Source organism: Arthrobacter sp. TMT4-20 (assembly GCF_054510775.1).
On record NZ_JBTNDW010000014.1, the window covers coordinates 1 to 55,755 of the forward strand.

54 protein-coding genes (1 of these 54 only partly in view) are annotated in these 55,755 nt (G+C 62.7%); 25 read left to right on the forward strand and 29 right to left on the reverse strand.

The window, feature by feature from the left end:
- A partial coding sequence (locus tag ACX80Z_RS13205) for an IS3 family transposase (protein WP_459315153.1) occupies positions 1-72 on the forward strand: 72 nt, incomplete at its 5' end.
- A gap of 81 nt (positions 73-153) precedes the next feature.
- Here ACX80Z_RS13205 and pdxS read toward each other — a convergent pair.
- The 4 genes from pdxS to thrS form a co-directional block, all read right to left on the reverse strand.
- A complete protein-coding gene (pdxS, locus tag ACX80Z_RS13210) occupies positions 154-1,068 on the reverse strand; it encodes a pyridoxal 5'-phosphate synthase lyase subunit PdxS (protein WP_024477477.1) in 915 nt (304 codons plus the stop codon).
- Between the two features lie 67 nt (positions 1,069-1,135).
- Positions 1,136-1,756: a phosphatidylinositol phosphate synthase gene (gene pgsA / locus ACX80Z_RS13215; RefSeq protein ID WP_024477476.1), complete on the reverse strand. Its 621-nt coding sequence runs from the start codon at positions 1,754-1,756 to the stop codon at positions 1,136-1,138.
- Complete coding sequence (locus ACX80Z_RS13220) at positions 1,746-2,369, reverse strand: HIT family protein (protein WP_019482449.1); 624 nt, start codon at positions 2,367-2,369, stop codon at positions 1,746-1,748. Before ACX80Z_RS13220 ends, pgsA begins: the two co-directional genes overlap by 11 nt.
- A gap of 5 nt (positions 2,370-2,374) precedes the next feature.
- Positions 2,375-4,390 (reverse strand): threonine--tRNA ligase, encoded by a 2,016-nt coding sequence (gene thrS, locus ACX80Z_RS13225; protein WP_019482450.1) that lies wholly within the window; start codon positions 4,388-4,390, stop codon positions 2,375-2,377.
- Positions 4,391-4,517: 127 nt separating this feature from the next.
- On the opposite strand from thrS, the gene ACX80Z_RS13230 reads away from it, so the two are divergent.
- Positions 4,518-4,955: a VOC family protein gene (locus ACX80Z_RS13230; protein ID WP_459316180.1), complete on the forward strand. Its 438-nt coding sequence runs from the start codon at positions 4,518-4,520 to the stop codon at positions 4,953-4,955.
- Positions 4,956-5,113: 158 nt separating this feature from the next.
- Positions 5,114-5,371: a mycoredoxin gene (locus tag ACX80Z_RS13235; RefSeq protein ID WP_026041025.1), complete on the forward strand. Its 258-nt coding sequence runs from the start codon at positions 5,114-5,116 to the stop codon at positions 5,369-5,371.
- Between the two features lie 53 nt (positions 5,372-5,424).
- Here the strand turns inward: ACX80Z_RS13235 and ACX80Z_RS13240 are convergent, their stop codons facing one another.
- A complete protein-coding gene (locus ACX80Z_RS13240; RefSeq protein ID WP_459316181.1) occupies positions 5,425-7,107 on the reverse strand; it encodes an HNH endonuclease signature motif containing protein in 1,683 nt (560 codons plus the stop codon).
- A gap of 99 nt (positions 7,108-7,206) precedes the next feature.
- Entirely contained in the window at positions 7,207-7,464 is a 258-nt protein-coding gene (locus ACX80Z_RS13245; protein WP_459316182.1) for a hypothetical protein, read from the reverse strand.
- Between the two features lie 151 nt (positions 7,465-7,615).
- Here ACX80Z_RS13245 and ACX80Z_RS13250 point away from each other — a divergent pair, with 151 nt between their 5' ends.
- Together ACX80Z_RS13250 and ACX80Z_RS13255 are read left to right on the forward strand one after the other, a co-directional pair.
- A complete protein-coding gene (locus tag ACX80Z_RS13250) occupies positions 7,616-8,701 on the forward strand; it encodes an S-(hydroxymethyl)mycothiol dehydrogenase (RefSeq protein WP_459316183.1) in 1,086 nt (361 codons plus the stop codon).
- Complete coding sequence (locus ACX80Z_RS13255; RefSeq protein ID WP_019482455.1) at positions 8,701-9,330, forward strand: MBL fold metallo-hydrolase; 630 nt, start codon at positions 8,701-8,703, stop codon at positions 9,328-9,330. Before ACX80Z_RS13250 ends, ACX80Z_RS13255 begins: the two co-directional genes overlap by 1 nt.
- Positions 9,331-9,472: 142 nt before the next feature.
- On the opposite strand, the gene ACX80Z_RS13260 is transcribed toward ACX80Z_RS13255, so the two are convergent.
- Positions 9,473-10,237, reverse strand: a complete 765-nt coding sequence (locus ACX80Z_RS13260; RefSeq protein ID WP_459316184.1) for a lipoate--protein ligase family protein — start codon at positions 10,235-10,237, stop codon at positions 9,473-9,475.
- On the opposite strand from ACX80Z_RS13260, the gene ACX80Z_RS13265 reads away from it, so the two are divergent.
- From ACX80Z_RS13265 to ACX80Z_RS13275, 3 genes are all read left to right on the forward strand, one after another.
- Positions 10,236-10,619, forward strand: coding sequence for a DUF2177 family protein (locus tag ACX80Z_RS13265; RefSeq protein ID WP_019482457.1), 384 nt, complete (start codon positions 10,236-10,238; stop codon positions 10,617-10,619). The genes ACX80Z_RS13260 and ACX80Z_RS13265 overlap by 2 nt on opposite strands.
- Positions 10,620-10,686: 67 nt before the next feature.
- Positions 10,687-14,562: a Pls/PosA family non-ribosomal peptide synthetase gene (locus ACX80Z_RS13270; RefSeq protein ID WP_459316185.1), complete on the forward strand. Its 3,876-nt coding sequence runs from the start codon at positions 10,687-10,689 to the stop codon at positions 14,560-14,562.
- The gene (locus ACX80Z_RS13275) at positions 14,559-15,914 is read left to right on the forward strand and encodes a M1 family metallopeptidase (RefSeq protein WP_459316186.1); all 1,356 of its coding nucleotides are present in this window, start codon (positions 14,559-14,561) and stop codon (positions 15,912-15,914) included. The genes ACX80Z_RS13270 and ACX80Z_RS13275 overlap by 4 nt, the downstream gene beginning before the upstream one ends.
- 21 nt (positions 15,915-15,935) lie before the next feature.
- On the opposite strand, the gene ACX80Z_RS13280 is transcribed toward ACX80Z_RS13275, so the two are convergent.
- From ACX80Z_RS13280 to ACX80Z_RS13295, 4 genes are all read right to left on the reverse strand, one after another.
- Positions 15,936-16,220, reverse strand: a complete 285-nt coding sequence (locus ACX80Z_RS13280) for a DUF427 domain-containing protein (RefSeq protein ID WP_459316187.1) — start codon at positions 16,218-16,220, stop codon at positions 15,936-15,938.
- 99 nt (positions 16,221-16,319) lie between these two features.
- Positions 16,320-17,351, reverse strand: coding sequence for an aldo/keto reductase (locus tag ACX80Z_RS13285; RefSeq protein ID WP_459316188.1), 1,032 nt, complete (start codon positions 17,349-17,351; stop codon positions 16,320-16,322).
- Between the two features lie 74 nt (positions 17,352-17,425).
- Positions 17,426-18,202 (reverse strand): thioesterase family protein, encoded by a 777-nt coding sequence (locus ACX80Z_RS13290; RefSeq protein ID WP_459316189.1) that lies wholly within the window; start codon positions 18,200-18,202, stop codon positions 17,426-17,428.
- 101 nt (positions 18,203-18,303) lie between these two features.
- Positions 18,304-18,942 carry a DNA alkylation repair protein gene (locus tag ACX80Z_RS13295; protein WP_459316190.1) on the reverse strand — a complete coding sequence of 213 codons (639 nt, stop codon included), beginning with the start codon at positions 18,940-18,942 and terminating at the stop codon, positions 18,304-18,306.
- 246 nt (positions 18,943-19,188) lie between these two features.
- On the opposite strand from ACX80Z_RS13295, the gene ACX80Z_RS13300 reads away from it, so the two are divergent.
- On the forward strand, positions 19,189-20,616 hold the full coding sequence (locus tag ACX80Z_RS13300; protein ID WP_116778103.1) for a hemolysin family protein: 1,428 nt from the start codon (positions 19,189-19,191) through the stop codon (positions 20,614-20,616).
- A complete protein-coding gene (locus tag ACX80Z_RS13305; RefSeq protein WP_459316191.1) occupies positions 20,613-21,623 on the forward strand; it encodes a CNNM domain-containing protein in 1,011 nt (336 codons plus the stop codon). The genes ACX80Z_RS13300 and ACX80Z_RS13305 overlap by 4 nt, the downstream gene beginning before the upstream one ends.
- Before the next feature lie 28 nt (positions 21,624-21,651).
- On the opposite strand, the gene ACX80Z_RS13310 is transcribed toward ACX80Z_RS13305, so the two are convergent.
- The 6 genes from ACX80Z_RS13310 to ACX80Z_RS13335 form a co-directional block, all read right to left on the reverse strand.
- Positions 21,652-22,473 carry a GAF domain-containing protein gene (locus ACX80Z_RS13310; RefSeq protein WP_459316192.1) on the reverse strand — a complete coding sequence of 274 codons (822 nt, stop codon included), beginning with the start codon at positions 22,471-22,473 and terminating at the stop codon, positions 21,652-21,654.
- 20 nt (positions 22,474-22,493) lie between these two features.
- Entirely contained in the window at positions 22,494-23,129 is a 636-nt protein-coding gene (sigK, locus tag ACX80Z_RS13315) for an ECF RNA polymerase sigma factor SigK (protein ID WP_459316193.1), read from the reverse strand.
- 147 nt (positions 23,130-23,276) lie between these two features.
- A complete protein-coding gene (locus ACX80Z_RS13320) occupies positions 23,277-23,534 on the reverse strand; it encodes a metal-sensitive transcriptional regulator (RefSeq protein WP_019482467.1) in 258 nt (85 codons plus the stop codon).
- An 86-nt stretch (positions 23,535-23,620) separates the two neighbouring features.
- Positions 23,621-25,147 carry a carboxyl transferase domain-containing protein gene (locus ACX80Z_RS13325; protein ID WP_459316194.1) on the reverse strand — a complete coding sequence of 509 codons (1,527 nt, stop codon included), beginning with the start codon at positions 25,145-25,147 and terminating at the stop codon, positions 23,621-23,623.
- A 1-nt stretch (position 25,148) separates the two neighbouring features.
- Entirely contained in the window at positions 25,149-26,363 is a 1,215-nt protein-coding gene (locus ACX80Z_RS13330) for a CaiB/BaiF CoA transferase family protein (protein ID WP_019482469.1), read from the reverse strand.
- Positions 26,364-26,411: 48 nt separating this feature from the next.
- A complete protein-coding gene (locus tag ACX80Z_RS13335) occupies positions 26,412-27,788 on the reverse strand; it encodes an SLC13 family permease (RefSeq protein WP_459316195.1) in 1,377 nt (458 codons plus the stop codon).
- A gap of 147 nt (positions 27,789-27,935) precedes the next feature.
- Between ACX80Z_RS13335 and ACX80Z_RS13340 the strand changes: the two genes are divergently transcribed.
- From ACX80Z_RS13340 to ACX80Z_RS13350, 3 genes are all read left to right on the forward strand, one after another.
- Positions 27,936-28,637 carry a FadR/GntR family transcriptional regulator gene (locus ACX80Z_RS13340; protein ID WP_459316196.1) on the forward strand — a complete coding sequence of 234 codons (702 nt, stop codon included), beginning with the start codon at positions 27,936-27,938 and terminating at the stop codon, positions 28,635-28,637.
- 108 nt (positions 28,638-28,745) lie between these two features.
- Positions 28,746-29,609: a universal stress protein gene (locus tag ACX80Z_RS13345; RefSeq protein WP_459316197.1), complete on the forward strand. Its 864-nt coding sequence runs from the start codon at positions 28,746-28,748 to the stop codon at positions 29,607-29,609.
- An 81-nt stretch (positions 29,610-29,690) separates the two neighbouring features.
- Entirely contained in the window at positions 29,691-30,158 is a 468-nt protein-coding gene (locus tag ACX80Z_RS13350) for a pyridoxamine 5'-phosphate oxidase family protein (protein ID WP_019482473.1), read from the forward strand.
- Positions 30,159-30,179: 21 nt separating this feature from the next.
- Here ACX80Z_RS13350 and ppsA read toward each other — a convergent pair whose 3' ends face one another.
- The gene (gene ppsA, locus ACX80Z_RS13355) at positions 30,180-32,603 is read right to left on the reverse strand and encodes a phosphoenolpyruvate synthase (RefSeq protein ID WP_459316198.1); all 2,424 of its coding nucleotides are present in this window, start codon (positions 32,601-32,603) and stop codon (positions 30,180-30,182) included.
- 119 nt (positions 32,604-32,722) lie between these two features.
- On the opposite strand from ppsA, the gene ACX80Z_RS13360 reads away from it, so the two are divergent.
- The 4 genes from ACX80Z_RS13360 to ACX80Z_RS13375 all read left to right on the forward strand — a co-directional run bounded on the left by ACX80Z_RS13360 (position 32,723) and on the right by ACX80Z_RS13375 (position 36,630).
- Positions 32,723-33,193: a GyrI-like domain-containing protein gene (locus ACX80Z_RS13360; protein WP_459316199.1), complete on the forward strand. Its 471-nt coding sequence runs from the start codon at positions 32,723-32,725 to the stop codon at positions 33,191-33,193.
- A gap of 137 nt (positions 33,194-33,330) precedes the next feature.
- Positions 33,331-34,293, forward strand: coding sequence for an ABC transporter ATP-binding protein (locus tag ACX80Z_RS13365; RefSeq protein ID WP_459316200.1), 963 nt, complete (start codon positions 33,331-33,333; stop codon positions 34,291-34,293).
- A 19-nt stretch (positions 34,294-34,312) separates the two neighbouring features.
- Positions 34,313-35,467 (forward strand): ABC transporter permease, encoded by a 1,155-nt coding sequence (locus tag ACX80Z_RS13370; RefSeq protein WP_459316201.1) that lies wholly within the window; start codon positions 34,313-34,315, stop codon positions 35,465-35,467.
- An 8-nt stretch (positions 35,468-35,475) separates the two neighbouring features.
- Positions 35,476-36,630, forward strand: coding sequence for an ABC transporter permease (locus ACX80Z_RS13375; RefSeq protein ID WP_459316202.1), 1,155 nt, complete (start codon positions 35,476-35,478; stop codon positions 36,628-36,630).
- Here ACX80Z_RS13375 and ACX80Z_RS13380 read toward each other — a convergent pair.
- Entirely contained in the window at positions 36,627-36,980 is a 354-nt protein-coding gene (locus ACX80Z_RS13380) for a hypothetical protein (RefSeq protein ID WP_459316203.1), read from the reverse strand. The two genes, ACX80Z_RS13375 and ACX80Z_RS13380, sit on opposite strands and share 4 nt — an antisense overlap.
- Positions 36,981-37,080: 100 nt before the next feature.
- On the opposite strand from ACX80Z_RS13380, the gene ACX80Z_RS13385 reads away from it, so the two are divergent.
- On the forward strand, positions 37,081-37,434 hold the full coding sequence (locus ACX80Z_RS13385; RefSeq protein WP_024477452.1) for a hypothetical protein: 354 nt from the start codon (positions 37,081-37,083) through the stop codon (positions 37,432-37,434).
- Here the strand turns inward: ACX80Z_RS13385 and ACX80Z_RS13390 are convergent.
- Positions 37,431-38,375, reverse strand: a complete 945-nt coding sequence (locus ACX80Z_RS13390) for a 1-phosphofructokinase family hexose kinase (RefSeq protein WP_459316221.1) — start codon at positions 38,373-38,375, stop codon at positions 37,431-37,433. The two genes, ACX80Z_RS13385 and ACX80Z_RS13390, sit on opposite strands and share 4 nt — an antisense overlap.
- Before the next feature lie 249 nt (positions 38,376-38,624).
- Between ACX80Z_RS13390 and ACX80Z_RS13395 the strand changes: the two genes are divergently transcribed.
- The 4 genes from ACX80Z_RS13395 (at position 38,625) to ACX80Z_RS13410 (ending at position 42,923) form a co-directional block, all read left to right on the forward strand.
- Positions 38,625-40,031 (forward strand): HNH endonuclease, encoded by a 1,407-nt coding sequence (locus ACX80Z_RS13395; protein WP_459316204.1) that lies wholly within the window; start codon positions 38,625-38,627, stop codon positions 40,029-40,031.
- 76 nt (positions 40,032-40,107) lie between these two features.
- Positions 40,108-40,788, forward strand: a complete 681-nt coding sequence (locus ACX80Z_RS13400) for a DNA alkylation repair protein (RefSeq protein ID WP_459316205.1) — start codon at positions 40,108-40,110, stop codon at positions 40,786-40,788.
- 234 nt (positions 40,789-41,022) lie between these two features.
- The gene (locus ACX80Z_RS13405; RefSeq protein WP_459316206.1) at positions 41,023-41,529 is read left to right on the forward strand and encodes a flavodoxin family protein; all 507 of its coding nucleotides are present in this window, start codon (positions 41,023-41,025) and stop codon (positions 41,527-41,529) included.
- A gap of 149 nt (positions 41,530-41,678) precedes the next feature.
- The gene (locus ACX80Z_RS13410) at positions 41,679-42,923 is read left to right on the forward strand and encodes a glycosyltransferase (protein WP_459316207.1); all 1,245 of its coding nucleotides are present in this window, start codon (positions 41,679-41,681) and stop codon (positions 42,921-42,923) included.
- Between the two features lie 258 nt (positions 42,924-43,181).
- Here ACX80Z_RS13410 and ACX80Z_RS13415 read toward each other — a convergent pair whose 3' ends face one another.
- Positions 43,182-43,901: a TetR/AcrR family transcriptional regulator C-terminal domain-containing protein gene (locus tag ACX80Z_RS13415; protein ID WP_459316208.1), complete on the reverse strand. Its 720-nt coding sequence runs from the start codon at positions 43,899-43,901 to the stop codon at positions 43,182-43,184.
- 85 nt (positions 43,902-43,986) lie between these two features.
- Here ACX80Z_RS13415 and ACX80Z_RS13420 point away from each other — a divergent pair, with 85 nt between their 5' ends.
- Both ACX80Z_RS13420 and ACX80Z_RS13425 read left to right on the forward strand, forming a co-directional pair.
- Positions 43,987-44,688 carry a DUF4386 domain-containing protein gene (locus ACX80Z_RS13420; protein ID WP_459316209.1) on the forward strand — a complete coding sequence of 234 codons (702 nt, stop codon included), beginning with the start codon at positions 43,987-43,989 and terminating at the stop codon, positions 44,686-44,688.
- 88 nt (positions 44,689-44,776) lie between these two features.
- A complete protein-coding gene (locus ACX80Z_RS13425) occupies positions 44,777-45,763 on the forward strand; it encodes an NAD(P)-dependent alcohol dehydrogenase (RefSeq protein ID WP_459316210.1) in 987 nt (328 codons plus the stop codon).
- A 237-nt stretch (positions 45,764-46,000) separates the two neighbouring features.
- On the opposite strand, the gene nrdF is transcribed toward ACX80Z_RS13425, so the two are convergent.
- The 8 genes from nrdF to ACX80Z_RS13465 all read right to left on the reverse strand — a co-directional run bounded on the left by nrdF (position 46,001) and on the right by ACX80Z_RS13465 (position 55,222).
- Complete coding sequence (nrdF, locus tag ACX80Z_RS13430) at positions 46,001-46,975, reverse strand: class 1b ribonucleoside-diphosphate reductase subunit beta (protein ID WP_019482488.1); 975 nt, start codon at positions 46,973-46,975, stop codon at positions 46,001-46,003.
- 90 nt (positions 46,976-47,065) lie between these two features.
- Positions 47,066-49,165 (reverse strand): class 1b ribonucleoside-diphosphate reductase subunit alpha, encoded by a 2,100-nt coding sequence (gene nrdE, locus ACX80Z_RS13435; protein WP_459316222.1) that lies wholly within the window; start codon positions 49,163-49,165, stop codon positions 47,066-47,068.
- 68 nt (positions 49,166-49,233) lie between these two features.
- On the reverse strand, positions 49,234-49,692 hold the full coding sequence (nrdI, locus tag ACX80Z_RS13440; protein ID WP_026041031.1) for a class Ib ribonucleoside-diphosphate reductase assembly flavoprotein NrdI: 459 nt from the start codon (positions 49,690-49,692) through the stop codon (positions 49,234-49,236).
- 82 nt (positions 49,693-49,774) lie between these two features.
- A complete protein-coding gene (gene nrdH, locus ACX80Z_RS13445; protein ID WP_019482491.1) occupies positions 49,775-50,029 on the reverse strand; it encodes a glutaredoxin-like protein NrdH in 255 nt (84 codons plus the stop codon).
- Positions 50,030-50,524: 495 nt separating this feature from the next.
- Positions 50,525-51,799 (reverse strand): SAM-dependent methyltransferase, encoded by a 1,275-nt coding sequence (locus ACX80Z_RS13450; protein WP_243400500.1) that lies wholly within the window; start codon positions 51,797-51,799, stop codon positions 50,525-50,527.
- Between the two features lie 17 nt (positions 51,800-51,816).
- Positions 51,817-53,094, reverse strand: a complete 1,278-nt coding sequence (locus ACX80Z_RS13455; RefSeq protein WP_459316211.1) for a class I SAM-dependent methyltransferase — start codon at positions 53,092-53,094, stop codon at positions 51,817-51,819.
- Positions 53,091-53,816, reverse strand: a complete 726-nt coding sequence (locus tag ACX80Z_RS13460) for a DUF1365 domain-containing protein (RefSeq protein WP_459316212.1) — start codon at positions 53,814-53,816, stop codon at positions 53,091-53,093. The genes ACX80Z_RS13455 and ACX80Z_RS13460 overlap by 4 nt, the downstream gene beginning before the upstream one ends.
- Positions 53,813-55,222 (reverse strand): NAD(P)/FAD-dependent oxidoreductase, encoded by a 1,410-nt coding sequence (locus ACX80Z_RS13465; RefSeq protein WP_459316213.1) that lies wholly within the window; start codon positions 55,220-55,222, stop codon positions 53,813-53,815. Before ACX80Z_RS13465 ends, ACX80Z_RS13460 begins: the two co-directional genes overlap by 4 nt.
- A gap of 198 nt (positions 55,223-55,420) precedes the next feature.
- Between ACX80Z_RS13465 and ACX80Z_RS13470 the strand changes: the two genes are divergently transcribed.
- On the forward strand, positions 55,421-55,755 hold the 5' portion of the coding sequence (locus ACX80Z_RS13470) for a LysR family transcriptional regulator (protein WP_024477419.1). The gene runs 589 nt beyond the window's last position; the window shows 335 of its 924 coding nt (coding positions 1-335); the start codon lies at positions 55,421-55,423; its stop codon lies beyond the right edge, outside the window.

Genomic DNA, 55,755 nt, shown 5'->3' on the forward strand with positions numbered 1-55,755 from the left:
AACGAACGTATCTCGACAAAGCTCAAGGGCCTGAGCCCGGTGCAATACCGGACCCAGGCCCTCGCGGCTTAGGATCTTACTTGGCCAGTCCAACTATCGGGGACCAGTTCAGAATCTGGTGATCCGCTCTATTGTTCTCTGGAACCTGGGTGTTTACCAGCCGCGCTCAGCGAGGCGGTGAGGCTCAGGGATTTCGTCCACGTTGATGCCGACCATTGCTTCGCCGAGGCCACGGGAGACCTTGGCGATCATCTCGGGATCGTCGTGGAAGGTGGTGGCCTTCACGATGGCCGCGGCGCGTTCCGCCGGATTACCTGACTTGAAGATACCCGAGCCGACGAACACGCCGTCAGCGCCAAGCTGCATCATCATTGCTGCATCGGACGGTGTGGCGATGCCACCCGCGGTGAAGAGCACAACGGGGAGCTTACCGGTCCGGGCAACTTCCTTGACCAGATCAAACGGAGCCTGAAGTTCCTTGGCGGCGACATACAATTCGTCCTCGGCCATTGAGGACAGGCGGGAAATCTCCGACCGGATTTTCCGCATGTGCATCGTGGCGTTGGAGACGTCGCCGGTGCCGGCCTCGCCCTTGGACCTGATCATTGCGGCACCTTCATTGAGGCGGCGCAGCGCCTCGCCGAGGTTGGTGGCACCGCAGACGAAGGGCGCGGTGAACTTCCATTTGTCAATGTGGTTGGCGTAGTCAGCCGGGGTCAGGACCTCGGACTCGTCAATGTAATCGACGCCAAGGGACTGCAGCACCTGCGCCTCAACAAAGTGGCCGATTCTCGCCTTTGCCATCACCGGAATGGAGACAGCCGCAATGATGCTGTCGATCATGTCCGGATCGCTCATTCGGGACACGCCACCCTGCGCACGGATGTCGGCGGGTACCCGCTCGAGCGCCATGACGGCGACGGCGCCCGCATCTTCCGCGATGCGCGCCTGCTCTGCGGTGACCACGTCCATGATGACGCCGCCCTTGAGCATTTCTGCCATGCCGCGCTTGACCCGGCTACTGCCGGTCACGGGCGCGGTTGTCGAATTTTCTTCAACGGTGGACACAATTCGCCCCTAAGTTAGGTAAAAGATAACAATTAATAATACGCCCGCGGATGGGCCGGATCTGCCGTTAGCGGGTCTCGTTGGCTGCCATCGCCTGTTTGTGCACAGCCACCACGCGCTGGATCACCGTTGCAACGCTTGCGAGAGCCAGCAGGATCAGGACGGTGAGCAGGAAACCATGCGGCAGCCCGAGACCGGTCAGGCCGGTTACTACCAGGACCGACACCAGCCGTTCAGCTCGCTCCGCGATCCCCACATTGGCCGTGAAGCCCAGAGATTCGGCCTTCGCCCGGGCATAGGAGACCAGCATGCCGAGGACCAGACAGGCCAAGGCTGCAATGGCGATGGGGGTGTTGTTGCCGTCTCCAAAGAACCAGATGGCGACCCCGGCGAACAGGGCGCCGTCGGCAATCCGGTCAAGGGTTGAGTCGAGGAAGTTCCCCCAGGTCCCCCCGGTGCCTTTGATGCGGGCCATGATGCCATCGACCAGGTCCGAGAAGACGAAGAGAGTGATGAAGACGGTGCCCCAGAACAGTTCACCCATCGGGTAGAAGACGAGAGCGCCGATCACGACGCCGAGCGTGCCAACGATGGTTACCGTGTCGGGCGAGACTCCCCATTTGAGCAGGAGCCTGGCGAGTGGACTGAACAGGGTGGTGAAGAACCTGCGTGCATATTTATTCAGCACCGGTGCCACCAGCGTTCTCGGCCCGCGGCCAACCTGCGGCCATCTGCGTTCTGACTTCGTCCAGCGTCTGGGTGATGGCCTTGGTTTGCGCGATGATTGGCAGGAAGTTGCCGTCCCCACCCCACCGTGGGACCACGTGCTGGTGCAGGTGGGCTGCGATGCCTGCACCGCCGGTCACCCCCTGATTCATCCCGAGATTGAATCCGGTGGGTTTGGCTACGTCGCGCAGCACCCGCATGGCCGTCTGGGTAAGTTCGGCGATCTCGACGGTTTCGTTGCTGTCGACGTCGGTGTAGTCCGGGACATGGCGGTAGGGGCAGACCAGGAGGTGGCCCGGGTTGTAGGGGAACAGGTTCAGGATCACGTAGGCATAGGTGCCCCGGTGCACGATGAGTGACTCCTCGTCGGTGCGGGACGGAGCGACGCAGAACGGGCAGTCGTCCTTGTCTTTGAACTGTGACTGCCCGCCCTTGATGTAGGCCAACCGATGCGGAGTCCAGAGGCGCTGAAAAGCGTCAGGTACGCCACCAATCTCGAAATCGTCGGTCACACCGTCATCGCCGGGATAACGCCCGTCGGCGTTTTGCCCGTCAGCCCCCGTAGCACTCTCCATACGTTTTACTTGTCCCGATTCCGGACAGCTTCGACAATGCGTCGGACTGCCTCGTCGACCGGCACCTGGTTGTCCTGGCTGCCGTCCCGGAACCTGAAGGACACGGCCCCGGCGTCCTGGTCGTCACCGCCGGCGATCAGCACAAACGGAACCTTTTCCTTGCTCGCGGTGCGGATCTTCTTGGGGAACCGATCAGTGCCAATGTCCACTTGTGCGCGGATGCCTTCGGCTTTGAGCTTGTCAACGACGTCGAACAGGTACTCGTTGAAGGCTTCAGCGACCGGGATGGCGAGTACCTGGACCGGGGCAAGCCAGGCCGGGAACGCGCCGGCGTAGTGCTCGGTAAGGACACCCATGAACCGTTCGATGGAGCCGAACAGTGCACGGTGGATCATCACTGGTCGCTGGCGGGTGCCATCCGCGGCCTGGTATTCGAGCTCGAACCGCTCCGGCAGGTTGAAGTCCAGCTGGATGGTGGACATCTGCCAGGTGCGACCGATGGCGTCCCGCGCCTGGACAGAAATCTTGGGACCGTAGAACGCCGCTCCGCCGGGATCAGGCCGCAGTTCCAGACCCGAGGCTTCGCCCACCTCGGCGAGGGTCCGGGTAGCTTCCTCCCAGATATCGTCGGAGCCTACCGACTTTTCAGGGTTCTTGGTGGAGAGTTCCAGGTAAAAATCATCCAGCCCGTAGTCCTTGAGCAGTCCGAGAACAAAGTTGAGCGTCTCGGTGAGCTCGTCCTTCATCTGTTCGCGGGTGCAGTAGATGTGGGCGTCGTCCTGGGTCATGCCACGGACGCGGGTCAGGCCGTGCACCACACCCGATTTTTCATACCGGTAGACGGAGCCGAACTCGAACATCCGCAGCGGCAGTTCGCGGTAGGACCGACCGCGGGACTTGAAGATCAGGTTGTGCATGGGGCAGTTCATCGGCTTGAGGTAGTAGTCCTGGCCCGGCTTGCGCACCGTGCCGTCCTCATTGAGTTCCTCGTCGACGTGCATCGCCGGGAACATACCGTCGCGATACCAGTCCAGGTGGCCCGACACCTCGTAGAGGTGTCCCTTGGTGATATGCGGGGTGTAGACGAACTCGTAGCCGGCGTCGACGTGACGCTGACGCGAGTAGTCTTCCATCGCCTTACGGATGATTCCGCCCTTGGGGTGGAACACCGGCAAGCCGGAACCGAGCTCATCTGGGAACGAGAACAGGTCCAGCTCGGTGCCGAGTTTGCGGTGGTCGCGGCGCTCGGCTTCGGCGATACGTTCCTGGTAGGCCTTCAGCTCGTCTTTGGTGGGCCAGGCGGTCCCGTAGATGCGTTGCAGCTGCTGATTCTTTTCGCTTCCACGCCAGTAGGCTGCGGCGGACCGGGTCAGGGCGTACGCGTTCGAAATGAGTTTGGTGTTCGGCAGGTGCGGACCGCGGCAGAGGTCCTTCCAGACGACGTCGCCGCTTTTGCGATCGATGTTGTCGTAAATGGTCAGTTCGCCGGCACCGACCTCGACTGACGCGCCGTCGTCGTCGGTGATATCGCCCGAACCGCCCTTGAGGCCGATCAGTTCCAGCTTGTACGGCTCGTCGGCCATCGCTTCGCGGGCTTCAGCCTCGGTTGCGACCCTGCGAACAAACAGCTGGTTGCTGTTCACGATTTTCAGCATCATCTTCTCAAGCTGCTTCAGATCGTCGGGAGTAAAGGGAGCCTCAACGTCGAAGTCGAAATAGAACCCGTCGGTGATGTACGGGCCGATACCCAGTTTGGCGCCTGGGCGCAGCTGCTGAACAGCCTGTGCCATAACGTGTGCGGCCGAGTGGCGCAGCACTTCCAGACCCTCGGGCGAACCGATCGTGATGGGCTCCACCTGGGCGTCGGCGGGGATTGGCTGATCGAGATCCACCAGTTCCCCATTCACCCGGACGACGACGACGTCGCGGCGTTCGGCGAACAGGTCAACGCCGGAAGTGCCCGTGGTCACCTGGTGCTCTTCGCCGTCGACGATGAGGGTGATATGGGAGGGCGCTGACACAGTGGTCTCCTAGCAAAGGTGGGACGGCGGGTTAACTCTCTGATGGTATCCGCTGTGCTGGACGCGACCAACAACCTTGCTAGCGCGCGCCGGTGCTGAACCGCGAAAGTGTCAGTAGGATCAACTCATGAAACCTCAGGTCTCAGTCATCACGCTGGGCGTCCGCAACCTTGAAACGGCTTACAACTTCTACGCAAAGGCCCTGGGTTGGGACCCTCTGGTTTACGTTCCCGATGAGGTTGCGTTCTTCCAGGTGGGCAATGGTCTGGTGCTGTCCCTCTTCAGGGGTGACCATCTGGCCGCCGAAGCCGGAAATCTTGGGCACGGCCCAGTTTCGCCTCCGCTCACCCTGGGCCACAACGTGGATTCCCCCGAAGAGGTGGATACCGTCCTCAATGCCGCTGTTGCCGCAGGAGCAGAACTGATTGCCGAAGGAACCGCGATGAGCTGGGGCGGTTACTCAGGGTATTTCGCGGATCCTGATGGCTTCCACTGGGAGGTCTGCCACAATCCGGGGCTATCAATCGCCGACGACGGCACCGTGTCACTCCGCGAAATCGTCTGACCTGCAGCGACCTGAAATCAGTGTTCTGAGAACACTGTTTGTCCTGCGGAATCTAAATGATTCCGTGCGTGTTGCACACTGTGCAGGGCAAAATCGACCCTGCACCCAACAACTTCAGTTTTCCGTCTGAAGGTTTCGACAACTTACGAAGGAGCACCGTGGACTACACTCCCGATGCCGGCACGATCACCATGTTTTCAACCAGCTGGTGCGGCTACTGCCGTCGGCTCAAGAAGCAGCTCGATGCCAAGGGGATCGGCTACACCGAGATCAATATCGAAGAGGTAGAAGGCACCGCAGCACTGGTGGAATCCCTCAACGGCGGCAACCAGACGGTCCCAACGGTGTTGTTCCCTGACGGCACGGCGGCAACGAATCCTTCGGTGTCGGACGTAATGGCAAGGATCGCTAGCTAGCCCAGTCGGCTATTTCTCTCCCATTCCCTCTGATACCACTGTGATTCACAGCGCTAGAAGGGTGGTGGGTCGGGGGTGGTGGTGTAGGTTTTGCCGGTCAGTGAGGTGGCGGTGAGGGTGCCGGGTTCGGGTTGGTGGTAGTGCCAGTAGCCTTCTGTTTTGAGTTTGTGGTGTTTGCGGCAGAGGGCGGCGAGGTTGTCGTAGCTGGTGGTGCCGCCGTGGTGCCAGGGGATCGTGTGGTCGAGGTCGCAGGCCGGGGCTGGCCGGTTGCAGCCGGGGTGGCGGCACGTTTTATCCCTGACGAGTATGGTCCGTCGGAGACTTTCCGGGACCGTATACCGTTCCCGGCCGACGCTGAGGACAGCACCCGTCTCCGGGTGGGTGAGGATCCGGGTGAATCCCTTGGCGTGGGCGGCAAGTTTCCGGGCGGTGTCCGGGTCGATCGGCCCGTACCCGGCGAGGTCGGCTGGTGCGTCGCCGCCGAGCAGGGTCATCACGGGTACGGTCACGAACACCACCGGGTGCACCCCCAGAACCGCCGCCAAATCCACCCCACCCGCACCGCTGTCTCCCGCACCGCCATCTCCAGCTCCGCCGTTTCCCGCACTGCCGTCACCAGTACCGCAGTCTCCAGTACCGCCGTCTCCGGTGGTGCTGCCGTCGTGTTCCACGGGGTGGGCGAGGTTGGTTGGACTGGTTGCTGCCGCGCCGGGTTCGCAGTGGTGGGTGAGGAGGTCTCCGAGGAGGTCGGCTTTGAGTTGGGTGAGGGTGCGGTCTTCTTGCGGGTGTTGCAGGGCACGGGCCATGAAGGTGAGCCGGTGTTCGATGCCGCAGGCCTGTTCGGCGGGAAGATAGGCCGAGAACCAGGCCATGCCGTCGTGGGCGGGGGTGAGTTCCACGTGCCGGTCCTCAACGGCCGCGGCCTTGCGGGTGGTGATGGAATCGGGGTGGAGCTTTTCCCGGATCCGGTGGCAGAGGCTTTTCAACCGGGGTGGGGTCAGGTGCGCTCCGCGTTGGAGGACTTGATCCTCGAACCCGGCCAGCACCTCGGCCGGTAGGAACAGTGCTTCGTCGGCGATGATCTGGGCTTGCCGGATAGAGATCACACCCGCGCCCAGGGACTGGAGGGTTTTCGGGAGGTCCAGGGCCAGGGTCAGGCTGTGACCCAGTAACCGGTGCGCGGCCCGCCCGGAAATGTTCAGTAACGGCGCTAGTTCCTCGACGGTGAGGGTGAACCCAAGCCCTGTGCCGATGCCCTGCCGGGACGAGGCCCGGGACGCAGCGAGGCTTTGCACTTCGCGGTGCAGATCAGCGATCAGTTCGGCCTGCCGGGCAGCGGCCCACGACGCCAACCGATCCACCGCCTGCAACAAGTCCGAGATCCCCGCCACCGGATCCGACGCTTCGTCAGATGGTCCGTCAGCCGGTCCGTCAGCGGCTTTTCCGGCGGGTATCTTCGCGGGGACGCGGTTGGTTTCCCAGGGCAGCAACATGGAGACCAGCGATTCGGGGCCGGCCAGTTCCACCTTGGTGGCCGCCGTGTTGGCCGCATACCGGTGGGACCGGCTGGTCTTGCCGACCCTGCGCAACACACCGGCCACCTCGCCGGGGCTCCACGACGGATCCATCCCAGCCAACGAAACCGAGTCAACAGAACCCGGGCTAGCCGCACCCAGGCTGGCCGTAAAAACCTCAGCGATGCTGCGGTTTCCACCGGTATTCTCCTGCTGCTTCATACCTCCATCACATCATCTGCCACTGACATTCTTCGGCGTCAGGCAGGCTGGCAGGACCAACCCGGATTAAGCTCACAGCGAACAACGTGAACGGTCCCTTCAGAACCCGGCAGGCGAACGCCACGGGGTGCGTACGCCGTCGTTCTCGCAGAACGACGTGGTGGCAGCCTCCCCGGCCAGACAACCTCCATCGACCAATTTCCGAGCGCCAACCGGTTCTGCCAAATCAACGGTCAACGGGACCATGTCGTTGCTGGGACAGTCATATCCCGCCTCAGGCAATGCCTCAACATCGGTTCTGATCACTATCTGATCTTCTTCGTAGCTGATCTTTGGCTCCAGCACAGGTCCGGTCACTCCGCCCGAACAACCTATCCGGGTCACGTCCACCCTAAAACTCGCTGAACTTGCCCAAGGTGGGGGAAAGATCACCTGATTGAGCCACTGTCCGACTCCGTGCCTATGCTTGGGAGACCGCCCGGTACCCAACCGAAAGGACCGTGTTGAAATGGCTCATAGAGTCCAAGCCGTAATTGTCAGGGAAAAGAACGCACCAGCCAGCATCGAGACCATCCTCGTGCCAGATCCAGGACCTGGTGAAGCACTGGTCGATATCCTCACCTGCGGCGTTTGCCATACCGATCTGCACTACAAGCAGGGTGGGATCAGTGACGATTACCCCTTCCTCCTCGGCCACGAAGCCACCGGTGTGGTCAGCGCCGTCGGAGACAACGTCACCGAGGTAGCACCCGGCGACCGCGTCATCCTGAACTGGCGTGCGGTCTGCGGCGAATGTCGTGCCTGCCGTCGCGGTGAAGCGCAGTACTGCTTCAACACCCACAACGCCACCCAGAAAATGACGCTTGAAGACGGCACCGAGCTCTCCCCTGCCCTGGGTATTGGCGCTTTCGCCGAGAAGACTCTCGTCGCTGCCGGCCAGTGCACCAAGGTGGATCCCGAAGCGGATGCGGCCGCCGTCGGCCTCCTGGGCTGCGGCGTCATGGCAGGCATCGGCGCCGCCATCAACACCGGCAACGTGCGCCGGGGCGACTCGGTAGCCGTCATCGGTTGCGGCGGCGTGGGCAGTGCAGCCATCGCCGGCGCCAAGCTCGCGGGTGCGACGACGATTATCGCCGTAGACATCGATGACCGAAAGCTTGAAGCAACCAGGAAACTGGGAGCAACCCACACGGTCAACTCCAAGAACCAGGACGCTGTCGAGGCCATTCAGGCCCTCACCGACGGCAACGGCGCCAACGTGGTGATCGACGCCGTCGGCCGCCCCGAAACCTACAAGCAGGCGTTCTACGCACGCGATCTCGCCGGCACAGTGGTGCTGGTGGGCGTCCCCACCCCGGACATGATGCTGGAACTGCCGCTGCTCGATGTCTTCGGTCGCGGCGGTTCGCTCAAGTCGTCCTGGTACGGCGACTGCCTCCCCTCCAGGGACTTCCCAATGCTGGTCAGCCACTACCAGCAGGGCAACCTGGACCTCGATGCCTTCGTCACCGAACGGATCAAGCTCGACCAGGTTGAAGCCGCGTTCGACAAGATGCACGACGGCTCGGTGCTGCGCTCGGTGGTGGAACTCTGATGGCTGCACGCATTGAACACCTGCTGACCAGCGGAACCTTCTCCCTCGATGGCGGAACCTGGGACGTTGACAACAATGTCTGGATCATCGGCGATGACACCGAATGCATCGTCATCGACCCTGCGCACGACGCTGCAGCGGTGGTGGAACAGATCAATGGGCGACAGGTCCGAGCCATCCTGCTCACCCACGGCCATGATGATCACATCCGCGCCGTCGGCGACGTCTACGACGCTGTCCGGGCGCCCATCCACCTGCATCCGGCCGACCGGATGCTGTGGGACCAGGTCTATCCTGACCCGGCGCCGGACCAGGACATCAACGACGGCGACGAGTTCACGGTCGCTGGCGTCACCCTGAAGGCGCTGCACACCCCCGGGCATTCCCCCGGGTCCGTGAGCTTCTACCTCGAAGAGGCCGGCACCGTCTTTACCGGCGACACCCTGTTCCAGGGCGGTCCCGGCGCGACTGGCCGATCCTTCAGCGACTTCCCCACCATCATCGAATCCATCCGTGACCGCCTGCTCAGCCTCCCGGCTGACACGGTGGTTCGCCCCGGGCACGGCGATTCAACGACGGTGGGCGCCGAGGCGCCATCACTTGATGAATGGATTGCGCGCGGCCACTAGATCCTGCGTGCCGCCTAGAGCACAACCAGTACGACGACGACCGCCCCGTGGCCAGCTGGCCGCGGGGCGGTCGCTGGTTAAGACCCCCACCCTCGAGCCGGTGGAAACCGGTGCGATCAGCTCGCAACGGTCGTTCTGGCTGTCAGGATACGCTGGGCTGGACCGCTGTGGAAGTCTCCGACGGCTCAAACCCATATCCCGCGCGGTGATAGGCGGCGAGGACGGCGTCTTCGACGTCGCCGACGGTCAGACCACGCACCAGGTCATTCGCGGCGCCGGCCGTGGCCGGGTCCCAGTCCAGTCCCATCGCCGCGTACGACGAGGCCAACACTTCCCGGATTGGCGCCGAGTCTTCCACCACAATTACCGAGGAAAAAAGCCAGGCCCCGGCGACCACCCGCTGGGCTGTCCCCACCAGCTTCACGCGCCGACCGTCATCGCCAATGCCGTGCACGCTGTATTCGCCGGGACAGTACTCGCCGGGAATTTCCCCCACCGCCGCGGTCACTCCCACCGAGCGCAGCGCTGACGCGAGTAGTTCACCGAATCCGGAGAAGCGGTTCCGCGACCCGGCGACGGCGTCAGTCTGCGGCTCGACATGATCGATCACCAGGCAGCCACGATGATAGGCCGCGGCCCTGCCTCCCGCCCGGCGCACGAGCGGTTCAAACCCCAGTGCCCGTGCAGCCTCTTCGGCGGCAGGGAAACCCGGCAACCGGGTGTCTCGTTGCCCGAACGCCACTGTGGGCTCCGGCCGATAGAGTCGCAGCGTAGCGGGACGCTCCCCCGCCGCCACAGCGCGCAGCAAGGTGATGCCCTCCGCCAGGTCAGCGGCGGCGCCGGCCGAAGCGGTACGGCGCACCACGAACAGGTCGGCACCGGTCATCTGGGTTAGGCTCCTGTCCATGATCTTCCTGCAGTTTCTGGTTGCCGCAGCGACATTCCTGCTGCTGGACGCCGTGTGGCTCAAATCGATGAGCAAATTTTATCGTCGGCATCTCGGCGACCAGCTTGCCGACAAACCCAATTTTCTCTACGCGGCAGCGTTCTACCTAATCTATGTAGCGGGCATCGTGCTCTTCGCTGTTCAGCCCGCATTGGCCGCCGAGTCATGGTTGGCAGCGTTGGGCTACGGTGGGGCGCTGGGCTTTTTCGCCTATGCGACCTATGACCTCACCAATGCCTCGACACTGAAACGGTGGCCAGCGGTCCTGATCGCCGTGGACCTCGCCTGGGGTGCCGCACTGACCGGCCTGATCACCGTCGTGACGTACCTGGTTTTCGTGTGATTCGGTTTGTGACCGACGACGGCGTGTAGCCGCCACGAGTCCCGATTCCGGATGGGACACTTATCTGGTGACGCCGCATACCCCCCAACTTTCCCGCCGGTCAGCGGCCCCGCAGCCGCGCACCCTGATTGATATCCTCACCGCCACTGCTGACACGTTGCCCGACGCCTCAGCGCTCGACGACGGCACCACCAGCCTCAGTTACGCCGAGTTGCTCTCGAGTGTCAGGGCGATGGGGAAAAAGCTTCACCTGGCCGGGCTGGGTGCTGGCGACCGGATCGGCGTTCGTATTCCGTCCGGAACCGCCGAGCTTTACATCGCCATCCTCGCGATCCTCATGATCGGGGCAGCCTACGTCCCGGTGGACGCCGACGACCCCGACGAACGCGCCAAACTTGTGTTCTCCGAAGCGAAGGTCGCAGGCATCCTGCGCGCGGGGCGCAAACCGGTGGTTCAAAAGGGGCGGAAAGCTCCTTTCCCTGCACCGAGGATGCCGACCCCCGACGACGACGCCTGGATCATTTTCACCTCCGGGTCCACCGGAACACCCAAGGGTGTTGCAGTGTCGCACCGCTCGGCGGCGGCGTTTGTCGACGCCGAGGCCCGTTTGTTCCTGCAGGCCGAGCCGGCGGGCCCTACCGACCGGGTCCTCGCCGGACTTTCCGTCGCCTTCGACGCCTCCTGCGAGGAGATGTGGCTGGCCTGGCGCAACGGCGCCTGCCTGGTGCCGGCCCCGCGTGCCCTGGTGCGTTCGGGCATGGATCTCGGTCCGTGGCTGATCACCCACGGCATCACCATGGTTTCGACGGTTCCTACCCTTGCCGCCCTGTGGCCGGTCGAATCTCTCGAAGCCGTCAGACTGCTGATCTTCGGCGGAGAGGCCTGCCCACCCGAGCTCGCAGCGAGGCTGGCGACCGAGGACCGGGAGCTGTGGAACACCTACGGCCCCACGGAGGCGACAGTCGTCGCCTGTGCCGCTCTGCTCGGCGGTCCAGGACCGGTGCGCATTGGGCTTCCCCTGGACGGCTGGGATCTCGCCGTCGTCGACAGTTCAGGTATTCCGGTGGCCGCCGGCGAGGTCGGTGAGCTGATTATCGGCGGGGTTGGGCTGGCCCGCTACCTCGATCCGCAGAAGGACAAGGAAAAATACGCTCCGATGCCGTCGCTGGGTTGGGACCGCGCCTATCGCAGCGGGGACCTGGTCAGGTTTGACCCGGTGGGGCTCGAATTTATGGGACGCGCCGATGAACAGGTGAAGCTCGGCGGCCGACGGATCGAACTCGGCGAAGTCGACGCCGCCCTGCAGTCCTTGCCCGGCGTCGCAGGTGCCGCAGCCGCAGTGCAGACCACCGCCGCCGGCAACCAGATACTGGTGGGCTATCTCGTCGCCGCCGGAGCACCGCTCGACCTGCAGGAGCTGCGCTCCGAGCTTGCTGGTTCGCTGCCCGCGGCGCTGATTCCGATGCTCAGCGAAACCGATTCCCTGCCGACCAAAACCAGTGGAAAGGTGGACCGGTCGGCGCTCCCCTGGCCCCTCGCCCAGCACAACGACGACGACGCCCCGGCCCTCGACGACGAAGCCCAGTGGGTGGTGGACCAGTGGACGGCAGTACTCGGCGTCCCGGCGTCGGGATTGGATGCGGACTTCTTCGCCCACGGTGGCGGCAGCCTGTCTGCGGCGCAGCTGGTGTCCGCCCTGCGACAGCAGTATCCGACGGTCACGGTTGCCGACATTTACGCCCACCCGCGGGTGGGCGCGTTGATTGACATGGTTAAAGGATCGGAACCGGTCGGCGGCACGATCAGGATTGAGCGGAACGTCGCCCGCACCACCCGCAAAGCCCAGATCTTCCAGACGCTGATGGGCATTCCCCTCTTCATGCTGGTGGGGATGCGCTGGCTGACCTACCTGATGATCATCAATCAGGTTCTCGTGATCTCCGGGATCGCAGCGACGACCACGCTGTCCTGGGGGTGGATCCTTGCCAGCTGGATCGTGTTCGTCAGCCCGCTGGGGCGGATGGGGATTTCGGTTATCGCCGCGAGGATCCTGCTACGCGGGGTCCAGCCTGGAAGCTATCCCCGCAGCGGCAGGGTGCACCTGAAACTCTGGCTTGCCGAACAAATCGCGGACATGGCAGCCGCAGTCAGCCTTGCCAGCGCACCGTGGGTCACCTACTACGCCCGGGCGCTGGGGGCAAAGATTGGGCGCGACGTCGACCTCCACTCGGTCCCCCCGGTCACCGGAATGCTTCATCTGGGCAGCGGCAGCTCCGTCGAACCTGAGGTGGACCTTTCCGGCTGGTGGATTGATGGCGACCTGGTCCACATCGGCAGGATCAGCGTCGGGGAGCGAGCCCTCATCGGCACCAGGAGCACGCTGATGCCCGGCACCCGGGTGGGCGCCGACTCACAGGTTGCCCCGGGTTCGGCGGTCCTGGGCAAGGTACGTCCCGGCCAGCAGTACGCTGGGTCCCCTGCCACCCGGATCGGCAAAGCCAAGCCCATCTGGCCCGATGCTCCGGCGTCGTCGCCGTCGGTCACCCTCAGCTTCCCGGCATTCGCCGCCGCCTCGGGCATCCTCTCGGGCATCCCCTATCTGGCCGCCGCCATTGCTGCCCTGCCGATCCTCGCCGCCCTGCGCGGCACCGCAGGACTGTCCGACGCCCTGCCACAACTCGCCTGGTCGGTGCCCATCGCTGGCCTGCTCTGGTTTGTGGCGACGATGATCCTGATCCTGGCAGCCGTCAGGCTGCTCGGGATCGGGCTGCGGGAGGGGTATCACCGGGTCCGGAGCCGTGTGGGCTGGCAGGTCTGGGCCACCGAACGAGTCCTTGACCTGGCCCGCGATCTGCTCTTCCCCGTGTACGCGAGCCTGTTCACGCCGGTGTGGCTGCGACTTCTTGGCGCTACGGTCGGCAAGAACGTCGAGATTTCGACTGTGCTGTTGGTTCCGAAAATGACCACCATTGGCGACGGCGCTTTCCTCGCCGATGACACGATGGTCGCATCCTACGAACTCGGTGGGGGCTGGATGAAGGTGGCGCCGGCGAAAATCGGTAAGCGAGCGTTCCTCGGCAATTCGGGGATGACCGCCGCGGGCCGCCGGGTACCCAAAAATTCGCTGGTGGCGGTGCTGTCCGCCACCCCCGCCAAGGCCAAAGCCGGTACGTCCTGGTTGGGAAGCCCGCCGGTCCGGTTGCGCCGCACCCAGATGGACGCCGATCAGACCCGGACCTTCGACCCACCACGACGGTTGAAGGTGGCAAGGGGAGCATGGGAGGTGTGCCGGCTCGCCGCAACGCTGCTGACCGTGGTGATCGCCGTGCTGGTGCTCGTGGGGCTCGACGCCATTGCCGGGCAGTGGGGCTACCTGGTTGCTGCACTCCTCGGCGGGCTGGTCATGATGACGGCCGGGACGGTGGCGGCCGTCAGTGCGGTCGCCGTCAAATGGTTGCTGGTCGGCCGAATCAGTGCGGGTGAACACCCCCTCTGGAGTTCGTTCATCTGGCGGAACGAGGTTGTCGACGCCTTCATCGAAACGGTTACCGCCCCCTGGTTTGCCCGGGCGGCCAGCGGCACTCCCGCACTCGTCTGGTGGTTAAGGGCCCTGGGAGCCAGGATCGGCCACGGCGTGTGGTGCGAAAGCTATTGGCTGCCGGAAGCCGACCTGGTAACCCTTGGTGACAGCAGCACAGTCAATCGCGGGTGCGTCATCCAGACCCATCTCTTCCATGACCGGGTGATGTCCATGGACACCGTAACCTTGAAGGATGGCGCAACCATGGGACCCCACGGAGTGATACTTCCTGCCGCCTGCCTGGCTAGCGGATCGACGGTTGGACCGGCGTCGCTGGTAATGCGCGGCGAGACAGTGCCAGCGGGAAGCTACTGGATCGGCAACCCGGTCAGCCCGTGGAAAAGCCCGGCGGTTGCCCCATGAGGGAAGCCATCAGAAGCGTCGTCGCACGCATCGGTGACACGCTCGACCCCTATACCCCCGGGCACGGGTCCGCCGACTGGGCCGCCCTGCACTACGACCTTGACCTTGACTACCGGCTGGCGAGCAACCGACTGACCGCCCGCGCCGTCATCACCGGCCGCGCCGCCGGTCCCTCGTCCCAGTCATTGGAGCGGATTGAGCTGGACCTGGCGGGGTTGAAAGTCACCAAGGTGACCCTGAGCGGCGGCCAGGTCCAGCGCTTCAGCACGCGAGGATCCCGGCTGATCGTCACCCCGGGTGAACCCATCGGCGGGGGTCAGGAATTCACCCTCGACATCAAGTACGGCGGAAACCCCAAACCCACCAGAAGCACCTGGGGCGAGGTGGGCTGGGAGGAGCTCACTGACGGCGTCCTCGTTGCCGGGCAGCCCACCGGCAGCCCGTCCTGGTTCCCGTGCAATGACCATCCCAGCCACAAAGCCACCTACCGGATGGCTGTCACCACCGACGCGAACTACCGCGCCATCTGCAATGGCCAGCTGGTATCCCATACGCCAAAAGCGAGTCGCGGCACCTGGGTGTATGACCAGCCAGAGCCGATGGCCACGTATCTGGCCACAGTCCAGATTGGCCGCTACCAGTTGGAGCGGTCCAGCACCACCCCTGTGCCGCAGTTCACTGCCGCACCCGTGGGCCTGCGGGACGCGGCACGCCGCGCACTCTCGCGTCAGCACGAGATGATCAGCGCCTTCACCGAACTCTTCGGCCCTTATCCGTTTGATGCGTACACCGTGGTGGTAGCTGACGATGTATTGGAGATTCCGTTGGAAGCGCAGTCGTTGTCGATTCTGGGCAGCAACCATCTCACCACCGAGTGGGAATCTCAGCGGCTCATCGCCCACGAACTGTCCCACCAGTGGTTCGGTAACTCCCTGACGGTGAGTGCCTGGCAGGACATCTGGCTGCACGAGGGCTTCGCCTGCTACGCCGAATGGCTGTGGTCAGAAAGGTCGGGGTCCCTTTCCACTTCGGAACGGGCCACCGAGGCGTGGCGTGCGCTCGCCACAGAACCGGAGGATCTGATCATTGGTGATCCCGGCGGCTCGGACATGTTCGACGACCGGGTTTACAAACGCGGCGCCCTGGCGCTCCACGCCTTGAGGATCGCCGCCGGCGACGAGCTCTTTTTCGGAATGCTTCGCGACTGGACCGCCCGGTTCAGGCACCAGCACGTCAGTACTGCCGACCTGATCGAGCTGGCCGATGAGAGCTGCTCCACGGTCCCCGGCTTCGACGCGGCAGCCCTCCTCCAGCCGTGGCTGTACCAGCCGGAGCTGCCAAACCTGCTCTGACCAGCCGATGGCGGCAGGGAATTAGTCGGTGACAACGACCCCGCGCCAAAACGCCACATGGTCTCGGATGTTTTCAGCCTCGGCCTTCGGTTCCGGGTAAGTCCAGGCGGCGTCGTCATTCGTGGCACCGGCCACCGTCAAGGAGAAATACTTGGCGGTTCCTTTCCAGGGGCAGACGGTGGTCATGCTGCTGTCGGTGAGGTACTCGGTCCTGACCGAGTCCTTAGGGAAATAGTGGTTTCCCTCCACCATTACCGTCCGGTCTGACTCTGCGATGACGGTATTGTTCCATAGTGCCTTTGCCATGGTGCTGGCCTTTCGATCACAGTGCCCGGAGCGGGCACCTACCCTCCATCAACGAGTGTGCCCGCTCCGGAATTCCGCGACGGTCGAGCGGAACGTGCCCTAGCGCCCGCCGTCAATCTTGCGGCTGCGCTGCTCCTGGCCCGGCACACCGTAGGGGTAGTCGGAGACCTCCGGTGCGCTGACCGTTGAAAGCCTGTCGACCTCGGCGGCGCTCAGGGTCACCGAGTCGGCGCCCAGGTTGTCGGTGAGCTGATCGGTGTTCCGTGCCCCCAGGATGACCGAGGTGACAGCTGGCTGCTGGGCCACCCAGGCGAGGGCCACCTGCGATGCCGTGATCTCCCGCTCAGCTGCAATCTCTACGACGGTGTCAATAATGCGCCAGGTGCGCTCCTTGGCGTTGCGTTCCTTCCAGGCTTCCATACCGCGCTCGGGGTTCTCGCCCAGCCGCGTCTCGCCGGTGGGAGAGGTATCCCGCTGGTACTTTCCGGTGAGCCAGCCACCGCCCAGCGGCGACCAGGGCAGGAGGCCGATATCGGCGTCGAGCGCTGCCGGAACAATTTCCGACTCGATCTCGCGGACCAACAGACTGTACTGGGGTTGCAGGGTGACCGGCGCGTTCCAGCCGTGGGCCTTGGCCAGCCAGACGGCCTTGGTCATTTGCCAGCCGGAATAGTTGGAGAATCCGTAGTAGGCGATCTTGCCGTTGCGGATCGAATCCTCGAGGAAACCCAGGGTCTCCTCCAGCGGGGTGAGTGGATCCCACGAATGCACCTGGTACAGGTCAATGTGGTCGACGCCCAGCCGGGCCAGTGAGTCGTCCAGCGCCCGGCGCAGGTGACGGCGGGACAGGCCAATATCGTTGACGCCATCTCCCATCGGGAAACGTCCCTTTGACGCGAGGACCATCTGGTCGCGCTCTGTGGGGTTCTTGGCCAGCCATGAACCGATGATCCTCTCGGACGCGCCAGCTGTGTACACGTCGGCGGTGTCGATGAAGTTGCCGCCGGCCGCCGCGTAGGCGCTGAGGACCTGGTGGGAAGTCGCTTCGTCGGCCTCCGCGCCGAAGGTCATCGTGCCCAGGGCGTACGCCGACACTGCAGTGCCGCTGTTGCCAAGCTTGCGGTATTCCATCGTGCTGCTCCTTTGAATCGACAGGTATAACTCGTATCAACCCTAGTTGCAGTGCGGCCGTTGGCAGGGCGTCGTTACAGCTTCCGGATGGTGAGGATCTGCTCAGCCCGCCCGAAGGGACCCGTGGTGTCATGCAACACCGCGGAGGTCAGCCCAATCCCGTCAGCACCGAAACTGACGCTCGTCTCCAGGCCCAGCCACTCCCCCGCCGGTTCGCGGTACAGGTGGACCTGCAGGTCCAGGTTAGGGAACATCCAGCTGCCCGGTCCGGGAGGAACCCGTGCCGACACCCCGTTCGCTGTATCAATCAGGCCGATCAGCCGCACCAGATCAGCTGTCGGAGTGCCTTCAACCATCTGATGTGGGGTACGCAACCAGACCCGGCCCCGGCCCGGGCGATGACCCTCGACAACCCGAAACTCCAGGGACTCGATAAATCCCCCGGGCCAGGCGGTCATGTCCGCAAAGGGGCCCGCCTGGTCAGGGCCGGGCATAGGTGCGTCCTCGATTGCCGCAACCGCCGCACTGTCGGCCTTCGCCAGGCGCCAGGCTTTGGCACGGATCACCGTCCGTCCGCCGGAGACCATCTCCGCTTCCAGCAGTTCGATGGTCTTGCCCGGTCTGATGACCTTGGCCAGCACATCGAACGTGCCCCCGGGGATCATGCCAAGGATGTCGAAGCTGAGTCGCGCCATCCGCAGGTCAGGTCGAGGACTGCACTGCTCGAGGCAGTGAGCCAGCAACCCGGCCGCTGGCGCCATGTGTTGTTCTTCGGGGTTCCAGGCACCCTGCGCGTGGATGGTGGATTCGAAACTGCCTTCGCCCAGCGGGCGATAGTAGGAAGCTGGCATGAAGGAGCACCTTTGCTGGACTGCGGTGGGTGGCTGGCCCCAACCCGGGGCCGCCGCAGCACCAGTCTATGACGCGTTCCGCGGCTGTTGCGGTGGGCGCGCTACACCGGTGGCACGGCCAGTTCCGGGCGGGCTGTGGCCAGTTCCCTGGCGATCAGCTCGATTGCCTCGCCGACGACGTCGCGCCCGGCCCCCTCACGGTTTGCTGCTCTCGCGGCTTTGACCCGCCGCACCAGGCCGTCCCAGTCGCCACCGCCGGTACGCAAGGGGCGGAGCGACGAGAGGAGCGCCGCCCGGCCGAGCCAGGGGTCGACGTCGGTCGCCCACCGGTCCAGTATCACTGCTGCACAGTCCCCGTCCCGTTGGTTCAGCCGGTCGGTCAACGGACCCACCACGTCGATGGCCAGCGGATCGACCAACTCCGGCCTGCCCCCCTGCCGCAGAAATCCCTCCACCCGGGTCAGGTCTGTCACCTGAAGGAGTGCCAGTCTCGACTGCAGCACCACGATGGCCGCCAACCGGCGTTCAAACACCGCTACCGCCCACAGCTCCGAGCTGAGCGCCAGCACGGCGTCGTGCTCCATCCCGCGGTAGCGGCGGAAGGCATCACGGACGGCGCCCCGGACCGCGCCTACCGACGCCCCATAAATCCGCAGGCCCCCGCTAACCCGATCGTCGGCCCGCTCCCACGACGCCTCGCGCTGCAGCGCGGTGTCGATGAACTGCCCCGCCTCACTCACAGTCCTATTCTTCCCTGCTCCGGCGGAAGGCCGAACGCGGTCGCCGTGTGGCAGGCTACTGATCGTCGCAGGACTCTCGGTATAGTGGGTCATGTCAATATTTCCAAGACTGCTAAAGGTGCTGGTCTAACTGCGTACGCAACCGGGGTCCTCTGATGACCCCAGTCATTGTTGTTCTTTCAATCTGAATCCTGAATCAAGTCTCGGCCGTGGGTTCACGCCGGCCGACTGCGGGGGATCAACTAAATGACGATCACCCTGCTCACCCTCTTACTGGGCATCATCATCATCCTCGCCATCATTGCCGCCAACGGCTATTTCGTGGCCCAGGAATTTGCCTACATGTCGGTCGACCGGACCAAGCTTGCGGTCCTGGCCGAAGCCGGCGACGTCTCCGCCCAACGGGCCCTGAAGGTCACCAAGCGAACGTCCTTTATGCTGTCGGGCGCCCAACTGGGCATCACCGTCACCGGTCTGCTGATTGGTTACGTGGCAGAACCGCTGGTCGGTGAGTCACTGGGTGTCCTGCTCGGCGGGGCCGGAGTGCCGGCCGCCCTGGGTATCTCAATCGGCACGGTACTGGCCCTCGTTGTTGCGGCAGTTGTCCAGATGATCTTCGGTGAGCTGTATCCGAAAAACCTGGCCATCGCCAATGCTGAGCCGCTGGCCCGCGGACTGGCTCGCTCAACCACGATCTACCTTGCCGCGTTCGGCTGGCTGATCACGATCTTCGACCACTCGGCCAACGCCCTGCTGCGGCTCGTCCGGGTTGAACCAGTCCACGACGTCGATACCACCGCAACTGCGAAGGATCTGGACCGCATTGTGGCCGATTCCCGCCAGAGTGGTGACCTGCCCGAAGAACTGTCGATGCTGATCGACCGTATCCTCGACTTCCCCGACCGGGATATTGAGCACGCGATGATTCCGCGGTCACAGGTCGGCACCGTCGGGCCCGAGGCAACGGTGGGCTATGTGCGCACCCTGATGGCCGATGCCCACACCCGCTATCCCGTGGTGTCCGAAACCGAGGAACCCCTCGGCGTCGTCCAACTCGCGGATATTCTGCCGGCTAGCATCAGCGACGACACCCTGGTGACGGCGGTCATGCACCCGCCGCTGGTGCTGCCGACCCTGATGTCCCTGCCCAATGCGCTGGAGCAGCTGATGAACTCCCGCAACGAGCTTGCCTGCGTGATCGATGAGTATGGCGGCTTCACCGGCGTCATCACCGTCGAGGATCTCGCAGAGGAACTCGTCGGTGAACTCACCGACGAGCACGACGACGAAGCACCACCCACGATCGAGTCCGAAGAGGACTTCATCTGGCGGATGAGTGGTGACGTGCACGTCGATGAGGTGGAGCGCGCTATCGGGCACGAACTGCCCGAGGGCGACTACGAGACGATCTCGGGTGTGCTGATCGCCGTTCGCGGCGAACTGCCGGCCGTCGGCGAAACAGTCACTGTGGTTCTCCCCGACGATCCCCGCGACCTGGTCGAGGATGAGCCCGTCCGCCGTGTGCTCGACGTCGAAGTCCTCGAAGTAACCCGGCATGTACCGAGCGAGCTGCTGGTGCGGCTGATCGAGCTCACCCCAGAGAACGCCGACGCCGGTGAGCGCGCTGAGCGCCGCACCGACGCAGCTGATGAAACCAGTGAGGAAACCCGATGATCGTAACCCTGGTAACGGTGCTACTCATCGTCCTTAGTGCATTCTTCGTCGTGATCGAATTCGCCCTGTTGGGTGCACGCCGCTATCGGCTTGAGGCCGAGGCGGCCAACAACCGTTCAGCGCGTGCCGCGCTGCGGGGTATCAACGAACTCACCATCATGCTTGCGGGTGCCCAGCTGGGCATTACCGCCTGCACGTTTGCTCTCGGCGCGATCACCAAACCGGCTGTTGATGCCTGGCTGGGTCCGGTACTCGCATCCTGGGGCATCCCGGAGGCAATAGCCGGCGGTACAGCGTTTGGGCTGTCCCTCCTGTTTGTGACCTTCCTTCACCTCGTCGTAGGAGAAATGGCGCCCAAGTCGTGGGCCATTGCCCACCCCGAGCGGTCTGCCAAGCTCATCGGACTGCCGTCACGCGGCTTCATTTGGCTCGTCCGGCCTCTGCTGGTCTGGGTCAATGCCATCGCGAACCGCCTCGTCGCTGCCAGCGGTGTCACACCTGTGAACCGGGCTGCGGCCGGCGGGTTGGACGCCGGGTCGATTCGTCACCTGGTCGAGCATTCCGCTGCAACTGGGGCACTCGAGGCGTCCTACCAGACGCAACTGTCGGGTGCGCTGGAACTGGAAAGCCTCACGGTTCGCTCACTCATCGCTTCCGGCGGCGCACCCACGGTGGTGCCGGACACTGCCACGATGGCCGATGTCCAGGAAGCGGCGGCGCGGTCGAAGCACCTCCGCATCCTGGTGCAGGGCGACGCCGGTACTCCTCCCGGGGTGATCCACGTTCGGGACACGCTCCTCGAGCCAGCGGATCGCCAGGTCCGTGAGCTGGCCGGTGCAGCCTTCCTGCTGGAGGCCGATGTTCCGGTCTATGAGGCGTTGGCTCAGATCCGGAGCGCGAGTGTTCAGCTTGCCGCCGTGATGGACGATGGCAAGTTCATCGGCGTCATTACGCTGTCAGATGTCATGCGGCGGGTTCTGCCCATGTCGATGGCTCCCGCGAAGTAGCCCGGACAGGCTGTTGGCCGCTGGAGTCCTAGGACCGATTCATCTCCATCTGGTTCTGGGCTTCGGCGGCCAACTGCTTTAAGGCCAGCTCATCGGCCGCCGAGAAGTCACGCGGACGATCATCGATGATGCACAGCGTGCCGACCGGCCAACCACCGGGGCCACGCAGCGCATATCCTGCATAAAACCTGATGTGCGGTTTCAGTTGCACCAGTGGATTGTTCCGGAATTTGCTGTCCGCCAGCGCATCACGCACCACCATCACCCGTTCGCTGCGAATGGTCTGGTCACAGAAGGAAATCCGGCGCGGGACATTCTCACCGATGGGACCCGTCACCGATTTGATGAACTGGCGGTGCTGGCCGATCAGGGCAATCGAGGCAGAGCTGACACCAAACTGCTCTTGTGCCCGTCGGGTGATCCGGTCGAATCGCTCCTCGGGAGCCGACCCCATCAGCCCGGTCCGATGCAACGACTGTAGCCGCAGCGATTCGGCCTGGTTGACTGGGAACAGGGCAGCCGCCGTCGTCGTCAGGCGTCGCAGCGCTGGATCGGTCAGGCTTTCGAAGCTGCTTTCGGTGGGGACACCTGTGGCGAGGGAAACGTCGTCGGTTGTGTACGCCGCACGGCGCACTGGTGAATCCTTGTCATCGAGCATCTCGTTAATTGCGTGGGAGACCATGTCCCGCTGGAATTGCTCGAGCTGCATCAGGCCGTGAATGTACGCCTTGAACTCGACGATGTCGCAGGTGCCACCGATTTCTGTGTAGTTGTCCCAGACCGCGTTGAGGTCAAGCCCGGACGTCATGACGGCCAGGCGCGTGAACCACTGTTGAAGGTATGGGTCCATAAGGTTGTCTTTCTTCCTGCTCACCGGGAGAGGGCGTCGTAGCCGTCGGCTTCCATGGCGTCCCGCAGGCGGGTCAGCCCTGCCTGGATCCGCGATTTGGCGGTGGGAAGCTTGATCTGTAGCGTCTCAGCGACTTCGACATAGGTCATTCCGCCGTAGTAGGCCAGGCTGATGGCCTCTGCCTGCCGGTCGGTGAGGGATCCAAGACACTTTCTGACGCTCTCTGACATCAGGGTGTGGTGCACCGTTTCTTCCACGCTGTCCGGTCGGACTGCCGCTGACCGCAGGCTGTACGCCGCGTCACGTCCGGCAGAACTTTGCTCGCTACGCACCCGGTCGACGGCGCGCCGGTGAGCGAGGGTCAAAATCCAGCTTTGGGGAGAGCCTCGATCGGCGTCGAACTGGCCCGACGACGCCCACAGCATCAGATACACCTCCTGCACCACTTCCGCCGCAATTGCTGCATTTTGGATCACCCGCAGCACCAGCCCGTAGACCCGTTTGCAGGTCTGCCTGTACAGGGCAGCGAAAGCCTCCTGATCTCCATCAGCGGTGCGGCCGAGAAGGTCTGCCAGGGAGGGACTCTGGACGGCATCCTGCTGGGCGGTAGCCCGAACGGGAGGATCGACCGGACCGAGCCTATTGCTGTGGGACATGAAACCTCACCGTTGAGTCAGTGTGGGGGTCGAGACCGGGCAGCGCGAGAGCTCTGCGGCGCCCCGCACGGACCGAACTATGCCATCCAAACCGCCCGCCCGCAATAGCGGACGGCCCCCGGGGCGCCGTGTGACGTGCAGGGCCGGTTAGGCGAGGGACAGGAACAACTTTTCGAGATCTTTTTTGTCCATGGTGGCGTCGTCGCTGGTAAGACATTGCTCCAGCCCTGTGGCAATGATCGCGAACCCTGCACGGTCCAAAGCCTTCGACACGGCAGCCAACTGGGTGATGACGTCCTTGCAGTCCTTACCCTCCTCGAGCATGCGGGTGACAGCAGCCAATTGGCCCTGCGCGCGCTTGAGGCGGTTGATGACTGGGGTCAGCTCTGAGGTGTCGAGTTGCATGGTCGTCTCCAGGTTGTGGGTGTCGATTCAGCGTACCCCACCGGGTGTTTCCCACCGCACTTGAGAAGCGTACCCAGGCGTCCCTGCTAACCCGTCGGAGCAGCCAATCGGGGCCCCAGATCGCGATACTTGGCGGCCCGCCGGGTCAGGAGGGTGTCAATGGATTCCCCTGCCAGAGACGACAGCTCGTACTCGATAGCTGCTCCCATCCGGAGGCAAAACGCCTTGGCTTCCTCGGCGGCGTCATCGCGCTCGTCCACCAGGTGGTCGACCAGCCCGTTGGCATGTAACGACGCTGCATTGACTCCTTGCGCTTCTGACAGCGCCGGCGCGAACTCGGTGCTCCGGTGCATGATCGCGCTGGCCCCCTCGGGTGGCAGCGGTGACAGCCAGGCGTGGTGGGCGGCGATGGTGCGGTCCGCAGGGAGGAGCGCCAGCGCTCCCCCGCCGGCGCCCTGTCCGAGCAGCACCGAAACCGTTGGTGACTGCAAGCCGATGAGGTCGTAAAGCGATCGGGCGATTTCGCCCGCAAGACCACCCTCCTCCGCCTCTCTGGACAGTGCGGCGCCAGCGGTATCAATCACGGTCAGCAATGGCAGGCCAAGTTCTTCGGCCAGTTTCATGCCTCGTCGCGCCTCGCGCAGCGACGCAGGACCCATTGAGCTTTCCGGTGCCACCCGGGACCTGTTATGGCCCAACACCACGCACGATTGGTGGCCGAAACGGGCAAGCGCCAACTGGAGACCGGGATCCTTTTCGCCCTGGCCAGTGCCGTTGAGCGGCAGTACATCCTGGGCGGCCCAGCTGAGCAGTCTTCGCAGATCGGGGCGACGCCGGTTGCGGGAAATCTCGATGGAGGTCCAGGCGTCCACCGGGGAAGGTACGACGTCGAGGGTCGCCGGAGGTGGCACCGGTGCTGCTGCTTGCTGCGTCAAAACGTTCAGCGCGCGGTCAACGATTTCGGGGAGCAGCTCCGGAGGGACGACCGCATCAATGAGCCCCTTGTCGTACAGGTTCTCGGAGATCTGCACGTTCTCGGGGAACGGGGTGCCATACAGCGCCTCGTAGACCCGCGGGCCAAGGAAGCCGAGCAACGCGCCAGGTTCAGCGACGGTCACGTGGCCGAGGGAGCCCCAGGACGCCATGACGCCGCCGGTGGTCGGGTGGCGCAGATACACCAGGTACGGCAACCGCGCCCGCCGGTGGGTGCGCACGGCAGCCGAAATCTTCACCATCGACAGGAACGCGAGGGTGCCCTCCTGCATCCTGGTGCCGCCGGATGCGGGCCCGGCGAGCAACGGAAGTTCCTCCCGGGTGGCCCGTTCGACTGCCTCGACAATCCGATTGGCGGCCGCCAGCCCGATGGAACCGGCAAGGAACCGGAACTCGGAGACGATCACTGCCACGCGGCGGCCGCGGATCAGGCCCTCGCCGGTGATGACCGACTCGTCCACGCCGCTCTTCTCCCGGGCGGCCTGCAGCTCCCGCTCGTACCCCGCGTCCGGGTGCGGGCCGGGCACAGGTTTATCCCAGGCGGTGAAGGTACCCGGATCAAGAACCACGTCAATCAGTTCCGCTGCCGTGAGATGGCGCACCGGCTGGGTCGTCGTCATGCTATGAGTCCTTCGCCAGCGCGTCGTCCAGCCAGCGCCGGATGTCGGCACCATCCTGGTCCAGCAGCGGAGGCGCGGTGTGGCTTGAGTTGGTGGTCTCCTGCTCGGAGCCATCGAAGAACCGCAACGGGGGGCCGGGGAGGCTGACCTTGCCCAGCAACTGGTGCTCGACGTCGATCAGCAGGCCCTGCGACTTCACCTGCTCCCACTCGTACACCTCATCGAGGGACCGGACCTTGCCCGCCGGAATGCCGGCTTCGTTGAGCTTTGCCAGCAGGGGCTCCGACTCGTACGCGGCGAAAGCCTGTTCGATCTCGCCGATCAGCAGGTCGCGGTTACGCACACGATCACCGTTGCTGGCGAACTCGGCGCGGTCGGCGTCGAGCCCGAAGGTTGTGGCGAACTTTTGCCACAGCTTCTCGCTGCCGACGCTGATCTGGACCTTCCCGGCGTCGCAGTTGAAGAGGCCGTAGGGTGCGATGGACGGGTGATGGTTGCCCTGCGCCTTCGGCACCTCGCCGGCGACAGTGGTCCTGGTGCCCTGGAACGCGTGGACACCGACCAGCGCGGCGAGCAGCGAGGTCCGAACCACCTGGCCCTTGCCGGTTTTTTCCCTTTCCAGCAGTGCCGCCAGGGCGCCGTACGCCCCGTACATCCCGGAGAGGAGGTCAGCGATCGGCACACCGACGCGTTGCGGGTCATCCGGGCTGGGCCCGGTGAGTGACATCAGGCCTGCCTCGCCCTGCAGGATTTGGTCGTACCCGCTCCGGCTGGATTCTGGTCCGTCGTGCCCGAACCCGGTGATGGAGAGGACGACCAGGCGGGGGTTGAGCTGGTGCATTGCTTCGGTCGAGAATCCCAGGCGGTCCAGGACGCCCGGCCGGAAGTTTTCGACGACGACGTCGGCCCGTTCCAGCAGGGCGGTCAGGACCTTCTTCCCGTCGTCGCTCTTCAGATCCAGGGCGATCGATTCCTTGTTCCGGTTACAGGACAGGAAATAGGTGGCCTGCGGGTTGTCCTCGGGCCCCACGAAGGGTGGGCCCCAGCCGCGGGTGTCATCGCCGGAACCGGGGTTCTCCACTTTGATCACGCGGGCACCAAGGTCGGCCAGCATCATTGCAGCGTGGGGTCCGGCCAGGGCGCGGCTAAGGTCCACCACGAGGGTGCCGGCGAGTGGGCCGGACCGCTCTGCGGGGCTGGTAATAACGTCGGTCATGGTGATCTTTTTCCTTTCAGTGGGGTGTCCGGTTCCGGCGTTCAGGGCCTAGAGCCAGCCCGGCACCACGAGGACCAGCCAGGCGACCAGCGGTCCGACGACGACGATGATGCCGCCGTAGGCGAGGATCTGCTTGTAGAAGCGGTCCCTGTCAGTGCCCTCGGGGGCGTTGGCGAGTACCAACGCACCGTTGGTGGAGAACGGGGAAACGTCAACCACGGTGGAGGCGATGGACAGGGCGGCGATGACGCCGATCGCTCCGATTTCACCGGATTCCAGGAACGGGATGGCTAGCGGAATCAGCGCGGCGAGGATCGCCGTGGAGGAGGCGAACGCGGAGACGACTGCACCGATGTAGCAGATCAGCAGGGCAGCGAGCAACGGCATGCCGAGGCTGGCGACACCGTCGGACACGTATTCGATGGTTCCGGCTTCCTGCAGGACACCCACAAAGGTGAGCATGCCGCAGATCAGGAGCACCGTTGACCAGCTGATTTTTTCGACCGCACCCTTTTGGGACCGTGGAGAGATCAAGGCGAGGGCGACGGCGATGGTGATGGCAACGAAGCCGACGTCGACCTTGAAGCCCAGCACCACGACGGCGAGGACGATCAGACCGGCGATGGTGGCGAACTGCGCGAGAGTCTGCTTGTTCTCGGTGCCGACGGCGCCGTCGCTGGCTGGCTTGGCTTTGCCCTTGAGCGAGTCGGTGCCCGACCCGGTACCGCGGAAGTCGACGTCGGCACCCGAGGCGCGAGCGCCCACGCTGGCGTGCATCCGGGCATCGGCTGCGTTTTCGACGAACTGCTCGACCCGGGCGGAGAACAGTTTCCGGCCACCGAGAACCAGGAACAGGACGACGGCGATGAGGAAGTTGAAGATGAGGCTGGAGAGGAAGAGTGCCATGGGACTGTAGTCGAAGCCGGTGTCGGCGACAATGCCGTTGACGATGACGCCGTAGACGGCGATGGGCGAGAAGCCGCCGGCCTGTGCACCGTGCACCACCATCATGCCCATCAGCAGCGGGCTGATCTTGTGCTTGGCCGCGAAACCGAGCGCGACGGGTGCCATGATTGCTACGGCTGCGGGGCCGAGCGCGCCGACGGCGGTGATGACGCCCGTGATGACGAACATGATCCACGGGATCAGGGCCACCCGGCTGCGGACAAGTTTGACCGCTCCGCTGACCAGGAGGTCGATCGTGCCGTTGTTTTGGGCGATCGCAAAGAGATAGGTGACGCCAACCAGGGTGAGGAACAGGCCGCCGGGGAAGTTGGCAATAATGTCATCGGTTTCCATGCCGAGGAAGACTGCACCCAGCAGGAAAGCGCCAACAAAGGCGAGGGCACCCATATTGACGGGCAGCAAGGTAGCGATGAGGAACATCGCTGCCAGGATGATGATTGAGAGGAGTGGGACGGACATAGGTCTTCTTTCGCCAGTGAAAGTGTGATGTGACGCACGTTACCGGCGCACTGGACTAGACTGTTAGACACTGATCCATTTGTCAATTGTGACCTGCTCGCCCCCTAAACTGGCATGACATCTCCCCACTGACGTTGAGGACCGCTGATGAACGCACTGCCCGACCCACGGCAGCTTGGCCGCGCACCCCGGCCACGACTCTATGAGCAGCTGGTCGAGCAGATCCTCGTCTACATCGAGGACGCCCAGCTGGGGCCCGGTGATCTCCTGCCCGCTGAGCGAATCCTTGCCGAACAACTAGGAGTTTCGCGGGCGACACTGGCTCAGGCGCTGGTGGCCCTCGAAGTGCTGGGCGTAATCGATGTGCAGCACGGCACGGGGGCGGTGCTGGTGTATCGGCCGAGTCTGGCAACGGTGATCAGGAAGCTACGTGAGCATCAGACCAGGCTGCCCGAGATCACCGAAGCACGCAGCACCCTCGAAGTGAAGCTGGCCGCCCTTGCCGCTTCCCGGCGGACCGCAGCAGACCTGGCGGCTATTGACGCTGCCCTTGAAGCAATGGCCGCCGAGGTGACGGCGGGCGGTCGGGGCACCCAGGGTGATGAGTCGTTCCATCAGGCGGTCACCTCCGCCGCCCACTCCCCCGTGTTGGCCCAACTGATGGCGTTCATCGCGGAGATGGTATTGGAGACCCGGATCGAGTCACTGAGTCAGCCGGGGCGGCCCGAACAATCACTGAAGTCGCATCGGATCATCGCCGAGGCGATCCGTTCCGGGAACCCGACGGCGGCCGCGGCGGCGATGCAGTCACACATCGATCTGGTCTCTGATGTGGCTTTGCTGAAGTAGTGCTCCCAGCTGCCCCTTCGGATCACGGTACTCGTGACTTTGGGCCCTATCGGGTTGTGGTGCGGTGCAGGACAGTAGGTCTCCTAACCATCGCGCTGGGAGGCCACCATGGAATCGTCAAAACCGATAGCCGTTGCAACCACTGATAATGCTCGTGGTCAGGCGGCGGTGACCTGGGCCGCCGCTCGCGCCGATCGTTATGGAGTGCCGCTGATTATTCTGCACGTCGTTGACGACCGCTGGGTCACCGAGGCGATTCCCTGGACGGAGAGCCTGATGGACAACGGGCAGAAGCTGCTGCAAACCGCGGCGCAACGTGTCCGTGGGAGCACCGGCGTCGACATCACCACCAAGCTGCTGGAGGGCAGTGTCGCTGGGGCGCTCGGCGAATTCTCGGCCAACGCGTCAATGCTGGTGGTTGGCTCCGGCAGCGCCCACCTGGGTGGCACCCTCACGGATAGGGCTCTGCAGATCGCGGCAACCGCCACCTGCCCAGTCGCGGTCATTGGGGATCATGCGGGAACCGGGAAGGGAGTTGTTGTTGGCGTCGACGGTTCGGAGGAATCCACCCAGGCGGTCGCCTTTGCCGCAGCCGAAGCCGACCGGGATGACCAGGAACTAATTGTGGTGTATTCCCTGAACACGCCGAACCATCTCCTGGACAAGGGTCTCCTTTCGCCCAGCCTCGACAAAGCCCTCGAAGAGGAGGAACAGGTCGTGTTGTCTGAAACCGTTTCGGGCGTCCGGGAGGACTACCCGGGGCTTCTCGTGCGAAAGGTGATGGTGACCGACGCCAAACCCGCTGCGGCCCTGGTTCAGACGGCAGCCGGCGCCCACCTACTTGTGATCGGGAGTCGCGGTCGGGGAGGCTTCAGGCGGCTACTGCTGGGCTCCACTGCCCACGGGGTGCTTGGTCATCTGCCCTGTCCCACGGTGATTACCCCGATTCATAAAGTTAAGCATGACGACTAGGCGGCTGGCAGCGGCCAACCCACTCGTTGAAGGGTCTTTGGGCCCTAGGAGTTGGCCGCAGATCGATCTAGGCTCGGGGTCATGACTACCGGCGCTGAAATACCCAGGACCACTACCCTTTCCCCTGAAGAATGCTGGGAACTCTTCCGACGAGGTTCGATCGGCCGGCTAGCAGTCTGGGCCAACGAGCAGCCCGAGATTTTCCCCATCAACTACAGAATCGACGGCGGGGATTTCATCTTTCGGACTGGCCACGGTTCCAAGTTGGCCGCCGCTTTGGGCCAGCGGGTTGCACTGGAGGCGGACGGAGTAGACAAGGAGGGAGTTATCGCCTGGAGTGTCGTTGTTAAAGGTCCCGCGTACAGGCTGGACCGCACTCCGGAGGTGCTCAACTCTGTGGGCCGTCTGCTCGTTCCCTGGGAGGCCGGCAAGAAGGATCATTTTGTTCGAATCGTTCCCGAAAGCATCAGCGGGCGACGGTTCCGAATCGCTGCGCCGCTCGCCTGGGGCGGTCGGTTGGATGACGCTATGCGTGCCGGGCTGGAATAAGCGCCCGTAGGTCGTGCTGCCCTACTGCCCTGTCTGGCGGTTCGAAGCTACTCGTGACTTCTCTGCCTCGGCGATGACCTGGACTGTGCGGAGAAAAGTATCGGGGTTCAGCGAGATTGAGTCGATCCCCTGCTCGACCAGGAACGCCGCGAAATCCTCGTGGTCGCTTGGTCCCTGTCCACAAATGCCGATCTTTATTCCCGCCGCGTGAGCTTTGTCGATGGCACGCGAGATCATCCACTTGACGGCCTCGTCTCGTTCGTCAAACAGTTGTGCCAAATGCTCCGAATCGCGGTCGACGCCAAGGACCAGTTGTGTCAGATCATTGGAACCGATCGAAAACCCGTCAAAGTGCCGGGCGAACTCCGAGGCAAGAATAACGTTTGACGGTATTTCGCACATCATGTAGATCTGTAGTCCTTCGTCCCCCCGGACCAGACCGTTCTCCGCCATTACCTCGATGACCAGCTCTGCTTCGCGGAGCGTGCGGCAGAACGGCACCATCACCAGGACGTTCGCAAAGCCAAGCTGCTCGCGGACCCGCTTGATTGCCCGGCATTCAAGCGCAAATCCTTCCCGGTAGCGCTCGTCATAGTAGCGCGAAGACCCGCGGAACCCCAGCATCGGATTCTCTTCTGCGGTCTCAAAATAGCTTCCACCAATCAGATGGGCGTACTCGTTGCTTTTGAAGTCGCTGAGCCTGACGATGACCGGGCCCGGGTAATAAGGTGCTGCGATTTTTGCGATGCCCCGTGAGAGAACGTCAACGAAGTATTCAAGCAAAGTGTCATGACCGCGGGTGAGCTGCCTGATCTGCGCCATCTCGTCGGGATCAGTCACCAATTCCGGGTGAACAAGTGCCATCGGATGGATACGAATGAGGTTGTTGATAATGAATTCCATCCGTGCCAGGCCAACGCCTGCCGCCGGGAGCCGCCACCATTGGAAGGCAGCGGCGGGGCTGGCGATATTGACCATGACCGCGGTGTTGGTCTCCGGCAGGGCGCCGAGGTCGACTTCCTCCACCTCAAAGGCGAGCGTTCCCTCGTACACTCCCCCATCCTCACCGCCAGCACACGAGATGGTGATCGCCGATCCATCCTCAAGCAGCGAGGTTCCGTTCCCGGTACCCACCACGGCTGGTACGCCTAATTCCCGGCTGACAATCGCCGCATGGCTGGTGGGACCGCCATGATCGGTCACGATCCCCGCCGCCCGTTTCATCACCGGTACCCAATCCGGATCGGTCATCCTGGTGACCAGAATGGCGCCGTCCCGAAACTTGTCGATGTCCTGCGCATCAAGCACAACACAGGCGTCGCCGTGTGCGATTGCCTCGCCAATGGCCGCGCCCGAGAGGAGACGCCGCCCCGACTCCCGCAGGTGATACACGTTGAACGTGGTTTCGCTGCGTTGCGCCTGAACGGTCTCCGGGCGGGCCTGGACCATGAAGAGCTCCCCGGTTGATCCGTCCTTGGCCCACTCCATATCCATCGGCCGCTCGTAATGCTCCTCCACCGAGACAGCCCAGCGGGCCAGCGTCAGGATCTCCAGGTCGGAAAGTACAATCGACTCCCGCTCCAGATCGGTCGTTTCTATCGTCCGCGTGCGTGCGTGCCCACCGCGGCTGTACACCATCTTTCGTTCCTTGGAGCCCACCGTCTTCTCGATGATCGGAACAAAGTGGGGTGTGGCAAGCAACGGCTTGAAGACCTGGTATTTATCCGGGTTGATGCTTCCCTGAACGACAGTCTCTCCCAGGCCCCAGGCTGCGCTGATCACCACGCTGCGCGGAAAACCTGACTCCGTGTCGATGGAAAACATCACCCCCGACGCACCAAGATCCGAACGCACCATCAGCTGCACGCCGATCGACAGGGCGACGCTCACATGGTCGAATCCCTTCATCTCCCGGTAGCTGATCGCCCGATCGGTGAACAACGAGGCGAAACACCGTCTGCAGGCTTCAAGGAGTTCGCGTTCTCCCGAAATGTTCAAAAACGTCTCCTGCTGACCTGCGAAGCTTGCGTCGGGGAGGTCCTCCGCCGTCGCACTGCTGCGCACTGCCACCGAGGCTGACGGCCTGCCGGTCCGGGAAGACAGCGCCCGATAGTGATCAGTGATCTCGGCGGCGATGTCTGCAGGAAATTCGCCTTCCAGTATCAATGCCCGAATGGTCTCTCCTGCTTCCCGCAACGTCGACTCGCCAGCATGATACCGGTTGACCGTGTCACGAATGCCGGGTTCAATGCCGTTGACGGCGATGAAGGCCCGGTAGGCCGACGCAGTAGTGGCGAAACCGTCGGGGACCCGCACACCCGACCCGAGGAGGGAACGCGTGAGCTCGCCGAGTGACGCGTTCTTACCTCCGACCGAAGGCACGTCAGCTATTCCCACGTCTTGCAGCCACACCACGTACACGTCTGCACTCGCTGTTGAAGTCATGGCTCCATCTTGGCGAGCCAGACCCGGCAGAAGCAGAGTCTAAAGTCCCGCCAGCAACCCTGCCTGAATAGGGTCGTAAGGCCCTGTCACCGCTAACTCCCGGCCGACACCCTATTGGAATGAGTGACAATGCACCCCAACCCACAAAAGTTCATACCCTGGAACAACCTGTTGCAGTGGTTCGCGAGCGTGTTCCGATGGACTCGCTCACTGACTTCTTCGGTCGTGCATTCCATCGGGTAATGGCCGCGACCCAGACGCAGGGCACCAACCCTGCCGGTCCACCCTTCGCTCTTTACCATGGGATGCCGAGCGAGACCATCGACGTGGAGGCTGGGTTCCCGATCGCAGGACACTTCGCAGAAGCCGACGGAGTGTCGCAGTCGGTGTTACCCGAGACCGATGCCTTTGAGGCCATCCATGTTGGTCCGTTCGACACCCTTGGCCAAACCTACGAGCTCCTTCAGGCCGCAATTGAGTCGGCGGGCCACACCCCCGCGGATATCGCCTGGGAGTCCTATTTAACTGATCCGGAGGCGGAGCCCGACCCGTCAAAGTGGATCACCAAAGTTGTCTGGCCAGTGGCCTAAGTGGTTCCCTCCCCACCCGAGGATCGCCTCATGAACGTTCTTGTTGCCTACGCCACCAGGCACGGCTCAGTAATTTTGGGCAGTGCAGCCTATCTGACCCGCCGGCTGACATCGGCCAACGATCCCGTGGAACCGTCATGACGGCCGCCAGCCAGCTTCAGAGCGCTCCAATCCTGGGAGTGAACTCCCTGGTGAAGCGCTATGACAACCACACCGTTGTCGACGACGTCTCCTTCCACATTGAAGCCGGCGAAACGTATGGGCTCTTGGGCCCCAACGGCGCAGGTAAAACGACAATCATTTCAATGGTGGCGGGACTGATCCCTGCCGACTCCGGATCGGTCGAACTCATGGGTGCGGTCATGACGCCGACCAGCACCCGGGTAAAAGGACACATTGGGCTGGTCCCCCAGGAACTTGCCATTTACCCGGATCTGACGGCAAGGGAAAATCTGGTGTTCTTTGGCCGGTTGCAAGGGCTGAAGGGGAAGGAGCTCAAACAGCGGACGGACCTGGTCCTGAACCTCATCGGTCTCGGCGACCGTGCACGAGAGCAGACCAAGAAATTCTCCGGTGGGATGAAACGCAGGTTGAACATTGGCATCGGGCTGCTCCACCGGCCCACCCTGCTGATTTTGGATGAGCCGACCGTGGGGGTAGACCCACAGTCGCGCAATTCCATCCTGGAATCCGTTGAAAATCTTGCCTCGGAGGGAATGGCCGTCCTCTACACCACCCACTACATGGAGGAAGCCGAACGACTCTGCGACCGGATCGCGATCATCGATCAGGGCCGGATTCAGGCAGAGGGCACCCGGAATCAGTTGGTCGAACTGACCGGCGGGGTGGACCGCATCGATCTGCGCGGCACCGGTAGCACCAGCGACGCAGCCGCGGCGCTCCGTCAGCTCCCGGGCGTGCAGCAGGTCGATAGTGGCCCCTCAAACCTGCTGTTGACCGTCCACAACGGGCCAGGTCTTTTGGCACCCATCGTGGCCAAAGCCGGAGGCGCGGGAATGGCGCTGACCTCGGTGGAAATCGTCAGGCCCGATCTGGAATCGGTCTTCCTGCACCTCACCGGCAAAGCCCTGCGGGATTGATGTGCGCGGGCTCAGGACCATGGTCTCCAATGACCTCAGGCAGCGGATCCGGGACCGGTCGGTGTTCATCTTCTCCCTCCTCGTTCCGTTGGCCTTGATGGGGGTTCTGAACCTCTCCTTTGGAGGTGGCGGAACGGACAGCGTCGACTTGCAGCCCGCCGTCGTCGTCGCAAGTTCTGAAAACAGCGGCCAGCTCGGGGAAGCGCTCCTCGAGGCCCTCGATACCCTCCCCATGATGGACGTCACCGTCACCAGGGTGGCTGCCGACGAGGTCAGCGGCGAAACAAGGGATACCGGGGCTGAGCTGGGGCTCATCCTGCCGGAAGGGTTCACGACTGCGGTAACTTCCGGCGAGACCTCTACCGTCCAGGTCATCGAAGGTGATGTTGCAAGCATCGAAACCAATGTGCTGATCTCGGTGGTGGACGGGGTGCTTCAGCAGTTCGCTGCGGGCACCGTGACTGCCACGGCAGGCGGTATGGCCGGGCTTCCGGAGGACGAGCTAACCGGCCTGGCGCAACGGACAGCCGCTGGCCCGGCCGCCTTGACCCTTTCGGAAGGCCAGGCATCCGCCGAGCAACTGTCACTCAGCGGCTCACTAGTGGCTGGCCAGACCGGTTTGTTCCTGTTGTTCACCGTCGGGTTTGGTGTTCTGGGACTGCTGGCGGAGCGGGAAGGTGGCACCCTGACCAGGCTACGGTCAGCTCCCGTCGCTCCCGGTACCATCATCTGGGCGAAGGCCCTGGTCGGGTTCATTCTGGGGGTGGTTGCCTCGTCCATCCTGCTGACGGTCGGTAGCCTGTTGTTTGACGTCTCGTTTGGGTCCCCGGCTGTGGTGGGGCTCCTGATCCTGGCGGTTGCGGCGGCGGCAACGAGCCTGACCTTTGTCGTCGCGAAACTCGTGCGAAGCGCCGAACAGGCGAATGTCGCCCAATCGATCCTGGCCATGGTGCTGGGAGTCGCAGGCGGAGCCTTTTTTCCTTTGCAGACCTCAGGGATTGTCGCGACACTGATGGACTTTAACCCTATTTCAGCGTTCATTCGCGGACTCGGCATCACCTCCGGAGGCGGTGGGGTGGCGGACGTCGCTGTCCCCCTGGCGATCATGCTGGGATTTGCAGTCCTTGCCACCGTGATATCGCGCCTGCTGCCGGACCGGGGTGCCCGCTTGTGAAACACATCATGGGAATTGCCCTGGTAGAGGTTCAACGTTTCCTCCGGGACAGGTCGAACATCTTTTTTGTCTTCATTTTTCCTTTGCTCCTCATTCTGTTGCTCGGCTCCCAATTCGGGGCCAATAGCGGACGGTCCCAGGTGGCGCTGTCGGGCGGGTCCGGTACTGCCCTGGAAAGTGCTTTGAAGGTTCAGCTGGAAGAAGATGGCCTCCAGGTGTCGTTTGCCGGTGAGGAAACGGTGAAACAGCAGCTGGGCCGTGCCCGAATCGACGTCGGCATTTTCATCAGCGATGACGACGCCGCGGACTACTCCGCGGGTCAGGAGGCCGACCTCGAGGTGATATCAGCGTCGCAGGCCTCGGCACAGGCCGTACTGCAGGAGGTGCGGACGTCAGTCCAGACGGTCAGCACAGCACAGCTACAGCGATCGCTCCTCCAGGAAGCGGGCGTCAGCGCGGCCGAGGCGACCACCGCCCTGGAGCGGGCGGAAACTTCTGTGGTACCCCCCGGACTGGAAATCGTGGACACCGACGACGTATCGCAGGAATTTTTGGGCTTGGGACGGTTCGATCTGGGCGCCACCCAGCAACTTCTGCTATTCGTGTTCCTGAGTTCCCTCACCGGAGCTGCGACCCTAATCAACGCGCGGCGTCTCGGGGTGATCTCCCGTGTAATGGCCGCCCCCGTGACAAGCTGGCAGGCTGTGGCGGGGCAGGCTCTGGGACGGTTCGGCATTGCGGTTGTCCAGGGTGCGTACATCATGGTTGGCACAGCTGTGCTGTTTGGGGTCCAGTGGGGCGATCCCTGGTTGGCAGGACTGGTTCTAGCGTTCTTCTGCGCGGTCTCCGCTGCTGCAGCGATGGTGATCGGCTCGGTCATGGATAACGACAGCGCCGCGTCGGGAGTGGGAGTGGGCCTCGGTCTCGTGGTGGCGGGCCTGGGCGGTTCGATGGTGCCCCCGGAGTTCTTCTCCGACACCCTCCAAACAGTGTCCCGTCTGACCCCTCACCGGTGGGCTTATGACGCCTTCGCTGAGATCCAACGTCATGAGGGCACGTTGACCGATATTCTTCCGCAGCTTGCGGTGCTCGCAGGGATGGCTGTGGCTTTGCTGACCCTCGGCTCCTTCCTCCTGCGGCGCAGCCTCAGCAGGGCGCTCTAGATCTGACGCGCGTGCGCGATGTTCCGGGCGTAGGCCCAGACAGCAAGGAGGATCAGCGGCACATGAATTGCGGGCAGGTTGTGGGCGAACCACCGGGGCAGGTAAATATCAGTCACTGAACCGGTGGAATCGCCGAGGCGTTGGGCCAGTGGGGTGAGCGGACAATGAAACCCGTTGCCGGCAAAAACAACAATCTCGCTGCCGACAACGGCTGCAGCGACTCCCGCCCGCTGGTCTGTCCTTCCCCGTAACCCGGAGTAAAGCAGGTAAACCATGCATGCTTCGATGGAGAACCAAGCGGCGGTATGGAAGGACTTGACCGCCCGTAAGGCCCGCTGGTGTTCAGCCATGGGTAGCTCCTCTCGTGTTCATGACCTCCAGAGTGCACTCATCTGCCGCCAAGTGTCAGAGTCCAAGGGCCTGTCCGCACAGCTGCCCTATGCTTGGACCATGGACTTCCTTCGCCTTCTGCTCGTCTTTCTCCACATTCTCGGTACGGCCGCCATCGTGGGCGGCTGGTTGGCCACCTTCAAGCACCCCACCGTCACGCAGTGGCAGTGGATCGGCGCCCTCACCCAACTGGTCACGGGCCTGCTGCTGGTGGGTCTCGCTGAGATGGGCGACGGCGACGGCCCGAACCACGCCAAAATAGCCGTCAAGCTGGTCCTGACCATCGGCGTGGTTGTCGCCGCGTTCATCGGCCGCCGTAAGGCCAAGTCCGGACACGACGTCGCCAAGGGACTGGCGCACGGCGTCGGCGGTCTTGCACTGATTAACGTCGCGGTAGCAGTCTTCTGGAGCTAGCCCGCGTCAGTGGCGGGCGAGGGGACGCGCTGGGCCATCAGTTCCGCTTCGAGACGCGCTATGTCGTTTCGATGACAGAGTTCCGTGCCGGGCGTCATCGCTGCAGCGCTTCCGGCAGCTAGGGCTGTCAGGAAGGCGCTATCAACGGGTGAGCCCTGCGCAAGTCGGAGAACAAATGCCCCGAGAAAACTGTCGCCTGCTCCCACCGTGCTGACGACCTGCACTGACGGGGCCGGTAGCCGGATGGTGCCGGCCTCGGATGCAAGCACTGCCCCGGCATGGCCGAGGGTAAGTGCGACATATTCCGCTGCCCGGTTGGCGACCAGGCCAGTCGCCGCCTCGATCTGAGCCTGCTCAGTGTCAAGCGCCCGGCCGAGATGAGTCGCCAGCTCCCGCCGGCTGGGCTTGACCAGAAACACCCCTTCTGCCAGCGCCTCGGACAGTGCTGCACCCGAGGCATCCACGACACAGCGGGCGCCGACCTTCCTGGCCAGGCGCGCCACCCGGGCATAAAAATCGTCCGGCACCCCGGGAGGGAGGCTTCCGCTGGCTATGACATACCCTTCCGGCAGAATCGCCTCCGAAACGAGCGCGAGACAGGCTCGCCACTCGGATTTGCTGAGCTCTGGGCCTTCGAGCACAAACCGGAATTGGGCGCCCGTCCCCGTCTCGTCGACGGTGAAACTTTCGCGGGTACTTCCTTTGATGGGTGCAACGAGGACCGGGATCCGCTCGGCTTCGATGAGGCGACGATATGCCTCCCCGGTTGGACCGCCGGCCGTGCATACGGCGAGCACCTGTCCGCCGAGTCGCTGGATAACCCTTGCCGCGTTCATTCCTCCGCCGCCCGGTTCCAGTCGGCTCGCGGAGCACCGAAGTTTGTGACCACCGATGACCTGGTCAGTGGACGTGTAAACGTCCAACGCAGGGTTCACCGTCAAACTAAGAATCGGTTTGGGATGCCGCGGCGTGGGCGCCCGTTGAGAGTCTCCAGAGTCGGAGCTGGCCGCTTTGCCATTCATTGAGTACTACCCCCTGCGGTGGGTTTACGCCCAACTTACTCCCTGGTCAGTGCTACGTCACGAGGTGCCATTTTGCCGGCATTTTGGTTCGAATGTTTGTTCGAGAGAGTTGTCCACATAGGCCCCGTAATTCTCCGCAGTGTCGGAGCGGTTTGGGACAATGGAGGTATGGACGGTAGCAGGGCTCCATCGTTGACTGAGAAGGAACTTCCCTTCCCGGCAACGGCCCCGCGCGGCCCGTCACGCCTGGGCAATACCGCTGATCACAGTACCGCTGATGGCAATACCGCTGATGGCAGCGCTGGCCCAGATGCTGGCACGCGTGCCTTGCTCGACGCCCTCACGGCACTGAGGCCAGCCACGAACCCGGCCGGGATGATCGACCAGCTCCGCGGCCTGGAGGACCTCAAATCCGCCATCGCCGGAGTACAAGCCCAGATCGCGGTTGCCTTCGACCGCTCTGAACGCCACCACCAGGCCCAGACCGGGGTGCCAACCGCGGAGCAGGGCAAAAGTATCGGCGCGCAGGTCGCGTTGGCCCGACGGGAATCACCCTCCCGCGGCAACCGGCTCCTGGGCCTCGCCCAAGCCCTGGTCACCGAGATGCCCCACACCCTGGCTGCCCTACACACCGGCCAGCTCAACGAATGGCGAGCCACCCTGTTAGTGAAAGAGACAGCATGCCTCTCCAGCGCCGACCGGACCGCCGTCGACGAGGAACTCAGCCCCGACACCGGGACCTTCACCGGGTGCGGGGACAGAACCATCATCGCCGCGGCCCGGACCGCCGCCTACCGTCGGGACCCCCGCTCCGTGGTCAACCGCGCCGCCCACGCAGCCAACGAACGATTCGTCAGCATCCGCCCAGCACCAGACACCATGGCCTACCTCACCGCCCTGCTCCCAGTGAAGGAAGCCGTCACCGCCTACACGGCACTATCCCGGCACGCCGATACCGCCAGGGCGACCGGGGACACCCGATCCCGAGGCCAACTCATGGCAGACACCCTCGTCGAACGCACCACCGGGGTACCCGGGGGTGTCTCCCGCGTCGAACTGCAAGTGATCATCACCGACCGCGCCCTCCTCCAAGGTGACAGCGAACCGGCCAGAATCCCCGGCTACGGCATCGTCCCCTCGTCCTGGGCAAGAGAGCTCATCAACCCCGTTGGCAGTGACCCTGCTGACGCTGAGCGGCAGGCCTTCGACGTCTGGGTCCGGCGCCTCTACACCGCACCAACAAGCGGTGATCTGGTCGCCCTGGACTCCAAAGCGCGGCTCTTCACCCCGGCGCAACGCCGGTTCATCACCGCAAGGGACCACACCTGCCGCACCCCGTACTGCGACGCGCCAATCCGACACTACGACCACATCATCCCCTGGCACCAAAGCGGCCGGACGTCGATCACCAACGGCGCCGGACTCTGCGAAGCCTGCAACCACACCAAAGAACAACCCGGCTGGAAAGCCCACCCACGCCCAGGCCCCAGACACACCCTCCGAATCACCACTCCGACCGGACACAGGTACACATCCACCGCCCCACCCCTGCCCGGCGCCCGGTACCGGATCTGACCCTGCGGGGTCTTTGTCTTCCCAGTAGTCTTGGCAGTCACACGATGCAATGGGTCATGAGGAAGAGGAACCCGCGATGACGGAGACGACAACAGACGAGGTACTTGCCGAGCTGGCCTCCCTCGAGGATCCCGGAATCAGAGTGGTGAATGCGAGGCACGGGGACGATCACGGAGTAAATCTGGGGAAGCTGCGCGCCGTAGCCAAGCGTTTGAAGACTCAGCACGACCTTGCAGTGAGCCTCTGGGCAACCGGTGATACAGCTGCGAGGTTGGTCGCGCTTCTGATCTGCCGTCCGAAGGCTTTCGAGCGTGACGAGCTGGACTCGATGCTTAGGGAAGCTCGTGCACCCAAAGTGCATGACTGGCTCGTCAACTATGTGGTGAAGAAGAGCTCGTTCGCCGAAGATTTACGGATCGCCTGGTTTGCCGACCCGAGTCCCGTCGTGGCGGCTGCCGGTTGGGCACTGACTTCGGAACGAGTGATCAAGAGTCCCGATGGCCTGGATCTTCAGGCCCTGCTCGATGTTATTGAAGCAGAGATGAAGGACGCCCCGGATCGGCTTCAGTGGGCGATGAACCACTGTCTGGCCATGATTGGGATTGAACACGTCGAGCATCGTGCTCGAGCGCTTGATATCGGTGAGCGCCTTCAGGTCCTCAAGGACTACCCGACTCCCCCAAACTGCACCTCACCGTTCGCGCCGAGCTGGATCAACGAGATGGTGAGCCGGCAGGGCACCAAGGAAACTGGGTAAGCATGCGGATCGTCTCCTGGGACTGCGGTCACGAAACAAATCTTTCCTCGCCGCCTCCCTCCGGCACGCCGCGCACACATGGTGGGAGCATTGCATTCACGGTGACCACGCTTCAGCCGATGCATAAACGCTCTCAGGCGTGAACACCATGAAACAGGCGGGGCAGACGTGGGGAGGTATCCCGGATAGGCTGTGAATACGGCCTTAATCGTGGTCTCTATATTAGGAGTAACGATGCGCGCACTTGTGGTCTACGAGTCTCTGTGGGGCAATACCGAGAAGGTAGCGCGAGCCATCGGCGCCAGACTTGCCGTCAATGCCGACGTTGAGGTGCTTGACTCGGATGCAGCACCAACGTTAGTTGATGGATACGACTTGTTGGTGGTTGGTGGCCCGACGCACGCTTTCTCTATGACCCGCGCATCCACCCGAGCTGACGCCGTCAAGTCCCACTCGGCCCCGCATGAGCCGGCCCGTGGCATCCGGGATTGGCTCAACCAAGTCGAACGGCCCAGTACTGAGATCCCCGCCTTCGCGTTCGATACCCGGGTCGACAAACCGAGACTCCCCGGTTCCGCGGCAAAGGCGGCGAGACACGAGTTGCGCTCACTTGGATTCGACACACAAGTCAAGCAGCAAACCTTCCGCGTCCATGGCTACGAAGGGCCCCTCCTGGACGGTGAGATCGAACGCGCAACGGAGTGGGCAGGCGATCTGCTTGCGCGGCTTGGCGCTCCATAAGGCACACGGAGTACCTCCTGTAGGCCGGATGAACAATTTTCGAAGCCCCTTCCGTCCTGCTGGACCCACGAGTTTAGTAGGCTCCATCTACCGGACGGCCTGCGGGTTCCGGGGGCCGAGTTTGGTCTGCAAGCACTGAGGAGGTCACCGTGTCAGTTCTCCTTTTCGCACCGGTCACGTTCAATCTGGCTGAAACAACCCGCATGATCGAGGTTGCAAAAGCACTTCGCGATCGTCATGAGTGCGTCTTCCTGGGGTACGAACCGGACTTCTCTCTTTTCATCATCGACGCTGGGTTTACCTTCCATCAATTGCAGCCGGTCTGGAATGAGCTAGAAAAAGCTCGGGCGCTGGCGCTGGATCAAGGCCGAGGGGTGCGCAACCCGTTCACCGTTGATTTGGTGCGCCGCCGGGTGGCGGCGGAACGCCGCCTGATTCGTGAGACCGCAGCTGTAGCCGTGGTGCACGGCACCAACGTCACCTCTCTGATCTCTGCACGCGCCGAAGGGATTCCTCTCTTCTACCCGGTACCGTTTGCACTGACACGTCCTCATGTTGAGCAGACCAAACACGGCCTCTTCGCTATCCCAGGGTGGGTAGAGCCGGTGGTAATGCCTGCATTCAGGGCTCTATACAACACTGCTCCCCTGGTCCCACGCGCCTTCAAAATCGCGGCCCGGGAAAACTCAGTGCGCCCGCTTCGCAGCATGGCGTCGATGTTCGAGGCAGACTACAACCTGCTCACCGTTATGCCATGGGAACTGGAGGGCTATTCGTTGCCATCCAACTATGAGAGGGTCGGGCCCATCTTCGCGCACCTGCCCGGGGAGTTGCCCGACGTCGTTCACGATCTTGCGTCCTCTCCCCGGCCGCTGGTCTACCTTGCGCTCGGGTCTTCAGCAAGCAGACGTCTGGCTCTGGGTACCCTTCGATCCCTGGGTAAACTACCCATCAACGTCGTCGCACCTGTGGCCCATTACCTTACTGATGGCGACCGCAAGGAGGTACCCGCCAATGTGACAGTGACCGGTCTGCTGCCGGCTCACCGGCTAGGGGGATTGGTGGATGCGGCAGTCCTTCATGGTGGTCAAGGGACTGTGCAGACGGCATGCGCCACAGGAGTCCCCTTCGTGGGGATGGGATTGCAGCCGGAGCAGAGGTGGAATGTTGCCGTATGTGAACGCCGTGGCAACGCGATAGCTTTACGACCCCGCCAGGTCGGCACTCCTACCTTCGCGCGGTCGGTTCGAACTGCCATCGAAGATTCGGGTATGCGCGATGCCGCGACCCGCACCCAACTGGCCTACGCGTGCGAAAACGGTGCGATCGCCGCGGCGTCCGCGATCGAACGCGTTCTGGCCGCTCCCAACCCCCGGGACTTCGAAGCTCCTTGAGTCTTCATCTGCCCTCCCATCCGTCATCAGTCCCGATGGGAACTATCGGATTGGTTCTGCATCCTGCCCCACACAACTTGTGCTTCCTGGTGCTGGAAGGATTGGCACCAGGTGTGGCACTGCGATCTAAGGGAGCGAGCCCAGGCACCATATCCAGGCACCAGCGTAGCGGACGTCTTCGCCATCTCTTGATCGATCCCGAAGGCTAACCCGACGGACCAAAGGGACCAAAGGGACCATGCGTAGCCTCAGTCTTCGTCAAGCGCTTTCGGTCAGCATGCCTTGAGGGTGACGATCCCCCGGATGTCGTTCGAGCCATCCCTCGAGTCCGTCGAGGAGGAGGTCGAGGCCGAGCGGAAACTCGTCGCCATAGGAGTAGCCCGGTTGAAGCACATGCTCCGCCGTCAGCTCGGCGAGGTACGGGTAATCGTTGACGGGAAGTTGGGCGAGCATGGCGTGCGCCATGGCAGCCGTCTCTTCCTGAGTGTGAAACGGCAGGTTCTTCTCCTGCATCGCGAAGCCGTAGATGTAGCTGTCCAATGCCGAGAACGCGTGGGCTGCCATTGTGATGGAGAATCCCGCGTTCCGCAACGTGCCGATCACCCGGTCGTGATGCCGCAGCGTGGCTGGCCCCGGATTGGTCCCTGAGTCCTTCAAACCGGTGGCCCATGGGTGGCGTGAGAGCGTGTCGCGGAATGAGACCGATCGCTTGCGGATCGCCGTCTTCCAATCGTCGCTGTGCAAAGGCAGTTCGATCTCGTTGAACACGGCGTCGACCATAGCATTGAGCAGGTCTTCTTTGTTCGCGACGTGGTTGTAAAGCGACATCGCTTCCACCCCAAGTTCTTCCCCGAGCCTGCGCATCGTCAGTGATTCGATGCCCGAGTCATCGGCAAGCGCAATTGCTGCGCCCAGCACCAGCTCGCGGTTCAGGCGGCCGCGTGATGCCGCCTCGGTCTTGGTCGAGAGTCTCGCCATAATTTCTCCGTTCTGGTCTATTGACAACCTTACCATGTAGGCGTACTTTACTTACACCATCAGCTTACAACGTAAGGATATCAAAATGAACCGCACCTCGCTCGACTCGAGCAAGACCGACGTCGCGCAACGCCCGATGAACTTCACCACCTGGTCGCTACGAACTGCGGCCTTTGTGGCCGGACTCGGACTCGCGATCATGGCGGTGCTGGCTGGTTTCGCCAACTTCGGCGCGATTGTTCCCCTGATCGCTCGCGGTGATGCCGAACAGACCGCACAGAACGTCTCCGGCGCCCCGCTCCTGTTCTTCGCGGGTGTCGTCGGCTTTTTCATCGTGGCCCTGCTCGACATCATCGTGGCGGGGGCGTTCTACACACTGTTCCGGCCGGTGAGCCGTCGGGTCTCGGCGGCGGCCGCCTGGATGAGATCGGTGTACGCGGTCTTGTTGGTGATTGCGCTCAGTCAACTCGTGATCGGGTTCTCGCTCCTCGGCGATCCCGAAGCCGCCCTCCCGGTGCTGGAGTCGTTCAACACCATCTGGGTCATCAGCCAGGGCCTGTTCGGCATTTCCCTTCTGCTGGTCGGCTATCTGGCCTTCCGATCGGGTTTCGTGCCAAAGGTCTTCGGCATTCTGCTGGCCATCGCAGGCATCGGATACCTGGCCGATGCCGTCGGTGTGGCCGTTATCCCCGACTTCTCTGCCGTATTCGCCCAGTTCATGTTCGTGGGCGAGGTAGCGATTATCTTCTGGCTACTCATCGCTGGCCGCCGGCTGCCCGCCAACTGAACCGTCGACTGCCAAGGAGAAGACCATGGACAATCCCGGCACCGGAAACTTCCCCAGGTCCTAGCCACCCCTAACTCAGGAGAACCGCATGCAGGCAATCACAAGCCGCTCCTACGGCACGCCAGAAGTCGTCCACGTTGAAGAGATTGATACACCGGTCCCCAGAAAAGGGGAGGTATTGATCCGCAACTATGCAACCGTAGTCTCACAGGCGGAATCTACCGCACGCAACGGCAAGGACCCCCTTGCTAGGCTCTACTTCGGTTTAGCACGGCCGCGCTTTCCGGTCCTGGGAACTGGCTTTGCCGGTGAAATTCAGTCAATAGGAAGCGCTGTAACCAAGTTTCGTGTTGGTGATCAGGTCACAGGATCAGCGGGACCAACCCTCGGTGCCCATGCCGAGTACGTCACGGTTTCCGAAAACGGGATCATCGCGTTGAAGCCTGCCAGCCTGGTACCGACGGACGCCGTGGCAGTCCTGGATGGTGCACTCACCGCCTTGCCCTTTCTAAGAGACGCCGCCAGCCTGAAGTCCGGTCAGTCGATATTGATCAACGGCGCCTCCGGCGCGGTGGGTACGGCGGCCGTTCAGCTCGCCAAGCATTTCGGGGCAGTTGTCACCGGGGTCTGCAGCACGGCAAACCTTGATCTGGTGAAATCCCTAGGTGCCGACACAGTGATCGATTACACCGCACAGGACTTCACAGAGCTGGGCCAGGTCTATGACGTTGTCTTTGATGCGGTAGGCAAAAGCTCATACACCCGCAGCCGGAAGCTTCTGAAGCCCGGCGGCATCTACCTGACGACCGTGCCCTCCTTACCGATTTTGATGTGGATGCTGGTGACTCGCATCTTCGGCAAACCCCGGGCAAAAATCGCGTTCACCGGGCTTCGAAGAGCCAAAGCGATGGCTCTGGATGTGAAGTTCATCAGCCATCTGGCGGCATCGGGACACTATGTCCCGGTTATCGACCGAACCTACAACCTGAAGGAAGCCGCCTCCGCGCATGCCCGTGTGCAATCAGGGCGCAAGAAAGGCAGCGTCGTCCTCACCCTGCATGACCCCGGTGAATAGCGGCCTCCGCGGCAGCGGCACTGTTCTTTCCCTGACACCCAGAAACCCTGACCCGGAACATCGCGTCCCCGTCGTTTACCGAACGCATCATCTGAGTCCCGGTAACCATCTTGCTGGTGATAACACGCTGGGCTCTTCTGTCTTCTCGAAGAGGGCAGGAAAAAGGCCCGAACCCGCGAGTTTTCGCAGATCCGGGCCTCTGACCAGACTTTCAGCAGGGACTTCGAAAATAAACTCCTAGAAGTCCCAGTCATCGTCCTCGGTGTTGACTGCCTTGCCGATGACGTAGGACGAACCCGAACCCGAGAAGAAGTCGTGGTTCTCGTCGGCATTCGGCGACAGCGCCGACAGGATCGCAGGGTTCACGTCAGTGACCGACGCCGGGAACATCGCCTCGTAGCCGAGGTTCATCAACGCCTTGTTGGCGTTGTAGTGCAGGAACTTCTTGACGTCCTCCGCCAGCCCGACGGAGTCGTACAGATCATGGGTGTACTGGACCTCGTTCTCGTACAGCTCGAACAACAGCTCAAACGTGTAGTCCTTGATCTCCTGCTTCCGCTCAGCCGACTCCTTTTCAAGACCCTTCTGGAACTTGTAGCCGATGTAGTAGCCGTGAACAGCTTCATCGCGGATGATCAGACGGATCAGGTCAGCCGTGTTGGTCAGCTTCGCCCGTGACGACCAGTACATCGGCAGGTAGAAACCTGAGTAGAAGAGGAAGCTCTCGAGCAGCGTCGACGCCACCTTGCGCTTCAGGGGATCGTCACCACGGTAGTAGTTCATGACAATCTCAGCCTTGCGCTGCAAATTCTCATTCTCAGTCGACCAACGGAAAGCCTCGTCGATTTCCTTGGTGGAAGCCAGCGTCGAGAAGATCGACGAATAGCTCTTGGCGTGCACCGACTCCATGAACGCGATGTTCGTGTACACGGCCTCCTCATGAGGAGTGATCGCATCGGGAATCAGGCTGACAGCGCCAACCGTGCCCTGGATCGTATCCAGCAGGGTCAAACCGGTGAACACCCGCATGGTGAGCTGCTGCTCGTCAGGAGTCAGCGTCGCCCACGACTGAACATCGTTGGACAACGGCACCTTCTCGGGCAGCCAAAAGTTGTTGACCAGACGGTTCCAGACATCCACGTCCTTGTCGTCCTGGATGCGGTTCCAGTTGATTGCCTCAACGTGGCTGAGCAGCTTGACCTTCTCGGTCATGTCATCCCCTAAATGGTGGGTTAGTTCTTAGTTAAAGCGTACGACGGCGGGCGGGCACCCGCCGTCGTACTGGTAGTCAGCAGCGGCTGCCTACAACATGCAGCTGACGCAGCCCTCTACCTCGGTCCCTTCCAGCGCAAGCTGGCGGAGACGGATGTAGTAAATGGTCTTGATGCCCTTCTTCCAGGCGTAAATCTGGGCCTTGTTGATGTCCCGCGTGGTGGCGGTGTCCTTGAAGAACAACGTCAACGACAGGCCCTGATCCACGTGCTGCGTGGCAGCTGCGTAGGTGTCAATGACCTTTTCGAAACCCAACTCATACGCATCCTCGTAGTACTCGAGGTTGTCGTTCGTCAGGTATGGCGCCGGATAGTACACGCGGCCCAGCTTGCCTTCCTTGCGGATCTCGATCTTCGACGCCACCGGGTGGATCGACGAGGTGGAGTTGTTGATGTAGCTGATCGAACCGGTGGGTGGAACGGCCTGCAGGTTCTGGTTGTAGATGCCGTGCTCCATGACCGAAGCCTTCAGAGCACTCCAGTCCTCCTGGGTAGGAATGTGGATGTTCGTGAACAGCTCGGCAACCTTCTCTGTCTGCGGAACCCAGGCCTGGTTGGTGTACTTGTCGAAGAACTCGCCGCTGGCGTACTTGGACTTCTCAAAGCCACCGAATGTGGTGCCGGTCTGGATGGCCAGCAGGTTCGATGCCCGCAACGCGTGGTAGACCACCGAATAGAAGTAGATATTGGTGAAGTCCAGGCCCTCTTCGGAACCGTAGTGCACCCGCTCGCGTGCCAGATAACCGTGCAGGTTCATCTGGCCGAGGCCAATCGCGTGGCTCTGGTCATTGCCGCGGGCAATCGACGGAACCGAGACGATGTTGGACATGTCAGACACAGCCGACAGCGACCGGATGGCCGTTTCGATGGTCAGACCGAAGTCCGGCGAATCCATGGTCTTCGCAATGTTCAGCGAACCCAGGTTGCAGGAGATGTCCTTGCCGGTCTCGTCGTAGGACAGGTCATCGTGGTACGTGGTGGGCTGTGAGACCTGAAGGATCTCGGAGCACAGGTTGGACATGATGATCTTGCCGTCGATCGGGTTGGCCCGGTTCACCGTGTCCTCGAACATGATGTAGGGGTAGCCGGACTCGAACTGGATCTCCGCGAGGGTCTGGAAGAAGTCGCGAGCCTTGATCTTGGTCTTCTTGATCCGGGCGTCGTCCACCATTTCGTAGTACTTCTCGGTGACCGAAACGTCGGAGAACGGCATGCCGTACACCTTTTCGACGTCGTAGGGCGAGAACAGGTACATGTCCTCATCCTTCTTGGCCAGCTCGAAGGTGATGTCAGGGATCACCACGCCGAGCGACAGGGTCTTGATCCGGATCTTCTCGTCAGCGTTCTCACGCTTGGTGTCGAGGAAGCGGTAGATGTCAGGGTGGTGCGCGTGCAGGTACACAGCCCCGGCACCCTGGCGGGCACCCAGCTGGTTGGCGTAGGAGAAGCTGTCCTCAAGAAGCTTCATCACTGGGATGACGCCCGATGACTGGTTTTCGATCTGCTTGATTGGTGCACCAACCTCGCGGATGTTGGTCAGCGCGAACGCCACACCGCCGCCACGCTTGGACAGCTGCAGCGCCGAGTTGATGGACCGGCCGATCGACTCCATGTTGTCTTCGATGCGGAGCAGGAAGCAGGAGACCAGCTCACCGCGCTGGCGCTTGCCAGCGTTGAGGAAGGTGGGGGTGGCCGGCTGGAAACGGCCCTCGATGATCTCGTCAACCATCTGCAGCGCCAACTGCTGGTCGCCGCGGGCCAGGTGGAGTGCCACCATGCAGACGCGGTCTTCGTAGCGCTCCAGGAATCGCTTGCCGTCAAACGTCTTGAGCGTGTACGAGGTGTAGAACTTGAAGGCGCCGAGGAAGGTCTCGAAGCGGAACTTCTTGCTGTACGCGCGCTTGTAGAGGTCGCGGATGAAGTTCATTGAGTACTGGTCAAGGGTTTCCCGCTCGTAGTACTCGTTCTTCACGAGGTAGTCGAGCTTTTCCTCAAGATCGTGGAAGAACACGGTGTTGTTGTTGACGTGCTGCAGGAAGTACTGGTGTGCAGCCTCGCGATCGGCCTCAAACTGGATCTCTCCGTTGGGGCCGTAGAGGTTCAGCATTGCATTGAGCTCGTGATAGCCCATGCCGTGGAACCGCTCTAGCGCAGGTGCGGCGGTGCCGCCTGCTCCCTTTGTCTCTGTCTCTGCAACAGTCATATCCAAAACGCTTCCAATCCTTGGGCTACGCGGTCAACGTCCTCAGACGTTCCCATCAATTCAAATCTGTATAGAACAGGTACTCCACATTTGGCTGCGATGATGTCCGCCGCCAAGCAGTAGGTCTCCCCGAAGTTCGTGTTTCCGGCGCCGATAACGCCTCGGATCAAGGATCGATTTCCCTCGTCGTTGAGGAACTTGATCACCTGCTTGGGCACTGCGCCCCGCCCGGAAATTCCCCCATAGGTGGGAAGGACCAGTACATACGGCTGCAGTGCCCTAAGAGTCGGATCTCGCGTCAGTAGCGGCATTCGTGCTGAGACCGTGCCCATTGCCGCGTCCAACTTCTGGACGAAACGGTGGGTGTTGTCCGAAGACGACGAGAAATAAATCAGTCGGGCATTGGTCACCCCGCCCGGCTCGCTGGGAGCCGCTGCGGCGGGTGTAGTGTCCATTGCTGCGAGGGTCATGAGGTGAATGCTTCCCGACGACGGCGCGCTGGCCGCCCGTTCCACGGAAGATCCGTTTCCTGTCAGATCAGGCGACCGAGCTGACCGATGCCTGGCCGAGTTCTGCCAGTTCGTTGATCTTGTCTGGCCGGAAACCCGACCAGTGATCCTGCTCAGTGATGACTACTGGAGCCTGCATGTAGCCCAATGCGCGGACACGCTCCAAAGCGGCTGGATCCTGTGAGATATCCACGCTCTGGTAGGTGATGCCCTTCTTGTCCAATGCCCGGTACGTGGCGTTGCACTGTACGCATGCTGGCTTGGTGTAAACCGTGACGGTCATAGTCCCTCTCCCCTTGTAATTCTTAGCTTGTTATCGACGCATATTCAGGAATTGGAGGGCTTCAAAAGTGGGCTTCCCGATGGTGTTCCGGGCTGCTCCGCCTATGCCTACCTTGCCAGCGGTTCGATATATAAATACTACATCTAGTGCAAACCGATGGATGCGACCCCAAGATGATGTATTACAAGTATGTCATTCATCGGCTGGTTCGTCCACAGACAATCCACAAGTGAACCCCCTGGAAATGTGCGGAAACCGGCCAATCCCAGAGCGTCGTCCACACCCCTGTGGAGTACTTGCACACAGGCAAAATACTTCTGTGTCGTGAGTTGTCGGCGTGTCGCGGTTGCCCAGGCACTACGACGCCGCACCCGCCACTGCTGTGCAAAGGGTCCAGTTGCGCAAAGGGGCTAGTTGCGCAAAGGTTCCAGCCATGAGTTTCCAGCCGCGTGAAGTTGACAGCCCCGCAACAGTGTCGGCAGCCGAACAGAAAACCTAGCCGAGAGGCTTCTGGGACAGGATCTGATCCACTCCCATCCGCCCATCACGGAAGGTCATCATCGCGCCCACGAGATAGACCCGCCAGACCCGGGCCACTTCCTCGCCCATCATCTCAACAGCCTGATCCCAGTTGGCGTCAAACCGGTCATGCCAGGCGTCAATGGTCCTGACATAGTGTTCCCGCATGGCCTCGACCCCGAGGATCTCGAATCCGGCGTTCTCGATCAGGTTGACCGTGTCGCCGACAGCCCGCATATGCATATCGGGAGCAATGAAGGATTCGATGAACGGTCCACCACCCGGGTGTTTGCCGTGACGCGACATCTGCTGGATCAGTACTTTGCCGCCGGGCCGCACGTTGCGGAACAGGGTGGAGGTGTAGGTGCCGTAGTTTTCTTCACCGACATGCTCGCCCATCTCCAACGATGCCACCGCGTCGTAGGGTCCGTCGCGAACATCGCGGTAGTCCTGCAACCGGATCTCTACCCGGTCCTGCAGGCCACGTTCCTTGATGCGCTGATCGATAAAAGCCTTCTGTTCCCTGGAAATGGTCACACCGGTGACTTTGGCACCGAAGTGCTCGGCGGCGAAGAGACTCAGCGAACCCCATCCGCAGCCGACATCGAGGAAACGCTGCCCGGGCATGGTATCCAGTCCGATCTTGCGGCAAACCTGGTCCAGCTTGTCCCGTTGGGCGTCCTCCAGCGTGTAATCCTGATCATCGGAGCGCCAATAGCCGCAGGAGTAGGCCATGTGATCATCAAGGATCAGTTCGTAGAAGGCATTCGACAGGTCGTAATGGTGGCTGATTGCCTCGCGATCACGGAGCAGGCTATGCAGGCGGCCCTTGATCTTCGCCTGCGACGCCGGCGCCGGGAGCGGCGGCCCGAAGACCCCCAGCTCGCGGGCCAGCTTGGTCAACTGCAACACCAGCGCGGGAGTGAGCTTCGGCATCGACAGATCACGCGACGCCACCACCTTCCACAGATGGGTCAGCGCTGCTTCGAGGGAGCCTGGCACATCGATCTCTCCGGTCACATAGGCCTGGGCCGCACCCAACTCCCCCGGGCTCCAGAGCAACCGCCGCAGCGCATTGGCGCTGTTGATCTGCACCTCTGGCTGGTCCTCCGGCCCGGCAGTACTGCCGTCCCAGGCCCGCAAATGGACGGGCAACTCGCCGCCGACAATGGGTTCGAGGATCCGCGCGAGCTTTCCGGCAATGTCCTTATCGATGCTGGCGGCCTGCAATGTGGCGTCTGGCTGAGTCAAGGGAATGCTCCTGATGGTTATGGCCGGCGGTCGAAGATGAGCTGTTGCACATCGAGGTAACCGGACTGAAAACCGGCCCTCGAATAGCACAGGTAGAACTGCCACATCCGCTGGAAGACCTGGTCAAAGCCCAGCTCCGAGACGTCATCGGTGTGGGCAAGGAACCGCTCTTCCCACAGCCGAAGGGTCTGCGCGTAGTGGTCGCCCATCGAGAGCCGCTCCCGTACCCGAAGGCTCGTGTAGCGGTCGGTGATGTCCTCGATCGCCCGCACCGATGGGATGAAGCCTCCGGGGAAGATGTACTTGTGGATCCAGGTGTAGGACCGGCGGGTCACCATCATCCGCTCGTGCGGCATGGTGATCGCCTGAATGGCCACCCGGCCGTCCGGGGCCAGCAGCCGGTCAATGGTCTGGAAGTACACGCCCCAGTACTCGTAGCCCACAGCCTCGATCATTTCTACCGACACGATCGCATCGAACTGGCCTTCGACGGCACGGTAATCCTTCAGCTCCACGGTCACCTGATCGGAGAGGCCGGCGTCGGCAATGCGACGTTCGGCCAGTTCCTTCTGCTCACTCGACAGGGTTACCGAGACTACGGTGGCGCCGCGGCGTGCCGCACGGATGGCCAGCTCACCCCAGCCGGTGCCGATTTCCAGCACGCGGGTGCCTTCCCTGACGTCGGCCTGGTCCAGCAGGCGGTCGACCTTGCGTTGCTGGGCTTCAGGAAGGTCATCCCACCGGGCGTCCAGCAGCTGCGGACCGTTGGCGTTAAACAGTGCACTGGAATAGGACATGGTGTCGTCCAGGAACAACTTGAACAGGTCATTGGACAGGTCATAGTGCCGGGAAATGTTTGACCGGGTGTTGACCTTGGTGTTGCGCTCCTTGCGGGGCGGCTTCGGCAGGTACAGGCCACGGAGCTTCTGCAGCGGCACCGGGACCAGGTGCGCCGCCTGCGCGGCGAACACCTGCATCACCTCGGTGAGGTCCGACGCCGTCCAGTCCTGCGCCATGTAGGCCTCACCCAGACCGATCAGACCGTTGTCGCCCAGGCGGGCAAAAAAGTCGGCGGGCCGGTGGATGCGCATCTCGGGACGTGGACCGCCGCCTGGAGCGCCGAGCACCGTACCGTCGTCGTACACCACCCTCAGTTGCAGGCGGTTCACTGCGGCAGCGAAGATTTTCTCGGCGAGGGCTGCAGCAACCTTGTTCCTCGGACCCGATGGAACGTTGGCGATACCGGGCCAATACTCCGGGTCAGCGTTAGCCTCGGAACGAACAAGGGTACTCATCGAACTGCCTCCTGTGATTCATGGTGTGGTCGGGTGCGCACCGGCAAACGACGCACCCAGAGTTTAACTCCCTGCCACCGGATCTGCGCAGCTGCGCGCAGAGGTGCAACAGGGATGGATGTGATCATCCGAACAACATTTCGGGTGGTGGCCGGCAACCGGTGCCCTGCCATTGTGGCGATGAAAGGGGCCTGGCCGTCCCTGTGCAGGGTGATTGCAACCTTGAGACGTTCCGCCGGCTCCGGAACCCGCATTTCATAATTTCCTGAAACGTCGTTAAACGGCGACACATAGAACGCTTTCCCGGTTGTTGCCCGGCCGGACTCATCGGGGTTCAGCAGGTAGCAGTGACGCTCCCCATAGGTGTTGTGCACCTCGGCGATGACCGCGGCCAGCGACCCGTCGGTGCGATGGCACCAGAACAGGCTCAACGGGTTAAAAACGTGACCGAGCACCCGTCCGCTGGCCAGCATGGTCACCCGGCCGCCGTCGTCGTCGATACCCTGGGTCGCCAGGTAGGTCGCCACGTTGGACCGGATGGACTGCTCCGGGTCCCCCAGATGGTCGGCTGCCGAGAATACCGCGAATGGCCTGAGCACGCGCGGGAGCACCGGCAGATCAGCCAGGTCCACGAACCAGCTGTAGCTGCGGTACGTGAACTCGTTCTGTAACGGCGTCCGGCGGATGTGTCGGATCGTCGTCGGGTACAGGGCGGCGGTCATGACGGAGCGTCCTCCAGCGCCGCGTCGAGTCGCTCGGCGTCCCAGGATCCCCCCAGGCGTTCGGCCGCGCGCAGCCCGGACAGGGCCCCATCCTCATGGAACCCCCAGCCGTGGTAGGCCCCGGCGAAGGCGATGCGGTCGTCGCTGAGCTCGGTCAACCGGCGCTGGGCGGCCAACGACGACGGCGTGTACTGGGGGTGTTCGTAGGTCATGGAACGCAGCACTGAGGCCGGGGCTATCTCGTCACCCTCACCCAGGCTGACCAGGAACCGGTGGTCGGTCCGGCCTTCGAGCCGCTGCAGCCGGGTGAGGTCGTACGTCACCAGCACACGGTCGGGGCTGGCGTCGCAGGACGGCAACCGATAGTTCCACGACGACCGCGCGGCGTCGGTGCGCGGCAGCACCGATTCATCGGTGTGGAACAGGGTGTGATTGGTGGAGTAGGGCATGTCGCCAAGAACTTCGGCCGCCAGCGGATCGGGGTCCCCCAACATGGCGAGCGCCTGATGCGGGTGGGTGGCAATGACTACGGCATCGTAGGTTTCGGTGGCCTGGTGCGCAGCATCGCCTAGCACCGTGACGACGACGCCGTCCCCCACCTTGCTCACATCGGTCACCGGCGAACCGAGCCGCACGTCCTCGATGTGTTCCAGCACCCGGTTCACGTATTCCCCCGACCCGCCAGTGACCGTGCGCCACTGGGGTGATCCTTTGATGGTGAGCATCCCGTGGTGGGACATGAAGGAGAACAGGTACCGCGCGGGGTAGGCGAGCGCCGTGGCCGGGTCGCAGGACCACACGGCCGAGACGACCGGGGTCATGAAGTGGGACGTGAAGTACTCGCTGAACTGTCCCTTGGCGAGAAACTCCCCGAGAGTCATGCCGTCGTCGACGGTTGGGCTGTCGGTGTGTCCCTCATACCCGCCGGTGTCCTTCAGCAGGGCGCGGGCGTCGCGCTGGAAGCGCAGTACTTCGAGCAGCATTTTGAGGTATTTCCCGCGGCGGAGCACTCCCCGCTGGGCGAACACCCCGCGGCGGCCCTTCGCCCCGGCGTATTCGAGGCCGCAGCCATCACACCGCACCGACATGGTCATGTCTGAGTCCTGCGTGGGAACCCCCAGCTCCCCGAAGAGTCGCAGCAAGGTGGGATAGGTCCTGTCGTTGTGGACGATAAACCCGGTGTCCACCCCCGAGGTGGTGCCATCGGACATCGGCATCTGGTGGGTGTGGGCGTGCCCGCCCGCACGGTGGTCGGCCTCGTACAGTGTGACCGAATGGTGACGGCTCAGCACGTAGGCCGCGGTCAGCCCGGCGACACCACTGCCGACAACGGCGATCCTGCGCCGTGCGCGGAACCCGCTACGGTCGGCCCCGAGGGGGTCAGGGTCATGCTGATAGTCGGTCATCTGCGCTCCTCCGCGTGGGTCGTGGGACTTCGCCGCCGGCCGGTTGGGCCGGTCAACTCGCCACTACAGGCCTCCTAGAAGGAAAACGCCTGTTGTAAATATAGTTTGGTAAGTGTTCGGAGACGGACGATTTCCGGATTGGTGCAATGGATCAGGCCAGACGGCAGGGATAAAGCGTCAGCTGACGAAAGGATTGCCGTGGTTAACCCAGTGCATTTGCGCACTCTTCTGGAGGTCATTCGCCTCGGATCCTTTACTGCTGCTGCGTCCCGGTTGGGGTATACGGCGTCGGCCGTGTCGCAGCAAATGTCAGCCCTGGAGCGGGACACCGGTGCCACCCTGTTCGAACGGTCGGCGCGGAGCGCGATACCCACCGAGGCGGCGGTGGTCATGGCACGTCACGCCGCGAAGGTTCTCACCGATATTGACGCCCTGCTGGCGTCCACCGCGCGTGCCGAGGCGGAGTCCACCCAGGAGCTTCGGTTGGGGATCTTTCCGAGCCTGGCGACCTATGCCCTGCCGCGGCTGCTGGG

What these genes read in the sequence shown, in the direction of transcription:
- ACX80Z_RS13220 (WP_019482449.1), bottom strand. Translation starts at nt 2,369, where the DNA reads ATGGAGAGTGCTACGGGGGCTGACGGGCAAAACGCCGACGGGCGTTAT.
- ACX80Z_RS13230 (WP_459316180.1), top strand. Translation starts at nt 4,518, where the DNA reads ATGAAACCTCAGGTCTCAGTCATCACGCTGGGCGTCCGCAACCTTGAA.
- ACX80Z_RS13240 (WP_459316181.1), bottom strand. Translation starts at nt 7,107, where the DNA reads ATGAAGCAGCAGGAGAATACCGGTGGAAACCGCAGCATCGCTGAGGTT.
- ACX80Z_RS13250 (WP_459316183.1), top strand. Translation starts at nt 7,616, where the DNA reads ATGGCTCATAGAGTCCAAGCCGTAATTGTCAGGGAAAAGAACGCACCA.
- ACX80Z_RS13255 (WP_019482455.1), top strand. Translation starts at nt 8,701, where the DNA reads ATGGCTGCACGCATTGAACACCTGCTGACCAGCGGAACCTTCTCCCTC.
- ACX80Z_RS13265 (WP_019482457.1), top strand. Translation starts at nt 10,236, where the DNA reads ATGATCTTCCTGCAGTTTCTGGTTGCCGCAGCGACATTCCTGCTGCTG.
- ACX80Z_RS13260 (WP_459316184.1), bottom strand. Translation starts at nt 10,237, where the DNA reads ATGGACAGGAGCCTAACCCAGATGACCGGTGCCGACCTGTTCGTGGTG.
- ACX80Z_RS13275 (WP_459316186.1), top strand. Translation starts at nt 14,559, where the DNA reads ATGAGGGAAGCCATCAGAAGCGTCGTCGCACGCATCGGTGACACGCTC.
- ACX80Z_RS13280 (WP_459316187.1), bottom strand. Translation starts at nt 16,220, where the DNA reads ATGGCAAAGGCACTATGGAACAATACCGTCATCGCAGAGTCAGACCGG.
- ACX80Z_RS13285 (WP_459316188.1), bottom strand. Translation starts at nt 17,351, where the DNA reads ATGGAATACCGCAAGCTTGGCAACAGCGGCACTGCAGTGTCGGCGTAC.
- ACX80Z_RS13290 (WP_459316189.1), bottom strand. Translation starts at nt 18,202, where the DNA reads ATGCCAGCTTCCTACTATCGCCCGCTGGGCGAAGGCAGTTTCGAATCC.
- ACX80Z_RS13300 (WP_116778103.1), top strand. Translation starts at nt 19,189, where the DNA reads ATGACGATCACCCTGCTCACCCTCTTACTGGGCATCATCATCATCCTC.
- ACX80Z_RS13305 (WP_459316191.1), top strand. Translation starts at nt 20,613, where the DNA reads ATGATCGTAACCCTGGTAACGGTGCTACTCATCGTCCTTAGTGCATTC.
- ACX80Z_RS13310 (WP_459316192.1), bottom strand. Translation starts at nt 22,473, where the DNA reads ATGGACCCATACCTTCAACAGTGGTTCACGCGCCTGGCCGTCATGACG.
- sigK (WP_459316193.1), bottom strand. Translation starts at nt 23,129, where the DNA reads ATGTCCCACAGCAATAGGCTCGGTCCGGTCGATCCTCCCGTTCGGGCT.
- ACX80Z_RS13320 (WP_019482467.1), bottom strand. Translation starts at nt 23,534, where the DNA reads ATGCAACTCGACACCTCAGAGCTGACCCCAGTCATCAACCGCCTCAAG.
- ACX80Z_RS13325 (WP_459316194.1), bottom strand. Translation starts at nt 25,147, where the DNA reads ATGACGACGACCCAGCCGGTGCGCCATCTCACGGCAGCGGAACTGATT.
- ACX80Z_RS13330 (WP_019482469.1), bottom strand. Translation starts at nt 26,363, where the DNA reads ATGACCGACGTTATTACCAGCCCCGCAGAGCGGTCCGGCCCACTCGCC.
- ACX80Z_RS13335 (WP_459316195.1), bottom strand. Translation starts at nt 27,788, where the DNA reads ATGTCCGTCCCACTCCTCTCAATCATCATCCTGGCAGCGATGTTCCTC.
- ACX80Z_RS13340 (WP_459316196.1), top strand. Translation starts at nt 27,936, where the DNA reads ATGAACGCACTGCCCGACCCACGGCAGCTTGGCCGCGCACCCCGGCCA.
- ACX80Z_RS13345 (WP_459316197.1), top strand. Translation starts at nt 28,746, where the DNA reads ATGGAATCGTCAAAACCGATAGCCGTTGCAACCACTGATAATGCTCGT.
- ACX80Z_RS13350 (WP_019482473.1), top strand. Translation starts at nt 29,691, where the DNA reads ATGACTACCGGCGCTGAAATACCCAGGACCACTACCCTTTCCCCTGAA.
- ppsA (WP_459316198.1), bottom strand. Translation starts at nt 32,603, where the DNA reads ATGACTTCAACAGCGAGTGCAGACGTGTACGTGGTGTGGCTGCAAGAC.
- ACX80Z_RS13360 (WP_459316199.1), top strand. Translation starts at nt 32,723, where the DNA reads ATGAGTGACAATGCACCCCAACCCACAAAAGTTCATACCCTGGAACAA.
- ACX80Z_RS13365 (WP_459316200.1), top strand. Translation starts at nt 33,331, where the DNA reads ATGACGGCCGCCAGCCAGCTTCAGAGCGCTCCAATCCTGGGAGTGAAC.
- ACX80Z_RS13370 (WP_459316201.1), top strand. Translation starts at nt 34,313, where the DNA reads ATGGTCTCCAATGACCTCAGGCAGCGGATCCGGGACCGGTCGGTGTTC.
- ACX80Z_RS13375 (WP_459316202.1), top strand. Translation starts at nt 35,476, where the DNA reads ATGGGAATTGCCCTGGTAGAGGTTCAACGTTTCCTCCGGGACAGGTCG.
- ACX80Z_RS13380 (WP_459316203.1), bottom strand. Translation starts at nt 36,980, where the DNA reads ATGGCTGAACACCAGCGGGCCTTACGGGCGGTCAAGTCCTTCCATACC.
- ACX80Z_RS13385 (WP_024477452.1), top strand. Translation starts at nt 37,081, where the DNA reads ATGGACTTCCTTCGCCTTCTGCTCGTCTTTCTCCACATTCTCGGTACG.
- ACX80Z_RS13395 (WP_459316204.1), top strand. Translation starts at nt 38,625, where the DNA reads ATGGACGGTAGCAGGGCTCCATCGTTGACTGAGAAGGAACTTCCCTTC.
- ACX80Z_RS13400 (WP_459316205.1), top strand. Translation starts at nt 40,108, where the DNA reads ATGACGGAGACGACAACAGACGAGGTACTTGCCGAGCTGGCCTCCCTC.
- ACX80Z_RS13405 (WP_459316206.1), top strand. Translation starts at nt 41,023, where the DNA reads ATGCGCGCACTTGTGGTCTACGAGTCTCTGTGGGGCAATACCGAGAAG.
- ACX80Z_RS13415 (WP_459316208.1), bottom strand. Translation starts at nt 43,901, where the DNA reads ATGGCGAGACTCTCGACCAAGACCGAGGCGGCATCACGCGGCCGCCTG.
- ACX80Z_RS13420 (WP_459316209.1), top strand. Translation starts at nt 43,987, where the DNA reads ATGAACCGCACCTCGCTCGACTCGAGCAAGACCGACGTCGCGCAACGC.
- ACX80Z_RS13425 (WP_459316210.1), top strand. Translation starts at nt 44,777, where the DNA reads ATGCAGGCAATCACAAGCCGCTCCTACGGCACGCCAGAAGTCGTCCAC.
- nrdF (WP_019482488.1), bottom strand. Translation starts at nt 46,975, where the DNA reads ATGACCGAGAAGGTCAAGCTGCTCAGCCACGTTGAGGCAATCAACTGG.
- nrdE (WP_459316222.1), bottom strand. Translation starts at nt 49,165, where the DNA reads ATGGGCTATCACGAGCTCAATGCAATGCTGAACCTCTACGGCCCCAAC.
- nrdI (WP_026041031.1), bottom strand. Translation starts at nt 49,692, where the DNA reads ATGGACACTACACCCGCCGCAGCGGCTCCCAGCGAGCCGGGCGGGGTG.
- nrdH (WP_019482491.1), bottom strand. Translation starts at nt 50,029, where the DNA reads ATGACCGTCACGGTTTACACCAAGCCAGCATGCGTACAGTGCAACGCC.
- ACX80Z_RS13455 (WP_459316211.1), bottom strand. Translation starts at nt 53,094, where the DNA reads ATGAGTACCCTTGTTCGTTCCGAGGCTAACGCTGACCCGGAGTATTGG.
- ACX80Z_RS13460 (WP_459316212.1), bottom strand. Translation starts at nt 53,816, where the DNA reads ATGACCGCCGCCCTGTACCCGACGACGATCCGACACATCCGCCGGACG.
- ACX80Z_RS13465 (WP_459316213.1), bottom strand. Translation starts at nt 55,222, where the DNA reads ATGACCGACTATCAGCATGACCCTGACCCCCTCGGGGCCGACCGTAGC.